This window comes from Leptotrichia sp. oral taxon 879 str. F0557, assembly GCF_000469385.1.
In the GTDB taxonomy this organism is placed as follows: Bacteria; Fusobacteriota; Fusobacteriia; order Fusobacteriales; family Leptotrichiaceae; genus Leptotrichia; species Leptotrichia mesophila.
The window spans coordinates 89,680-143,102 of record NZ_KI271289.1 but is presented as its reverse complement, the minus strand read 5'-3'; the positions used below and the strand labels follow the sequence as shown (position 1 = coordinate 143,102).

55 protein-coding genes and 1 tRNA gene are annotated in these 53,423 nt (G+C 29.5%); 8 read left to right on the top strand and 48 right to left on the bottom strand.

Features of this window, described 5'->3' with window-relative positions:
* The 6 genes from HMPREF1552_RS01500 to HMPREF1552_RS01480 all read right to left on the bottom strand — a co-directional run.
* Window positions 1–401 (bottom strand): HD domain-containing protein (locus HMPREF1552_RS01500; protein ID WP_021743268.1); only part of this gene is annotated, 401 nt, incomplete at its 3' end.
* 85 nt (window positions 402–486) lie between these two features.
* The gene (rnmV, locus tag HMPREF1552_RS01495; protein ID WP_021743267.1) at window positions 487–1,074 is read right to left on the bottom strand and encodes a ribonuclease M5; all 588 of its coding nucleotides are present in this window, start codon (window positions 1,072–1,074) and stop codon (window positions 487–489) included.
* 26 nt (window positions 1,075–1,100) lie between these two features.
* Entirely contained in the window at window positions 1,101–2,585 is a 1,485-nt protein-coding gene (locus tag HMPREF1552_RS01490) for an aminoacyl-histidine dipeptidase (RefSeq protein ID WP_021743266.1), read from the bottom strand.
* An 85-nt stretch (window positions 2,586–2,670) separates the two neighbouring features.
* Window positions 2,671–2,820 carry a hypothetical protein gene (locus tag HMPREF1552_RS12410; RefSeq protein WP_006803764.1) on the bottom strand — a complete coding sequence of 50 codons (150 nt, stop codon included), beginning with the start codon at window positions 2,818–2,820 and terminating at the stop codon, window positions 2,671–2,673.
* A 37-nt stretch (window positions 2,821–2,857) separates the two neighbouring features.
* Window positions 2,858–3,568 carry a purine-nucleoside phosphorylase gene (gene deoD, locus HMPREF1552_RS01485; protein WP_039900922.1) on the bottom strand — a complete coding sequence of 237 codons (711 nt, stop codon included), beginning with the start codon at window positions 3,566–3,568 and terminating at the stop codon, window positions 2,858–2,860.
* Window positions 3,569–3,711: 143 nt separating this feature from the next.
* Window positions 3,712–5,901 carry an RNA ligase gene (locus HMPREF1552_RS01480; protein ID WP_021743264.1) on the bottom strand — a complete coding sequence of 730 codons (2,190 nt, stop codon included), beginning with the start codon at window positions 5,899–5,901 and terminating at the stop codon, window positions 3,712–3,714.
* 197 nt (window positions 5,902–6,098) lie between these two features.
* Here HMPREF1552_RS01480 and HMPREF1552_RS01475 point away from each other — a divergent pair, with 197 nt between their 5' ends.
* The 4 genes from HMPREF1552_RS01475 to HMPREF1552_RS01460 all read left to right on the top strand — a co-directional run bounded on the left by HMPREF1552_RS01475 (window position 6,099) and on the right by HMPREF1552_RS01460 (window position 9,235).
* The gene (locus HMPREF1552_RS01475) at window positions 6,099–6,827 is read left to right on the top strand and encodes an HAD family phosphatase (RefSeq protein WP_021743263.1); all 729 of its coding nucleotides are present in this window, start codon (window positions 6,099–6,101) and stop codon (window positions 6,825–6,827) included.
* Between the two features lie 103 nt (window positions 6,828–6,930).
* Window positions 6,931–7,911, top strand: a complete 981-nt coding sequence (locus tag HMPREF1552_RS01470; protein WP_039900921.1) for an NAD(P)-dependent oxidoreductase — start codon at window positions 6,931–6,933, stop codon at window positions 7,909–7,911.
* 107 nt (window positions 7,912–8,018) lie between these two features.
* A complete protein-coding gene (locus tag HMPREF1552_RS01465) occupies window positions 8,019–8,663 on the top strand; it encodes an HIRAN domain-containing protein (protein WP_021743261.1) in 645 nt (214 codons plus the stop codon).
* Between the two features lie 134 nt (window positions 8,664–8,797).
* Window positions 8,798–9,235, top strand: coding sequence for a hypothetical protein (locus HMPREF1552_RS01460; protein ID WP_021743260.1), 438 nt, complete (start codon window positions 8,798–8,800; stop codon window positions 9,233–9,235).
* A gap of 148 nt (window positions 9,236–9,383) precedes the next feature.
* On the opposite strand, the gene HMPREF1552_RS01455 is transcribed toward HMPREF1552_RS01460, so the two are convergent.
* Window positions 9,384–10,208, bottom strand: a complete 825-nt coding sequence (locus tag HMPREF1552_RS01455; protein WP_021743259.1) for a Cof-type HAD-IIB family hydrolase — start codon at window positions 10,206–10,208, stop codon at window positions 9,384–9,386.
* A gap of 240 nt (window positions 10,209–10,448) precedes the next feature.
* Here HMPREF1552_RS01455 and HMPREF1552_RS01450 point away from each other — a divergent pair, with 240 nt between their 5' ends.
* Window positions 10,449–10,847 (top strand): hypothetical protein, encoded by a 399-nt coding sequence (locus HMPREF1552_RS01450; RefSeq protein ID WP_021743258.1) that lies wholly within the window; start codon window positions 10,449–10,451, stop codon window positions 10,845–10,847.
* Between the two features lie 59 nt (window positions 10,848–10,906).
* Complete coding sequence (gene secA / locus HMPREF1552_RS01445) at window positions 10,907–13,570, top strand: preprotein translocase subunit SecA (RefSeq protein WP_021743257.1); 2,664 nt, start codon at window positions 10,907–10,909, stop codon at window positions 13,568–13,570.
* 108 nt (window positions 13,571–13,678) lie between these two features.
* Here secA and HMPREF1552_RS01440 read toward each other — a convergent pair whose 3' ends face one another.
* The 28 genes from HMPREF1552_RS01440 to HMPREF1552_RS01305 all read right to left on the bottom strand — a co-directional run bounded on the left by HMPREF1552_RS01440 (window position 13,679) and on the right by HMPREF1552_RS01305 (window position 40,229).
* On the bottom strand, window positions 13,679–14,317 hold the full coding sequence (locus HMPREF1552_RS01440; protein ID WP_021743256.1) for a V-type ATP synthase subunit D: 639 nt from the start codon (window positions 14,315–14,317) through the stop codon (window positions 13,679–13,681).
* A gap of 3 nt (window positions 14,318–14,320) precedes the next feature.
* The gene (locus HMPREF1552_RS01435; protein WP_006803744.1) at window positions 14,321–15,700 is read right to left on the bottom strand and encodes a V-type ATP synthase subunit B; all 1,380 of its coding nucleotides are present in this window, start codon (window positions 15,698–15,700) and stop codon (window positions 14,321–14,323) included.
* Window positions 15,693–17,468 (bottom strand): V-type ATP synthase subunit A, encoded by a 1,776-nt coding sequence (locus HMPREF1552_RS01430; RefSeq protein WP_021743255.1) that lies wholly within the window; start codon window positions 17,466–17,468, stop codon window positions 15,693–15,695. The genes HMPREF1552_RS01435 and HMPREF1552_RS01430 overlap by 8 nt, the downstream gene beginning before the upstream one ends.
* A 17-nt stretch (window positions 17,469–17,485) precedes the next feature.
* Window positions 17,486–17,794: a V-type ATP synthase subunit F gene (locus tag HMPREF1552_RS01425; protein ID WP_021743254.1), complete on the bottom strand. Its 309-nt coding sequence runs from the start codon at window positions 17,792–17,794 to the stop codon at window positions 17,486–17,488.
* The gene (locus HMPREF1552_RS01420; RefSeq protein ID WP_021743253.1) at window positions 17,787–18,785 is read right to left on the bottom strand and encodes a V-type ATP synthase subunit C; all 999 of its coding nucleotides are present in this window, start codon (window positions 18,783–18,785) and stop codon (window positions 17,787–17,789) included. The genes HMPREF1552_RS01425 and HMPREF1552_RS01420 overlap by 8 nt, the downstream gene beginning before the upstream one ends.
* 94 nt (window positions 18,786–18,879) lie before the next feature.
* A complete protein-coding gene (locus HMPREF1552_RS01415) occupies window positions 18,880–19,431 on the bottom strand; it encodes a V-type ATP synthase subunit E (protein ID WP_021743252.1) in 552 nt (183 codons plus the stop codon).
* Between the two features lie 64 nt (window positions 19,432–19,495).
* Window positions 19,496–19,969 (bottom strand): V-type ATP synthase subunit K, encoded by a 474-nt coding sequence (locus tag HMPREF1552_RS01410; RefSeq protein WP_021743251.1) that lies wholly within the window; start codon window positions 19,967–19,969, stop codon window positions 19,496–19,498.
* A gap of 103 nt (window positions 19,970–20,072) precedes the next feature.
* Window positions 20,073–22,046 (bottom strand): V-type ATP synthase subunit I, encoded by a 1,974-nt coding sequence (locus tag HMPREF1552_RS01405; protein ID WP_021743250.1) that lies wholly within the window; start codon window positions 22,044–22,046, stop codon window positions 20,073–20,075.
* Entirely contained in the window at window positions 22,046–22,357 is a 312-nt protein-coding gene (locus tag HMPREF1552_RS01400) for an ATP synthase subunit G (protein ID WP_039900919.1), read from the bottom strand. Before HMPREF1552_RS01400 ends, HMPREF1552_RS01405 begins: the two co-directional genes overlap by 1 nt.
* Window positions 22,358–22,594: 237 nt before the next feature.
* A complete protein-coding gene (locus HMPREF1552_RS01395; protein ID WP_021743248.1) occupies window positions 22,595–23,014 on the bottom strand; it encodes a cell division protein FtsL in 420 nt (139 codons plus the stop codon).
* 5 nt (window positions 23,015–23,019) lie between these two features.
* Window positions 23,020–23,946, bottom strand: a complete 927-nt coding sequence (gene rsmH, locus HMPREF1552_RS01390; protein WP_021743247.1) for a 16S rRNA (cytosine(1402)-N(4))-methyltransferase RsmH — start codon at window positions 23,944–23,946, stop codon at window positions 23,020–23,022.
* A 233-nt stretch (window positions 23,947–24,179) separates the two neighbouring features.
* The gene (locus HMPREF1552_RS01385) at window positions 24,180–24,740 is read right to left on the bottom strand and encodes a DJ-1 family glyoxalase III (protein ID WP_021743246.1); all 561 of its coding nucleotides are present in this window, start codon (window positions 24,738–24,740) and stop codon (window positions 24,180–24,182) included.
* Window positions 24,741–24,874: 134 nt separating this feature from the next.
* Window positions 24,875–26,578 carry a phosphoenolpyruvate--protein phosphotransferase gene (ptsP, locus tag HMPREF1552_RS01380; protein ID WP_021743245.1) on the bottom strand — a complete coding sequence of 568 codons (1,704 nt, stop codon included), beginning with the start codon at window positions 26,576–26,578 and terminating at the stop codon, window positions 24,875–24,877.
* An 89-nt stretch (window positions 26,579–26,667) separates the two neighbouring features.
* Entirely contained in the window at window positions 26,668–27,318 is a 651-nt protein-coding gene (locus HMPREF1552_RS01375) for an ankyrin repeat domain-containing protein (RefSeq protein ID WP_231370724.1), read from the bottom strand.
* A 588-nt stretch (window positions 27,319–27,906) separates the two neighbouring features.
* On the bottom strand, window positions 27,907–28,326 hold the full coding sequence (locus HMPREF1552_RS01370; RefSeq protein WP_021743243.1) for a lysozyme inhibitor LprI family protein: 420 nt from the start codon (window positions 28,324–28,326) through the stop codon (window positions 27,907–27,909).
* Window positions 28,327–28,359: 33 nt separating this feature from the next.
* Window positions 28,360–28,791, bottom strand: coding sequence for a lysozyme inhibitor LprI family protein (locus HMPREF1552_RS01365; RefSeq protein ID WP_021743242.1), 432 nt, complete (start codon window positions 28,789–28,791; stop codon window positions 28,360–28,362).
* 92 nt (window positions 28,792–28,883) lie between these two features.
* Window positions 28,884–29,528: a hypothetical protein gene (locus tag HMPREF1552_RS01360; RefSeq protein WP_021743241.1), complete on the bottom strand. Its 645-nt coding sequence runs from the start codon at window positions 29,526–29,528 to the stop codon at window positions 28,884–28,886.
* Window positions 29,529–29,593: 65 nt separating this feature from the next.
* Entirely contained in the window at window positions 29,594–30,070 is a 477-nt protein-coding gene (locus HMPREF1552_RS01355; protein WP_039900918.1) for a hypothetical protein, read from the bottom strand.
* A gap of 98 nt (window positions 30,071–30,168) precedes the next feature.
* Window positions 30,169–31,365, bottom strand: a complete 1,197-nt coding sequence (locus tag HMPREF1552_RS01350) for a DKNYY domain-containing protein (protein WP_021743239.1) — start codon at window positions 31,363–31,365, stop codon at window positions 30,169–30,171.
* A gap of 44 nt (window positions 31,366–31,409) precedes the next feature.
* Window positions 31,410–31,925, bottom strand: a complete 516-nt coding sequence (locus tag HMPREF1552_RS01345) for a lysozyme inhibitor LprI family protein (RefSeq protein WP_021743238.1) — start codon at window positions 31,923–31,925, stop codon at window positions 31,410–31,412.
* Between the two features lie 43 nt (window positions 31,926–31,968).
* Window positions 31,969–32,952: a tetratricopeptide repeat protein gene (locus HMPREF1552_RS01340; protein ID WP_039900917.1), complete on the bottom strand. Its 984-nt coding sequence runs from the start codon at window positions 32,950–32,952 to the stop codon at window positions 31,969–31,971.
* Between the two features lie 67 nt (window positions 32,953–33,019).
* Window positions 33,020–33,388: a hypothetical protein gene (locus HMPREF1552_RS01335; protein WP_039900916.1), complete on the bottom strand. Its 369-nt coding sequence runs from the start codon at window positions 33,386–33,388 to the stop codon at window positions 33,020–33,022.
* A 110-nt stretch (window positions 33,389–33,498) separates the two neighbouring features.
* Complete coding sequence (locus HMPREF1552_RS01330; RefSeq protein WP_039900914.1) at window positions 33,499–33,744, bottom strand: hypothetical protein; 246 nt, start codon at window positions 33,742–33,744, stop codon at window positions 33,499–33,501.
* 26 nt (window positions 33,745–33,770) lie between these two features.
* Window positions 33,771–34,004 carry a hypothetical protein gene (locus tag HMPREF1552_RS01325; RefSeq protein ID WP_039900912.1) on the bottom strand — a complete coding sequence of 78 codons (234 nt, stop codon included), beginning with the start codon at window positions 34,002–34,004 and terminating at the stop codon, window positions 33,771–33,773.
* 236 nt (window positions 34,005–34,240) lie between these two features.
* On the bottom strand, window positions 34,241–36,559 hold the full coding sequence (gene ftsH / locus HMPREF1552_RS01320; RefSeq protein ID WP_021743233.1) for an ATP-dependent zinc metalloprotease FtsH: 2,319 nt from the start codon (window positions 36,557–36,559) through the stop codon (window positions 34,241–34,243).
* Complete coding sequence (tilS, locus tag HMPREF1552_RS01315) at window positions 36,543–38,033, bottom strand: tRNA lysidine(34) synthetase TilS (RefSeq protein WP_021743232.1); 1,491 nt, start codon at window positions 38,031–38,033, stop codon at window positions 36,543–36,545. The genes ftsH and tilS overlap by 17 nt, the downstream gene beginning before the upstream one ends.
* A gap of 30 nt (window positions 38,034–38,063) precedes the next feature.
* A complete protein-coding gene (gene mltG, locus HMPREF1552_RS01310) occupies window positions 38,064–39,014 on the bottom strand; it encodes an endolytic transglycosylase MltG (protein WP_021743231.1) in 951 nt (316 codons plus the stop codon).
* 138 nt (window positions 39,015–39,152) lie between these two features.
* On the bottom strand, window positions 39,153–40,229 hold the full coding sequence (locus HMPREF1552_RS01305; protein WP_021743230.1) for a hypothetical protein: 1,077 nt from the start codon (window positions 40,227–40,229) through the stop codon (window positions 39,153–39,155).
* Window positions 40,230–40,505: 276 nt separating this feature from the next.
* On the opposite strand from HMPREF1552_RS01305, the gene HMPREF1552_RS01300 reads away from it, so the two are divergent.
* Together HMPREF1552_RS01300 and HMPREF1552_RS01295 are read left to right on the top strand one after the other, a co-directional pair.
* Window positions 40,506–40,733, top strand: a complete 228-nt coding sequence (locus HMPREF1552_RS01300) for a hypothetical protein (RefSeq protein WP_021743229.1) — start codon at window positions 40,506–40,508, stop codon at window positions 40,731–40,733.
* 43 nt (window positions 40,734–40,776) lie between these two features.
* A complete protein-coding gene (locus HMPREF1552_RS01295) occupies window positions 40,777–41,271 on the top strand; it encodes a hypothetical protein (protein ID WP_021743228.1) in 495 nt (164 codons plus the stop codon).
* 60 nt (window positions 41,272–41,331) lie between these two features.
* On the opposite strand, the gene purD is transcribed toward HMPREF1552_RS01295, so the two are convergent.
* The 13 genes from purD to HMPREF1552_RS01230 all read right to left on the bottom strand — a co-directional run bounded on the left by purD (window position 41,332) and on the right by HMPREF1552_RS01230 (window position 53,288).
* The gene (gene purD, locus HMPREF1552_RS01290; RefSeq protein ID WP_021743227.1) at window positions 41,332–42,600 is read right to left on the bottom strand and encodes a phosphoribosylamine--glycine ligase; all 1,269 of its coding nucleotides are present in this window, start codon (window positions 42,598–42,600) and stop codon (window positions 41,332–41,334) included.
* A 127-nt stretch (window positions 42,601–42,727) separates the two neighbouring features.
* The gene (locus HMPREF1552_RS01285; RefSeq protein ID WP_021743226.1) at window positions 42,728–43,240 is read right to left on the bottom strand and encodes a GNAT family N-acetyltransferase; all 513 of its coding nucleotides are present in this window, start codon (window positions 43,238–43,240) and stop codon (window positions 42,728–42,730) included.
* 41 nt (window positions 43,241–43,281) lie between these two features.
* A complete protein-coding gene (locus HMPREF1552_RS01280) occupies window positions 43,282–43,797 on the bottom strand; it encodes an adenylate kinase (RefSeq protein ID WP_039900910.1) in 516 nt (171 codons plus the stop codon).
* A 9-nt stretch (window positions 43,798–43,806) separates the two neighbouring features.
* Complete coding sequence (locus tag HMPREF1552_RS01275) at window positions 43,807–44,943, bottom strand: M48 family metallopeptidase (protein WP_021743224.1); 1,137 nt, start codon at window positions 44,941–44,943, stop codon at window positions 43,807–43,809.
* Window positions 44,944–45,192: 249 nt separating this feature from the next.
* Window positions 45,193–46,368 (bottom strand): YARHG domain-containing protein, encoded by a 1,176-nt coding sequence (locus HMPREF1552_RS01270; protein WP_039900909.1) that lies wholly within the window; start codon window positions 46,366–46,368, stop codon window positions 45,193–45,195.
* 239 nt (window positions 46,369–46,607) lie between these two features.
* The gene (locus HMPREF1552_RS01265; RefSeq protein ID WP_021743222.1) at window positions 46,608–47,981 is read right to left on the bottom strand and encodes a cation:dicarboxylate symporter family transporter; all 1,374 of its coding nucleotides are present in this window, start codon (window positions 47,979–47,981) and stop codon (window positions 46,608–46,610) included.
* Between the two features lie 152 nt (window positions 47,982–48,133).
* Window positions 48,134–49,504 (bottom strand): DKNYY domain-containing protein, encoded by a 1,371-nt coding sequence (locus HMPREF1552_RS01260; protein ID WP_021743221.1) that lies wholly within the window; start codon window positions 49,502–49,504, stop codon window positions 48,134–48,136.
* A 26-nt stretch (window positions 49,505–49,530) separates the two neighbouring features.
* Window positions 49,531–50,544 (bottom strand): DKNYY domain-containing protein, encoded by a 1,014-nt coding sequence (locus HMPREF1552_RS01255; protein WP_021743220.1) that lies wholly within the window; start codon window positions 50,542–50,544, stop codon window positions 49,531–49,533.
* Between the two features lie 510 nt (window positions 50,545–51,054).
* Window positions 51,055–51,131 (bottom strand) — tRNA-Lys (locus HMPREF1552_RS01250).
* 237 nt (window positions 51,132–51,368) lie between these two features.
* Window positions 51,369–51,554: an excalibur calcium-binding domain-containing protein gene (locus HMPREF1552_RS01245; protein WP_039900935.1), complete on the bottom strand. Its 186-nt coding sequence runs from the start codon at window positions 51,552–51,554 to the stop codon at window positions 51,369–51,371.
* Window positions 51,555–51,838: 284 nt separating this feature from the next.
* Window positions 51,839–52,306, bottom strand: a complete 468-nt coding sequence (locus tag HMPREF1552_RS01240; RefSeq protein WP_021743218.1) for a protein-export chaperone SecB — start codon at window positions 52,304–52,306, stop codon at window positions 51,839–51,841.
* Window positions 52,307–52,319: 13 nt separating this feature from the next.
* The gene (locus HMPREF1552_RS01235; protein ID WP_021743217.1) at window positions 52,320–52,853 is read right to left on the bottom strand and encodes a hypothetical protein; all 534 of its coding nucleotides are present in this window, start codon (window positions 52,851–52,853) and stop codon (window positions 52,320–52,322) included.
* Window positions 52,854–52,877: 24 nt separating this feature from the next.
* On the bottom strand, window positions 52,878–53,288 hold the full coding sequence (locus tag HMPREF1552_RS01230; RefSeq protein ID WP_021743216.1) for a hypothetical protein: 411 nt from the start codon (window positions 53,286–53,288) through the stop codon (window positions 52,878–52,880).
* Window positions 53,289–53,423: the final 135 nt, after the last annotated feature.

Here is a 53,423-nt window from a genome sequence, read left to right as displayed (position 1 = left end):
AAAATGTCGCAATTAATATTGCAATTTATGATATTTAAATTATATTTTTCTAAAATACTTAACAGTTCTTCATCATTTAGAAAATCTTCTTGAATTTTCTCATGATAATCCTCATTTTCATTTTTTAAAACATAATCAATTACATGGGAAAAAGCCGTATGTGAAATATCATGTAAAAGCGCTTTTATCTGTTCTTCAATATTTCCATTAAATTTTAAAGATAATATCATTGTTCCTATTGAATGTTCATATCTATTTACATTCCATAGGTCATTAACCAGATATCCACCACCAGACTGATAGATATTTTTTAATCTTTTAAAAATTTTTGTATTTATTATTTCATAAATAACATCATCTACATAGTATTCTCCATATAGTTCATCATTAATCTTAAACATTTTTTATATCCTTTTTTTATTATTTAAACTTGTATTTTTTCCAATTAACAAATTACAACCTCAAACACAGTTTTTTTTTAAATTTTTATTCTACACCAGCCTTATTTATCTCTTCAACAGCTTCCTCAAACTGTTCTTTTGAAATATTAAATGAATTAAGAGCCTTTAAAAGCTGTTTTGCATTATAATAGCCAATTTTTAAAATATCTCCAAGCATTATTCTACGTTCTTTTGCATTACTTCCAGAAATAAATCCATTATCAATCAAGTCACTAATATCAAACCTATTTTCAATATCTTGATTAGCTGTAATAACATTTTTCAAAGCCTCTAAAATTACTTTGTCATTGGCATTTTCAACTCCTATATTATCATTTTTAGTTGCATCCTTTTGACTTACAAAAGCATGCTTTATGTTCGGAATATATCTTTTTAATGTATCACGAATTTTTTTTCCTGCAAAATCAGGATCTGTAAATAAAATTAAATCATTAGTTTTTGACAATTGAATCATTTTATTTATTGTTTTTTTAGATAATGCGGAGAAGCCGTTTAAGGCGATAATATGTGCATCTACAACTCGTTTTATGGCTGTTATGTCATCTCGCCCTTCGACTACTATAATTTCGTTTATTTTTAGTTTTTCTTTTTGTTTATTTAGCTCTTTTTTCATTTAATATTCCCTTTTGTTTTTATTTTTTATTTAATGTTATAATCTTCCATAACTTTTAGCAATAATTCCCAAGTTTTACCAACTGACTCTATTTCCATTCTCTCTTCAGGAGTGTGAGCACCGTAAATATTAGGCCCGATTGAAACAATATCAACGTTTTCCATATTGTTATCAAAAATTCCGCATTCAAGTCCAGCGTGAATTGCCTTAATTTCAGGATCTTTTCCTGTTATTTTTTTAAATGAGTTTACAACTATTTCACGAATCTTTGAATCTTTTCGGTATTCCCAAGATGGATATGGAGAATTTATTTTTACTGCCACTTCGTATTTTTCAGAAAGTTCCTTCACATCATTTAGTAATTTTTCAAGTGATTTATTTACTGAACTTCTTGGTAATGCCTGAATTTTTATAACAATTTTTCCATCTTTATTTTCAGTTTTTATAACTCCAAGATTTATTGAAGTTTCCACAAGTCCTTCGATATCTTTGCTCATTGAGATAACTCCATTTGGAAATTCGTGGAAAAATGAAATAACGGCATTTGTGTTGGAAATTGATAATTTCCCTTGATTTTTCAATTCCTCTTTCTTAACTTCCTTCACTTCAATAACTGGATTTTTATCAATAATTTTAAAATCCTTTATTATATTTTCAAAAGCAAGGTTTGCTAATTTTTCAAAATCACTGACTTTTTCATCCTCAAGTTTCACAGCTAGTAACGCCACAGCCTCTCTCGGTATTGCATTAGTTTTTTCTCCACCGTCAATATCCATTATTGCAAGAGTGTATTTTTTATTTAAATGATTCAGAACTTCTGCCAAAATTTTATTTGAATTTCCTAATCCTAAATGAATTTCAGCACCTGAATGCCCACCTAGAAGCCCTTTCACATCAACACTTATTACAGTATCGTCTTCTTCTAATTTTTCAGCATCAAAATTAAACTCATTAAGGATTCTCGCACCACCTGCACTACTCACATAAACTTGTCCGTATTCTTCAGTATCCAAATTTATAAGTGTCTTTCCAGAAAAAATTCCAAAGTCAAGGTTATTAACTCCGCTCATTCCGTCTTCTTCATCAGTTGTGATGATAATTTCAAGTGCCGGATGTTTCAAGTCATTGCTGTCAAGTATCGCAAGTGCATAAGCTACAGCAATTCCATTATCTGCCCCAAGTGTTGTTCCATTTGCCTTTAAGTATCCATCTTCCACAACGAGTTCAATTCCTTGTGTTTCAAAATCAAATTGTGTATTTTTATTTTTTTCCCAAACCATATCCATATGTCCTTGCAGGATAAGTGGTGAATATTCCTCGTATCCAGCTGTTGCAGGCTTTCTTATTAATACATTTAATGCCTTGTCCTGAATAACTTCCAGATTTCTTTCCTTCACAAATTCTACAATCCAGTCACTAATCTTTTTTTCTTTTCTTGAACCTCTTGGTATTTTTGAAATTTCACTAAAATAGTGAAAAACTTTTTCAGGATATAAATTTTCTATTTTCATTTTATTTTCCTTTCTTTTAGTTTAAATTAACAACAAGGGAATAATCCCCTTGCCTCAAAGATAAAAATTTCTTAAATATCTTTATTTATAAAATATTTTCCAGTAACTCTTCAAGCTCTGACATTTCTCTCTGTGTCAAGTCATATCCGCTTTTTAACTTTTTCAAAATTCTATTTTCAGAACCAACTGAACTACGTTCTAAAATTTTTATAACTAATCTTTTATAAAATTCCACTAATTTTTTCTCCCTTTAGTTATTTTCTTTAATTATTTTAAAGCTGTAATGCTGTTTCTAAGGCCACTTCTATCATTTCATTAAAAGTTGTCTGTCTTTCTTCAGCACTTGTAACTTCGTGAGTAATGAATGAATCACTTATTGTAAGTAAAGTTAATGCATTTACTCCTAATTTTGCCGCTGTTGTATAAAGTTGTGCTGTTTCCATTTCCACACATAATACTCCAAATTCAGCCCATTTTTTCCAAGCATTAGGGTCATCTCCATAGAAAGTGTCACTTGTAAATACATTTCCAGCCTTTACATTCAATCCTTTTGCCTTAGCAATTTCATAAGCCTTGAAAACTAAATCTGAACTTGCTGTAGGCGCATAGTCTGCTCCATTAAATCTTAATTTGTTAATAGCAGAATCAGTCGAAGCTGACATTGCGATAACAACATCTCTAACTTTCACATCTTCTTGATAAGAACCAGCTGTACCGATTCTAATCAAGTTCTTTACTCCAAATTCAGTTATCAGTTCATGTGAATAAATCCCAATTGAAGGCACTCCCATTCCAGTTCCTTGAACAGATATTTTTTTCCCTTTATAAGTCCCAGTAAATCCTAGCATTCCTCTAACATTATTATACTGAACAACGTCTTCTAAAAATGTTTCTGCTATATATTTTGCTCTAAGCGGATCTCCTGGCAATAGTATAGTTTCTGCAATATCTCCTCTATTTGCTCCAATATGCGGCGTTCCCATTTTCATTACCTCCTAAATTTTTTATAATTATTTTTATTTCTTCTAAAAAGTTTTTACTTATTATATTTTACTTCAATTTGTTAAATTGTTCAAGGAGTTTATTTTCTTTTTTTGATATTTTTATTCTTTATTTATGTTTTATTCTATAAATTGTTTTTCTTAATCTCATATTCATTCATCAAATCAATAATATGAGCATTTTCAGCTTTATCATTATCAAGTTCAGTAAGCCATTCAATAAACTCCTGCTCGTCCTTATATCTTCCAGCAAGTTTTGCTCTATTGAAATCTTTTCTATAAAATTCCAGAATTCCACGCCGTTTTTTCCAAAGACTATAGTGCTTTGCCTTGTATTTAAACATAAGTCCATTTTCAGCACAAAATACAATACCTTCAGCATTTTCAAAATTATCATAATTTTCCATCAAGTCAATTATTTCGTCAAAGTTATTGCATTTTTTGATTTCCTTTTTCATTTTAATAACATCATCATCAAAATTTATCTCTTTTAAAAATCTTTTACTAAAATTGTTATCCACATGTACACCATTTATAAACAGGCTATTATCAATAACATCTAAGATAAAAAGATGTTCCTTTCCAAAATAATCAACTATATGTCTGTCTTCATTTGAAACCACTTCAAACACTATAGAAACATCATTTTCACTGCAAATTCTAAAAATTTCATCTTTCATCTTTTCACTTGCTTTTTCAAAAAGAGTTTCAAAATATTTGACATGTGTTCCATTTGTTACACTTTTTGTTGCAAATACAAGTTTTTCATCAATAACTGAAAGTATTCCTAAAAATCCGTTGTATTTTTCGTAGGCTGTAACTGGGTAAACTATGTTATTTTCAAGATATTCTCTTGTAGAATATTTATTTTCTCCGTAATTAAAGAATTTGTTATAGCTTCTTATTTTCACTTTTCCAGTTTCTGCATCCACAAAAAGTCCACGTGCCTTAATTGTCGAGTCATTCCACAATTTTTTCCGAAACACGTTTCTTCCAAAATTTAATGAATACAAGTTTGGTTTTGTCTTTTTAACACTGATTAGTTTACTTACAATCAATTTATTCACATCTTCATTCGCTGTCAAATTTATCTGCTTGTTTTCTTTTGCCTTTTCCAGTTCGTGTTGTAAATAATCTCTATCGTAAACAGTGTTTATAACTGATTTTTGCAAAATTTTATCTGGCATTACATCCAAATATTTCAATTCCCCACCATACTCAACTTCCCCTTCCAGACAAATTGAATGTTCAGTCGAATTTACACCTCTATGCCCATGAACCTGCACAAAATCCTGACATTTTCCCTTCAAATAATTTTCCTCATAAAGTTCTCCAATTTCGGTTTCAAAGCTTCCAACGCCGTTTATCATTTTGTTAGTCGATACAAGTGCCAAATCAGGTACAAAAGACAGCCCTGCATGTGTACAAAGAATTTTATTATTGTGAAATTTAAAAGCATAACATTGTCTTAATTTTTTATAAAATTTACGAATTTCCCTTTTAAAACTATCTATATTTTTTTCATTTTCCAAAATTGCTGGCAAAGTTACATTTAAAAATTCCTTTGAGTTAATTTTAAAATCATTGGCAAAATTTTCCAAGTGAATTTCATGATTTCCTTCAATCATTATAACATTTTCCTTTTTATATAAATCCAGCATTAAAAAAAGTGTCTGTTTATGTTCAATTCCCCTGTCCAAAAAATCTCCTAAAAATACATACAAGATATTTTTGTCAAAATCCTTCACAATTTCAGAAATCGCTGTAAAGCACGAATGAATATCCCCAATTATCCGAACTTTATCATATTTTTCTGTTACATCATCAACATAAAAATTTATAATTTCATTTATATCAAATATTCTCTTAAAACTTCCCGAAATCTTTTCATTCTGAATATTTCTAAACATTCTGCTTATAACATTTTCGTCAACCTGCTTATAGCTTTCTCTCTTTTTATTATTTTCAATACACTCTTCAAGTGGCGTATCCAACTGATAATAATAAATTGTATATTTATACTTATCCGCAAGAGTCTTATAAGAATTCATCGCTCTTTTTGTAGTATGTGTCGCATCAACAACGGTAAATTCCCCTCTTTTCATTCTTTCTTCCAGACAGTTAAAAAGCATTTCCCAAGCCAACCTGTCATTTTTCTGCGAAATCTCAAAATCTCCAAATTTTGTTAATTTCGGATTAGAAAGTAGAAGCCTGAATTTATCTGCTTCTAGAGTATATGGCTCCAAATTATTTTCTTTAACAAAAGTGCTTTTCCCACTTCCAACTGTTCCCCGTAACAATAATAACGTTCTCATTCTTCTTCACTCCCTTCAAAATTCTATTTAAATAAATATACTATAATTTTACTATATTTTAATTATAAGTCAAATAAAAATTAGACTAATATTTCAAAACACGAATTTATTTCCTCTATTTATTTGAAATTCTAAGAAAAATAGGTTAAAATATAACAATAATAAAAAATATTGAAACTAAATAAGGGGGAATGCGGATGAATAAAAATGTAGCGGCATTTTTTGACATAGATGGAACAATTTATAGAGATTCTTTACTAATTGAGCATTTTAAGATGCTTGTACAGTATGAATATATTGATATGATGACTTGGGAAGGGAAAGTTAAAGAAAAATTTTCCAAGTGGGAAAACAGGACTGGGGATTATGATGATTATCTAGATGAGCTTGTTCAGACTTATATGGAGGCATTAAAGAATTTTAGCAAGGAGGATATGGATTTTATTGCTAAAAGGGTAATGAAACTAAAAGGAGACAAAGTTTACAGATATACACGTGAAAGGCTTAAATATCATAAGGAAAAAAATCATAAAGTTATAATTATTTCTGGAAGTCCAGACTTTCTTGTAAGCAAAATGGCTGAAAGATATGGAGTCAAAGATTACAGGGCTTCTATTTATGAAGTTAATGAAGATGGTATTTTCACAGGGAAAGTAACTCCAATGTGGGATGCCAAGAGCAAACAGAAGGCAATAGCAGATTTTTGTAAAATGTACGAAATAGATTTGACAAAATCGTATGCTTACGGAGATACGACAGGCGATCTGACAATGTTTAAAAACGTAGGGAACGCCATTGCCATAAATCCTGCTAAAAAATTATTGCAGAAAATAAAACGGGATAAGGAACTGAAAGAAAAAGTTATGATTGTTGTAGAAAGAAAAGATGTTATTTATAAACTGAAGGCGGATGTGGATATTATATAAATTGACATTAAACGAATATATTTTTCAATCAAAAAATATAATTTGATAAAAAAATTTTTTATAAATATGTAAAAATTAAATTAACTAAAGAGAGATGATAATTATGGATAAAAATTTAAAGATAGTTTATTTAGACAGAATTACGGCAGGGCCTATTGATTTGAAAGAAAAATTTTCTAAATACGGTAAATACATTGAGTATGAAGATACTGATTCTAGCGAAATTGACGAAAGAATAAAGGATGTGGATGTTGTAATAACGACTCGGATAAAATTGGGGAAAAAGCAATTTGAGAAGGCTGAAAAACTTAAATTGATACTTATTACAGCGACAGGATTTAATCATATTGATGTGAAAAGTGCAAATGAGTTTGGGATAAAAGTGGCAAATGTTTCGGGGTATTCGACTAATTCTGTGGCACAGCTTGCGATTACTTTTTTATTGAACGGATTGACACCTGTTAATAGATATTATGATGAAGTTAAGGATGGAAAATGGATGGATATTACTGTTCCTGATTATCAGAAATATCCGATAGACGATGTGAATGGAAAAATATTAGGAATTGTAGGATTTGGAAATATTGGTAAGAGAGTCGCTCAAGTCACAGAGATATTGGGAATGGAAGTGATGGTTGCGAAGAATACTGAAAAAGATAATGCAAAAACTGGCTCTGTAATTGAAAAAGATGGATTTTTACGTTATGATTTGGATGAAGTGCTTGAAAAATGTGATATTTTGACACTTCATGTCCCGCTGACTGATTCAACACGAAATCTTATAAATCTTGAAAAAATGAAAAAAATGAAGAAAAGTGCGGTAATTTTGAATCTTGCAAGAGGGCCTGTAATAAATCAGGAAGATTTGTATTTTGCACTAAAAAATAAAATAATAAAATCAGCAGCTGTTGATGTTACAAGTGTTGAGCCAATTGAAAAAAATTCTAAATTATTTGAGCTGGATAATATTTTAATTACACCTCATATTGCTTGGAAATCTGAAAAAAGCATGATAAAGCTGATGGACGATGTTGAGAAAAATTTAAAATTGTTTCTTGAAGGAAAGCTAGAAGGCTTAAAATAGGGAAAATTTTTCAAAAATATTACAGAAAATTTTGTACTAGACTAATATTTTAAGAAATGCTTTTTACAAAAAAATTTTACTAGAAAGGTGAAAGAGGTGAAAGATAAATGTTAATAAATAATTTTAGCGGGATAAAACTTGAGTTTGATGGACTTTATTATGGAGGAAATTATGAAATTGAAATTTTTCCTGATGGAAGATTTTATTATTCATATATTGAAAATACTTCAGTTGAGCTAAAAAAAGGTTCTTTCCAGATCAATCAGAAGGAAATTATGATTTTTGAGGAAATGATGGATTATTTTGAACTTTTGAAAAATCAAAGTAATTATATGATAAATGAGTTTAATTTCGGGAATGGAATGCTTGTTATTCAGAAAAATAATGGACGTGAGGAAAAAATTAGGCTTGGCAAGGAAATGATGTTTGAATATGCCAAAACATTAATTGATAAATATACAAAAAAATCAAAAAGGCTCTTTTTACTGGATACTTATTTGGAAGGAGCTAAATATATCAGAAATTTTGCAATTAAAATTAAAGATGAAGTTCAATTGGATTTATTTCGTGAATTTAACGGCATTTCGCTAAATGCAGTCGCCATGTATAATTCCAAAAAGGAAAAAGTTGGATATTTGCCGAAAAACCAAAGTGAAATTATTGCAAGAATGATTGATGCTGGGAAAAAGTTTATTGCAGTACCGATTCCTTATGATGAGGAGATAGCTCTTAAAATTTATCTTGTAGATTAATTAATAAAAAATTAAAAAATAATATTGACAAATGAATGTTTTTGATGTAAAATAATAGTAGATAATTAAAATTAAATTAATTTAAAAAATAGTACTATTATTTAATTGTCAAAAATAAAACAGGGGGAATAATTATGGGATTCAGATTGAGTGTAAAAGGTCAGGAAAACGAAATTTTACTTGATAAGGAAAGTATACTGGATGTAAAATACATTTCTGAAACGCCCGATGACTCTAATGCAAGAGCAACGGACTTAGGAGTAATCTTGGAAATTCGTGGAAAAATACTGGCAGCGGCAAATGGCGATACAGAAGATGACACAAGAAAAGTAGCACAATGGTCATTAGTACCATCAGAAGCAAGCGATGCCTACAGACAAGCCAGTCTTGAAATAATTTCAGCAGGACAGATGGTAAGAAAAATCGACATGACAAACGTATTTGTAGTTGATTATATTGAAGAATATGGAAATCAGGCTGGAACTGGAACTTTTTCACTAAAAATAAAACAGAAGAAGGAAAAGGTGAAGGAAGTGGCAATTGAAGGTGGATATGCAACACAGGAAGCCTAATTTTATAGATTAGAATTTTAGAAATTTTAAAACATAACAGAAATATAAAAACATTTTTGAACTTTGGAAAATTTTTGTAAGTAAATTATATTAAAAATAATCTCTTTTCCTAGAAAATACTAAGATAGAGATTATTTTTTATTTATATTCAAATTTTATTAAGAGCATACTTTCTAATTGCTTTTGCCACTCCATCGTTCATATTGCTGTCAGTCCTGTATTTGGCTGCTTTTGCTGCAAGTTCTGTTGCATTTTCCATTGCAACACTATAATTGGCATATTCAAACATTTCAATGTCATTATTTCCATCACCAATTGCCATTACTTCTTCCTGCTTTATTCCTAACTTATCTGCAAGTTTTTTTAACCCTGTTCCTTTATTGTTCCCTTTTGGCAGTATTTCATACACATATGGCTGGCTTAGTACCTCGCTATATTTATCTTTTAGTATATTTTCATATTTTTTATGGAAACTTTCCATTTCTTCAGGATTTCCGATATACATTGCCTTAATTATCTTGTATTTTCCACTTTTCGCCTCTTCAAGACTTATTTCTGTAATGTCTGAAAAAACAAATTTTGCATCTATAACAAGTTCATCTGTAGGTTTTCTACCTATGTTGAAATAATGTATATCATCAACCAAAGTAAAGTTTATATCATGTTCTTCAGAAAATTTATACAAGTAATCAATATCATCAGATGTAATCTCTACCCAATCAATCAACTCCCAGTTTTTCGTCTTGTGAATCGAACATCCATTATTTAAAATTACATATCCTTCCATATCAAGTTCATGAAGTCCAAGTTCCTTATAAAATGGCAAAATACCATACAAAGGCCTTCCTGTACAGAGCACAATTTTTATTCCAGCTTCTATTGCATCGTGAATCGCCTCCTTCTGTGCCTTGTCAATATGTTTATTCTCATTCAATAAAGTTCCATCCATATCAATTGCAATTAGTTTTACCATGTTTCCATCCTTTCTTTCATATATCTTATATTTTTTTAGAATCAGACAAAATAATGTAGCTTTTTAGCCCTTTTTCAGAGCAATTTTATTATACTAGTATACATTAATTTAAATAAATATTCAACAATTATATAAAAAAATACTATTTGAAAATACAAGTACAGTTTTTTAATAGACAAAAATCGTAATAAATGGTATAATAAACGGAGTTTTAACAACTTTAAATAATAAATTTTAGGAGTGAGAAAAATAATTATAAATAAAAGAAAAAGTATTATGCTTGTCATGACTTGTATTATTTTTATGATGACTTATTCAAGTCTGCTTGGAACACCTAGTTTTAGTCATAAATTAAGTGTCTTTGTAGATGAAAATAATCTAAGCCATGAAGATATAAGAGATTTGATTGTTAAGATTAATCAAATCGAAAGTGCAAGTAACAGACGATTAACACAAGAATTGAAAAAAATTGGAAAACGTAAAGAAAAAGAAAATCGTAAGAATAGTACATTTTTTGTTTTTGGAGAAAAACAAAATAATTATTTTTATGATAATTTTATTGAAATTTCTAAAAATACTCGAAACAGCAGTATATTTCTGATGAAAAAAGATGAAAATAATCTTAGAACAAGAGAATAGAAACCAAATGTTTCAAATCTAAATTTTTAATAAAAAATATACGAAAGGAAAAATAAAAAATGTTAAAAAAAATAGGAGAAAAAATATTTGGTACTTCAGATGAGAGAGAAATAAAAAAAATGCAAAAGCTAGTTAACAAAATTAATGAAGTGGAACCTCTTTTTCAAAAATTAACAGATGAACAATTACAAAATAAAACTGCTGAATTTAAAAAAAGGCTTGAAAAAGAAACACTTGACGATATACTCGTAGAAGCATTTGCAACTGTGAGAGAAGCGGCAAAAAGGCTAATGGGAATGCGGCACTATGATGTTCAACTTATCGGTGGAATGATTCTTCACAAAGGAAGCATTGCAGAAATGAAGACAGGAGAAGGAAAAACCCTGATGGCGACACTTCCAATTTATTTAAATGCGTTAACTGGAAAAGGTGTACATGTTGTAACAGTTAATGACTATCTTGCAAAAAGAGATAGAGATATAATGGCGGGACTTTTTGAGTTTCTAGGGCTTACTTCAGGAGTAATTGTGGGAAATATTACACCTGAACAAAGAAAAGATGCTTACAACTGTGATATTACTTACGGAACAAATAATGAATTTGGATTTGACTATTTGAGAGACAACATGGTTGGGGAACTGGATGAAAAAGTTCAACGTGGACATAACTATGTAATTGTCGATGAGATTGACTCAATTCTGATTGATGAAGCAAGAACACCACTTATTATTTCAGGAGCAGCAGAAGAAACAACAGAATGGTACAACACTTTTGCAGAAGTTGCAAAAAAACTTAAAAGAAGTTATAAAACTGAAGAAATTAAAGACAAGAAAAATACTGTAATTCCAGATGAAGACTGGGAAGATTATGAAGTCGATGAAAAATCCCATACTGTTACAATTACTGATAAGGGAATTAAAAATGTTGAAAGAATATTAAAAATTGACAATCTATATTCACCTGAGTATGTGGAACTTACACATTTCCTGACACAAGCATTGAAAGCAAAGGAACTTTTCAAGCTAGATAGAGACTATATAATAAATGATGATAATGAAGTTATCATAGTAGATGAATTTACTGGACGTCTTATGGAAGGAAGACGTTATTCAGATGGACTCCATCAAGCCATTGAGGCAAAAGAAAAACTAGAAGTCGCCGGAGAAAATCAGACTCTTGCTACAATTACGTTACAAAATTATTTCAGAATGTACGAAAAACTTTCAGGAATGACAGGTACGGCAAAAACTGAAGAAGATGAATTTAAACAAATTTACAACTTGAAAGTTATTGTTGTTCCTACAAACAGACCAGTTGCTAGAGTTGATCTCGCAGATGTAATTTATATGAACAAGAAGGCCAAATATAAAGCAATCGCAAAAAAAATAGAAGAACTTTATGAAAAAGGTCAGCCAGTTCTTGTCGGTACAGCTTCAATCCAGCATTCAGAAGAAGTTTCAGCATTACTAAAAAAGGCAAAAATACCGCATGAAATATTAAATGCTAAACATCATGAACGTGAAGCTGAAATAATTGCTCAGGCTGGACGTTTCAAAACAGTTACAATTGCAACAAATATGGCTGGACGTGGAACAGATATTAAATTGGGAGGAGATGCAGAATCCTTTGCAACAAAAGTAGCTGTAAAAGGAACTCCTGAATATGAAGATGTTTATAAAACATACGTGAGGGAATGTGAAGAGGATAAGAAAAAAGTTCTTGCTGCTGGAGGATTATTCATTCTTGGAACAGAAAGACACGAAAGTAGACGTATTGACAATCAGTTAAGAGGACGTGCGGGACGTCAAGGAGATCCAGGAACATCAGAATTCTACTTATCATTGGATGACGATCTCATGAGATTGTTTGGTGGAGACAGGCTTAAAACAATGATGAAAATGCTAAAAATTGATGAAGATGAAGAAATTAGACATAAACAAATTAGTAAATCAGTAGAAAATGCTCAAAAACGTATTGAAAGCAGAAACTTTTCATCAAGAAAAAGTCTTATCGAGTATGATGATGTAAATAATACTCAAAGAGAAGTTGTCTATGAGCAACGTGATGCTATCCTGAAAAATGAGAACCTAAAAGAACTGATAACAAATATGATTTCAGATACTGTAGATGATATTGTAAATTCTGCCTATGTAGGTGAAGGAAATGGTGAAAAAGACTTTAACCTTCTGTCAGATAAACTTATGGAAACTTTTGAATATGAAATTTCAGAAGACTTAAAAAACTCAAGTGCAGAAGAAATTTCAAATAAAATTTATGAAGATTTAGTAAGAATTTATGATGAAAAAGAAGAGGCAATTGGAGAAGAAGTATTCAGAAGAATTGAAAGATATATCATGCTGGAAGTACTAGACTCCAAGTGGAGACAGCATCTAAAAGATTTAACAGAACTACGTGAAGGAATACGTCTTCGTTCATACGGTCAAAGAAATCCTATTCACGATTATAAAATTGTAGCTTATGACATTTATAACGAAATGATTGATGCAATAAAGCGTGAAACGAGTTCGTTCATCTTAAAATTAAGAGTGCGAGGCGAAGAAGATACAAGCAACCTTACACATGAAGAAGTTTCAAATGTAAGATATGAACATGATGAAAATGATATGATTGGTGATGATATCTCAAACAATCCATCAAACAATAACAGATCTCGTCCACTTTCAAGAAGAGAGAGAAGAGAACTTGAAAGAAGAAATGTTTAATTTTAAAAAATCAAAAACTTTACCGATTTATATTTTACAATAATAAATAAACATATAAAAAGAGTCGCTTAATTGCGACTCAATTTTTTAAACAAAATTCTTATAAATTTATGCTTTTTCAGCCATCATATCCTTAACTTTCATAAGCCTTGTGATGCTTGATCTTTCATTTTCATCAAGTTTCATCTGAATATAACGAATTGTTTCTTCAAGCTGTGGAATTGTCATGTATTCCAATGCATTTACACGCCGTCTTGTTTTCTCTACTTCATCTGCCATAAGCTGACATGCCTTTTCGATTTCTGCAAGTTCCAGCAAGTCTTTCATTACTCGATTCAAGCCATCAACAGCATCATCTAAATCAGCAGATGTTTGAGCATATCCGTAAGGATAAGATACTTCTGCATTTTCCATATCTCTATTAAAAGTCATTGTTGGTACAATTACACTCATTACATTTTTAGTTTTTATATTTGCCAAAAGTTTATCTTCCGAATATGCAATAGCATTTTCAAGCATTTCATCAGACATTACTCCTCTTGCAAGTAAAAAATCCTTAAATGAATTTTGTAATTTTCCTTCCACTTCTTCACGCAATTTTCTATTTTGTTTTATTAAAATAATAAATTGACGCATAAGTTCGTCTTGCTTGTCCTTTAACAGTTTATGTCCACTTTTAGCAGTTTTTAGACGTATCTTTAAACGGCTTAGTTCCATTCTTGTAGGATTTACATTTAATCTTGCCATAGTCTATTCATCTCCTGCAGGCAAATATTTTTCCAAATATTCGTCTCTAATTCTTTTCAACTCTGTTCTTGGTAATATTTTTAGTAAATCCCATCCTAAATTTAAAGTGTCTTCAATAGTTCTGTTATTATCAAACCCTTGAGCTACATATTGTTCCTCAAATGCAGTTGTAAATTTAACAAACGCCTTATCAGTTTCAGATAATGCTGATTCCCCTAGAATTACAGCCAGCTCCTTCGCTTCCTTACCTGTTGCATAGGCTGCAAATAATTGGTTCATTGTATCTGCATGATCTTCTCTAGTTTTTCCTTTTCCAATCCCTTTATCCTTCAATCTTGAAAGTGATGGTAAAACATTTATTGGAGGCATTAAGTTCTGTTTGTATAAATCTCTTGATAAGATTATTTGCCCCTCTGTAATATATCCAGTCAAATCTGGAATCGGATGTGTCTTATCATCTTCTGGCATTGTCAAAATTGGTATTTGCGTAATTGATCCTTCACGCCCTTTAATTCTTCCTGCTCTTTCATAAATTGTAGATAAGTCAGTATACAAGTATCCAGGGTATCCTCTTCTTCCAGGAACTTCTTTTCTTGCCGCCGAAACTTCCCTTAACGCTTCACAATAGTTAGTTAGGTCAGTCAAAATTACAAGTACGTGCATTCCTTTTTCAAATGCCAAGTATTCTGCACAAGTAAGTGCCATTTTTGGTGTAGACAAACGTTCAATTGCAGGATCATCAGCCAAGTTCATAAACAATACTGCCCTGTCAATCGCTCCTGTTTTTACAAAATCTTCCGTAAATGTCTGAGCTTCTTCAAATGTAATCCCAATCGCTCCAAATACCACCGCAAATTTTGAATCTGTTCCCAAAACTTTTGCCTGCCTTGCAATTTGAAGTGCTAGTTCTGCATGTGGAAGCCCTGAACCAGAGAAAATTGGTAATTTTTGCCCTCTAACAAGAGTATTCAAGCCGTCAATCGCAGAAACTCCTGTTTGAATAAATTCTGACGGATAATCACGTGCAACTGGATTTATAGCCGTTCCATTTATATCCAATGTCTTTTCAGGAATTATTTTTGGTCCATTATCTTTTGGTCGTCCCAATCCATCAAATACGCGCCCTATCATATCTTCCGATACTCCAAGCGACAAAGGTCTGCCCAAAAATCTTACTTTTGAATCCTTTAAATTAATTCCAGCTGAATTCTCAAATAGTTGTACTACTGCCTTATCGCCATTTACTTCAAGTACACGCCCACGACGAAGTTCTCCATTTTGTGTTTCAATTTCAACAAGTTCCTCATACTTTATTCCTTCAACACCTTCAACAACCATAAGTGGCCCTACTATTTCCTTAATAGTTTTGTATTCCTTAAGCATTTGCTACACCTCCTTTATTTACAAGTTCGTCAATTTCTTCTTCCAATTCTTTTGCTATTTCCTCAATTTTGCCTAACTCTGCCTCAGGTAAATATTTTGCTCTTGCAATTCTTTCTCTTACAGGCATTGCAACGATTTCATTTAAATAAGCTCCATTTTCAAGCCCTCTTAATCCCTCATCATAGAATTTCAATACTATATCAAGCATTTTATCCTGTTTTTCAAGCGAAGTATAAGTATCTGACTCCATAAACGCATTTTGCTGCAAGTAATCTTCCCTTATAGATTTTGCAATTTCCAGTTTAAGCTGATCTTTTTCTGACAAAGTATCCTTACCAACCAGCCTAACAATTTCCTGTAGGCTATTTTCTTCTTGTAGTAATGAAATTGCACGTGCTCTATTTTTAGAAAATTTAGGCCCTACATTCTGATCCATCCAGTTATCAACTTTTCCTTGATACAATGAATATGAATTTAACCAGTTAATTGCTGGGAAATGACGTCTATATGCCAAATTGGCATCTAATCCCCAGAATACTTTAACAATACGAAGTGTAGCCTGAGATACTGGCTCTGAAATATCTCCACCTGGAGGAGAAACCGCTCCGATAACTGTTAACGCCCCTTCTCTTCCATCTTGTCCAAGACAAATTACTTTTCCTGCTCTTTCATAAAATTCAGCGGCTCTTGAACCTAGATAAGCTGGGTATCCTTCATCCCCTGGCATTTCTTCAAGCCGTCCAGACATTTCCCTAAGAGCTTCTGCCCATCTCGAAGTAGAATCCGCCATTATTGCCACTGAATATCCCATATCCCTAAAATATTCTGCAATTGTAATTCCAGTATAAATACTAGCTTCTCTGGCTGCAACTGGCATATTTGAAGTATTTGCTATAAGTACAGTTCTTTTCATTAATGATTGTCCAGTTTTTGGATCTATAATTTCTGGAAATTCCATAAGAACGTCCGTCATCTCATTTCCACGTTCTCCACATCCTACATAAACTATAATTTCAGCATCTGCCCATTTAGCCATTTGGTGCTGTACAACTGTTTTTCCAGATCCAAAAGGTCCTGGTACACATGCAGTCCCACCTTTAGTTACAGGAAAGAATGTGTCAATTACTCTTTGTCCTGTAATTAACGGAGCCTCTGGGTTTAATTTCTGCTTGTATTTTCTTCCACGTCTTACTGGCCATTTTTGCATCATTTGAACTTCTACCAATTCACCTTTTTCTGTTTCAATAACTGCAATTGTATCAACTACTGTGTAGCTTCCACTTTTAATAGTTTTCAAAGTTCCTTTAATTCCTGCTGGAACCATAATTTTATGGCTTACAACAGAAGTTTCCTGAACAGTTCCAAGAATATCTCCAGTTTCAACTTCTGCTCCAGTAGATAAAACAGGCTCAAATTCCCATTTTTTATCTCTATTTAAAGGATTTACTTCTATCCCTTTTTCCAAAAAGTCTCCTGCTATTTCCTGATATTCCTTTAGTGGACGCTGAATTCCATCAAACATCGCTTCAATAAGTCCAGGCCCCAATTCAACACTCAAAGGCTCTCCAGTTGTGAAAACCTCTTCTCCTGGCCCAATTCCTGATGTTTCTTCATATACTTGAATAGAAGCCTGATCGCCTCTCATTTCAATAATTTCACCTATCAATTTTTTCTCCGAAACTCTTACCACATCATATACATTGGCATTTTCCATACCTTCTGCAACAACAAGAGGTCCAGAAACTTTTATTATTCTTCCTGTTTTCAATGAATTTCTCCTTTCGTCTAAAATATATTAGATCCTATCGCTTTTTCAACATACTCATCTATCTTTTTAAGCCCAATTCCCAAACTTCCCTGATTATTAGGAATCAAAATAACAGCTGGAAGCACTTCACGGTTGTATCTTTCAATGGTATTTTCAATTAATGTGGCAATTTGTTCTGTCACAAAGATAATACCATAGTCATTACTTGCCATCTCATCAATCGTGTTTCTTGCCTCTTCCTTTGTAACAACAGGATACACATCAATTCCTAGTGCCTTAAACGATAAAATAGAATCCTTATCTCCAACTACACCTATTTTATGCATAAGTTTCACGCAACCTTTCCCTTATTTTATCTGAACTTATGTTGTTTATCTTGCTTACCATTATCATTCTAACTGCATTGATTTCACGCTCTTTTGCAACTAGATATGTGAATAATGGCTCTGGTCCAAATACAACATATTTTGATTCTTTATTTAATTCCATCAGGTAATTATCTGAAATTTTTTCAAGTTCTGACAATCTTTTGGTTTCACTAAATGCTTCTAATCCTTTTACTAGATATGTCCCCAGTTTTTCTTTCTTAAATTTATTCAAGATAGTGTCTGTATTGTCATTTATTGATGCAACAATTTTATTTTTTGAAATTGTCCCGCCTTCAAAAATAACAGTTTCGAGAAATCTTGCATCACGCTTTTGCTTCTGAACTCTAAATAGAGTTATCATATTTTGAAAATCTATTAATCCTTCTACATAATCAGTAATCACTTTTACGTCGATATCCTTTGCAAGCCTTGATAGATTTCTAAAATAATGTTTATCTACAATTATATCAATTCTCTGAGGATTATGATTTTCTTCAAAATCCTTCTGAACTTCATCAATTGCCTCCATTATTTCCTGTGGCAAGTCATTGCTTTGTGTTTCAAATTTCACCTTAAATTTACTAGCGTCAATCGTTCCAGCCTGCATAAGCAAACTTGAAAAATCTTTTCCTGTTATTTTGCTTTTTAACAACACTTTTAAATTATGATAATCATATTTAAGAGATAAAACATCAACAATTCCAGTATTTTTTATCATATTTCTTACAATTGAAAACACACGTTCTGTTTCTCTTTTTAAGATTATTTCATAATCCTGGCTTCCATGAATATCAGCCATATCTTGAGAATATTCTGTTTCTCCCAGTAATTTTAGCACTTCTTCGGGAGTCTGGGCTTCTATCATTCGTTCCAGCCTATTTCTAGTCAAAAGCCTTTTTTCCAGTATTCTAATAGTTACGACACTTTGTCCGTAATCCATTCTATCCATTTTTTTCTCCCTTTAATTACAAATTCCAGTTAATTATAAAATTTATTTTATAAAAACAATCATAAAACTTAAATTTTTATAAATTTTATTTAAATTATGAAAAAAGAAGTCTGGAAATTTCGACTTCCAGTTCATCTCTCATAAAATCCAATTTTACTTCAAAAGTATAGTTTTCCTGAATTCCATTTTCTTCAATGATAAATCCTGAACTTACAAACTCATTTTCCTTAACTTTTGCAGTTGAAAACTCTTGTTTCACTTTATCTACAAATTCTTTTTTTACAATTAACTCTTTTCCAGCTATAGAATTTTTATCAATATTCTGATTCAAATAATTGATGTAGTCATTCTCATTCATATTAACAAGTTTTGCTTTTAATTTATCTATAACTTTGTTAATTACTGTCTGTTTTGCCTTCAATTTTTCATTTCTAGACTTTAAGTTTGCGCTTGACTTAATTCTATCTGAAAGCAGTTCACGTTCTCTTCTTGCATTTTCAAGTAATGTTTGCTTTTTCGCATCAACTTTTTTTATTTCCAAATCATATTTTTGCTTTGCTTTTTCTTTAGCATCTTTTATGATTCCATCTGCTTTCGATTTAGCATCAGTTATTATTTTTGATGTTAAATTATCTAAATTAGACATATTTACTCCTTTTCCGTTTTTTATGTCATATTTACACTCTGTCTGTTTATTTTATAAAATAAAATTAGAATTTCGCTAATAACATAATTGATACAACAAATGCCAATAATGCATAAGTTTCAACCATTACCGCATAAATAATCCCTTTTGTATTTTGTTCCTCATTTTTTGCTAGCAAGCTAATTCCAGATGCTGCAACTCTTCCTTGTGCAATCGCTGAACCATAACCTGCAAGAGCAACTGGAAGACATGCCATTAAGATTCCAAGTCCATTTTGGAAAGTCATGCTTGCATTTAATTTTCCTAATACCATAAGTCCAATAACGAATCCATATAATCCTTGTGTTCCTGGAAGCAATTGTAATACTAACGATTTACCAAATTTTTCAGGCTCTTCACTCATAAGCCCTGTTGCCACTTCTCCAACTATTCCTACACCTTTTGCTGATCCAATTCCTGATAATAATGTCGCTAATGCCGCACCTAATGTCGCCATTACGATTCCTCCATTTTGTACTAAAAACTGTGAAACATTCATTTTATTTCCTCCTAATTTTTTATATTTTTATTTTAACAATTTAACTTAATTTTTTATTTTTCACAAACAAAATTTATTCAATTGAAATAAATTCATTATTAAATTAATCATCCATGTTTATATATTTACTTTCTGTTCTAAAGTCCTTAAATGGTTTTCCTCCACCTTCATAGAACTTACCAAAATATTCAACATACATAAGTCTTGAAGTATGGACATAAGCTCCTAAGAAAGATAAGAACATATTAAATAGATGCCCACCTATTAATATTACTGGCACAAATATCATTCCAAACCAATTTCCGCTAATCATTCCAGCAATCATATTTATGGCCGATGCAATAAATCCACCAGAAAGACCTAAAGCCATAAGTCTTGAATATGATACAAAATCACCTACATAACTTGAAATTCCGTAAAGGCTGTAAAGTCCTCCGCCTAATTTTGCACCAACTCCTTTAGCCTCACGTCCACCAGTAAGTACTATTCCGACCATTCCAGCAATCATAATCCACATCGAAATACTTGTTACAATAGGTGATAAATTCATCAATTTGAATATTAAATATACCATTCCGCCCATAAGTGCCATATACCAGAATAGCACATCATAAACTGCATCCAGCGATTTTCCATCTCTAATCAATAAATATGCTTTTATTCCAAGCCCAATAAATATATGAACTACACCAAATATAATTGAGCCTATTAATAAGCTGTTATATTGTTTTGCAGGATTTACAAGTCGCCATACGCCATTTATTTCTGCACCAAAATACGAACCATACAAAATTCCCCAGAAAATAACAGAAAAACTTAAATAAAAGAAAAATTTAACAGATTTTCTCATTTGAGAACTTAAATTAACTACTTTCAAAACAAATATTGTTGCAAGCAGTAATACAAGTCCATAACCTACATCTGCCCCCATCATCCCAAAGAATAAAATATAAAATGGTGTAAATAAAGGCGTTGGATCAATTTCATTATATCTTGGATAAGCGTACATCCCTGTCAAATTTTCAAATACAGTTGCAACCTTTCCATTTTTTAACTTAATCGGTACTGTCTCGTCATTTTTATCTGCTTCTTTAACTTTTAAATAATAATTGTTATCTGCTTCACTTTTTACAATTTTTTCAAATTCCTCTATTTTTTCTTCTGGAATCCATCCCTTTATTAAAACAGTATTTTCAGTTTGTGCTAATTTTTCTGATTCCACAATACGCAGTTTTTTATTTTGTAAATATTCATAAACTGCTTGTAAATCGTTCAAATCTTCACTATAAGTTTTAATTTGAGATTTTAATTTACGTTTTTGTTTTTTCAGCTCTTCTATTTCTTTTTGCAACTTAACTTTATATTCACGTGGAACTTCATCAATATCAAGGTTTTCCACACTAAAACTATTATTTCTAAAAATTTCAGATAATTTCTCCTTTTCATTTTCGTCATTACTTGAAATTACAAGATAATAGACTTCATCTTTAGAAATTCTTAGTTCCTCATAATAAGTCTTATCAAGTTCAGAAATCCCTTCAATAAAATTACCTTTGAGCTTTATTGGTATTGTTCCTAAAAATGTATTTACCTTTTTCAGACTTTTTAACTCTTTAGGATTTACATCTAGCCGTTCCCACAACTCTATTTCATCATAGTGTGCATATTTTTTTGAAATTTCTGATTTTATCTGTGAATACTGCACTCCAATCGAATTCAATTCTGAAGAAACTTTTTTCCAGTCATAATCCAATGCCTTTTTAGACAACGTATCAAAAGTATAATTTTCATTTCCGTGAATAATATCTCTTAAACGTGTTTTTCTCTCGTCATACTTTTTAATAAGAGAAATTGCATTATTCAACTGATAAAGTCTTTCGTCAATATGTGTTAATTCTTCGTTGTTCACATATTTTGTAACACCTTCAACTGCATCCTTGTCTATTTCTCCATTTTCATCATGTAGTTTAATATCGACAAAATTTACTTCCTTGAATTTTTGAAGTGCCTTCAATATTTTAGCTCTTTGTTCTGCGAAAACAACTAATTCAAATTTACTCATTTTAACTATTGCCATTATTTCACAATCCTCTCCGCTAATAAATTAACAACTTCATCTATTCTCTTTTCATCAATATTAAGAATCCTGTTTACATCCTCCTCTTCGCTATTCAAGAGGGAGTTTACTTTTTTTTCAGCATTCTCTATTGACTGGTTTTTTAGATTTTCAGCTTCAATAGTGGCTTCAGAAATTATTTTATCGTTGTCATCTTTTATCTTTTGCTCAATATTTTTCAAAATATCTTTTGCTTTTTCATTTGCTTCAGCAATAATTCTATCTGATTCACTTTCAGCCTTTTTTATTTTTTCTAAAACTTCTTTTGCCAAGATATAACCTCCTTCGTAAATTATTTTTACTATTACCAAATGCTTTATTTTTTTATAAATAAAAACACAAAAAACAAATTGACTTATTAGTCATTATATATATTATGTTATCAGTTTTTTTAGCTATTGTCAAGAATTTTTCCATTCTGTTTTATGAAGTTTTTTATGTTAAAATCTGAATAAAACTCTAAATACAAAAAAAATATAACACTTATTTTTATGTTATATTTCTTGTTTTTATTTATTCAAATCTATATATTCAGGTGAATTTGGAACATTAATCCCATCTTCCCTTGCTAACTCTTCCATACGTTTCGAGTCATTATTGCCGATAAATTCATCATCAAGCCTTGCAACCTCTTTTTTTAATTCCAGAAGTTCTCTTTCCTTTTTAACCTTTTCCTTACCTAAATCAGCAATATTATATGCAACAAAAGATCGTAGAAGCGCTACCATCGTTACAATTATAACGTATACCATAACTGTCTTTATAGCCTTCTTATCTAATCCTGCAGTTCTGGAAAGCTGTTTTCTCACTTCCTTAGGAGCTACTATTCTTTCTCTTCTTGCATCTTCATGTGATCTTGCTGTATTTGTAATTTTTGGAACATCAAGTATTTCCATTTGCATTTTTTTGTTTTTTGAAACACCATTCATAATTTTTATTCACTCCTTTCAAAAATTCTTAATTTTGCTGAATGTGCTCTGTTATTTTCTTCTAACTCTGATTCTTTAGCAACAATTGGCTTTCTTGTAATTATCTTTCCTAGACTTTTTTTGTTGCATACACATATTGGTATGTCTTTTGGACAAGTACATGGATTTTCATATTCACGAAATTTTTCCTTCACAATTCTATCTTCCAGCGAGTGAAAAGTAATTACTAAAAGCCTGCCATTTTTATTAAGCAGTTTTACTGCTTTATCCAATGTTTCATTTAAAACTTCAAGTTCTTTATTTACAAAAATCCTGATAGCCTGAAATGTTCTTTTGGCAGGATGTCGCTTCATACTTTTTCCTATTGATTTTATAACAATATCTGCAAGCTCTGTTGTAGTTTCAATCGGCTTCTTTTTTCTATATTCTACAATTTTTTTAGCAATCTTTCGTGATTTTGGCTCTTCACCATATTTATAAATAATATCAGCTATTTCCTTTTCAGAAAAATTGTTAACAACTTCATAAGCACTTATTTCCAAGTTACCATCCATCCGCATATCCAACTTTGCTTCAAACCTATATGAAAACCCTCTTTTAGCATTATCCAATTGATTTGAGGAAACTCCTATATCCATCAATATCCTGTCTACTTTTTCAAAACCTCCTAGGTAAACAGCCGTGTCGATATTTCTAAAATTATCTTGAAATATCTGGAGTTTGTTTCCATATTGTTCAAGTCTTTTTTTAGCAAATTCAATTGCCTGTATATCCTGATCAATTGCAATAACTTTTGAATTTTCAGAAGATTTTTTTAGGATACCTTCTGTATGCCCACCACCACCAAGTGTACAGTCAACATAAACTGCATCATTATCTGTTATTATATTGTCTATCACTTCATCAAACAACACAGGTTTATGGTATTCCATAAAATTCTCCTTTAAACATCTTTAATTATGAAGTTTAATTTTGTACAAAACTTCTTAAAATTGATTCTAAAATTTTGACTTTATTATTAATATAATTCGACTAAATCAATAGTTTAATTTTGTTAATTATCAAATCATTTTATTTATTTCATAATTACTGAAACATTTTACCACACTTTTCTTATTTTTTCCATATAACTTTTTAAATTTTACATTTTTATTTACAAATTTTTTTAAAGTACTATTTCCTTTGCAATTTTTTCTGCTATTTCTCTCCCTAAAAATTCACTAATAATCATAAGTGAAAAGTCCATTGCTGTTCCAGCACTTCTACCTGTTATAATATTTCCATCTGTAACTGTTCTTTCTTTTACCAAGATAGCCTTACCCTTTAGCAAATCCTCTTCACAAGCTGGAAAACATACTGCTTTTTTTCCCTCTAATATTTTAAGACTTGCTAATACAGTTGGAGCTGCACATATAGCTGCAATTTTTTTGTTTTCATCATCTTTTGAAAATTTTAGTATATTATCTAAAAGTATCTGAGAATTAAAATAATTTTTAACTCCAGGCCCGCCAGGTAATATCAACATATCATATTCAGAAAAATTAATTTCATCAATTATCTTATCTGTCAATATTTTCATTTTTCTTGCACTTTCTACAAGATTATCTTTTGTAATTGAAATTGTATCTACAGTAATTCCTGCTCTTTGAAGCAAGTCAATTGGTGTAACCGCCTCAATCTCTTCAAATCCATCTACTAGAAATACTGCCACTTTTTTATTTTCCATATTTATTCACTCCTTAACTATAGTAAAATCATTATTAATTTTAAAAAAACTGAACATTAATATTAATTCAAAAATCAACTTATTTTTAGAGCAAAAAAGGCTAATAAAACTAACTAGCCTTTTTTCATAATTTATTATAATTTTTCTACAACATCTTCAGGTGTATCTTGTTGTAAAATTAAATCTCTGAATTTTTTTGCATCTGCATAATTACTATTTCTAATTATCTTTTTGATAGTCAATCCTGATGATGCACTCATACTGAATGAATCAAGTCCCATTCCTAGTAATAATTTAGTTGCTCTTTTATCTCCAGCAAACTCTCCACACATACTAACATTTATATTAGCTCCATGTGCTGCATCAATTACTTTTTGGATAGCTTCTAATACTGCAGGATTGAATGAATTATATAAGTTTGCAACCATTTCATTTCCTCTATCTACAGCTAGGAAATATTGTGTCAAATCATTAGTTCCTATTGAGAAGAAGTCAACTTCTTTTGCAAATTTATAGGCAATAATTGCTGTTGAAGGAGTTTCAATCATTATTCCCACTTTTATATTTCTATCATAAATTTTTCCAATTTCATCAAGTTCTCTCTTACATTCTTCCAAAATAGCATTTGCTTTTCTGATTTCATTAACTGAACTTATCATTGGATACATAATTTTAATTTGTCCATATTGAGAAGCTCTTAAGATAGCTTTTAATTGAGTTTTGAACATATCTTTATTTTCTAGCGAAATTCTAATTGCTCTATATCCTAAGAATGGATTTAATTCTTTTGGTAAATCTAGATACGGTAATTCTTTATCTCCACCAATATCCATTGTTCTTATCGTTACAGGTTTTCCTTGCATTTTTTCAGCAACTACTCTGTATGCTTGATATTGTTCTTCTTCTGTTGGGAAGTGATCAGAGTTCATAAATAGGAATTCTGTTCTATATAATCCAATTCCTGTTGCTCCAGATTCAATTACAGCGTCAACATCATTAGGACTACCGATATTCCCCCAAATATCAACTTTTCTACCATCAAGAGTAATTGCATCTTCATGAATTAATTTTTTCAATTCCTCTTTTTCTTTTTTCAATTCTTCTTGTTTTTTGATATAGTTGTTTACTAAATCTTCTGATGGATTCAAGTATAATTCACCTGTTTCTCCATCCATAACAACAACCTCTCCATCCTTAACTTCGCTAAGAATCCCTTTTACTCCAACTACTGCTGGTAATTCAAGTGATCTTGCCATAATTGCAGAATGAGCTGTTTTCCCTCCAATTTCTGTAATAAATCCTATACAATTTTGCAAATCTAATTGTGCTGTATCAGATGGCGTCAAGTCCTCAGTTACAACGATTGTTCCTGGCTCCAAGTTACTCAAGTCGTGAATTTTCATACCTAACAAGTTTTTAAGCCATCTTTTACCAATATCTTGTAAATCAGCAGCTCTTTCTCTTAAATACGGATCATCCAATTGTGAAATCATATCACAATATTCATTAATTCCATCGTGCAGTGCTTTTGCAGCAGGAAGTCCTTCCCCTTTAATCTTATCCTCAACTTCCATAATTAAATCTTCATCTTCAAGAAGCATAATATGACCATCGAAAATTGCTGCTTTATCTTCTCCCATTTTTTCCTTTACTTTTTCTCTAATTGCAATTAATTGTATTTTAGATTGTTTCAATCCATCTCTCAATTTTGCTAATTCAGCCTCAATTGTTGAATTCTCAGCTTTAGTTTCTGGGATAACAATTTCCTCTGCGATAAAAAGTAATACTTTACCTATAGATACTCCTTCTGAAGCACCAATTCCTGTCATTCGTTTCATTTTTTTCTCCTCTATATATAATTTTTTTTATTACAAATAAATTTAAAGTGGCTTCTCATATATTTTTTTATATTTGAAATATTTCATAACTAATAATATTTACTTCGATTAGCCTTTATATGATCCCTCAATATCTTAACAATTTCACCTTTTCCAAATTTTGTTGCCATATCCATTGGAGTTCCTCCATGTTTATCAGTAATTGTAGGATTTGCACCGTATTGTAGCAGCATTTTTACAATTTTTGCATTTGCCTTCAATGTCGCATCCTCAAGTGGAGTCCACCCATCAATAGTACTTCCAATATTTACAAGTCTCGAATCTTTTTTTAGCAAAATTTCCACAGCTTCTTCATTTTCGTAGTATGCAGCTGTTCCAAGAGTTGTTCTGTTAAAAATTGGATGTGTTTCATAAAGATTCGCGCCATTTTCTATTAGAAGTTTTAAAATTTCCTGATTCTTTGCTTCAATAGCGACAATAATTGGAGTATACCCATCCTGACTCTTTGCATTGACATCAATCAGTTTTCCTCCACCTTCAAATAATAATGATTTATCTATATTAACTCCATATACTCCCACAGGCCTATTTACAATCTCATCTGCCACTCTTTTGCGATTTGCAATATTTCTTTCTGTTGCAAGAAAAAACTGTACATATTTATTGTTATGCCCGCGTATAGCATCAAGTACTGATTTTAGATGTCTTTCTTTTTCATCTGCCTCCCTTTTTTTTGTCACAAGATTTTCTCCAGTATTGTATTTAAAATTTAAAGGAAACACTATATGACTGAAAGTTACCAAAATCATAATAAAAATCATTTTATTTTTTTTTATTAAAAAAAACTTTTTCACTTTTATACCTCACTAATAATATTATACCATATCATTTGAAAAGTGCAAACACTTTTTCCTATTTTACACATTTTTTTATTCTTTTATATTTTTTGCTAAATTTATAATAATTTTGCAGAATTACTTTTTATAGTATACGTTTAACAAATTTTGAATCGCATATATTTTCTAATAGTATTAGTATTAATACTTAATTTTTAAATTGTACTCAAACTTATTTAAAATTTAACTAATAAAAATTATATGAATTAAAGGCTTTAGTAAAATACTCATATTTTTTAAGTTCGATTTTAAGCAAATTTTACTATGAATAAATAAAAATAGTTATGAAATATACCTAACTCTCTTTAACATTAAACTCCTCAAAGTTATTTTGTTGTGTATTTATTCCATAACTATTTATTTATTTCATTTTAATCAACTTTTTTACAATAAATCAAAATCCATTTTTAATTTAACCTAATATTCTAAATACTATTTAGAAAGATCGTCGTATCTTTTTGCAAGCTTCAAAGCTCTTTCTTCTGTCATAGAAAGTCCAGTTCCAGCCGCTTCAAACACAGCCATTTTAGGTCCATCCTCTTCATCAGCTAATGCCTTTTTTATAGCCGCTTTCCTATCATTTAGCCATTTTGTCTGTTCAGCCTTAAATTTCGACTGTTCTTTTGCTGGTAATTTTTTCAAAATTAAATCATACACTTTGTTCATTTCTTTTTCCCATTCATCTGTTAATTCAGAGCTGGCATTCAACATATCTGCTGTTGTTCCTTCAAACTTTGATTCAAGTTTTTCTTCCGCAACTTTCATACGTTCCTTTAACCCATCTTCATATTTTCCCGCAAATGCAACTGCTCCTACAAGCAACATTCCTACTATTAATAATATTTTTTTCATAAATTTCTCCTCCTAAAGTACAAATGTTATATTTTATTTACTTTTATTTAATCCATCGTATTTTTTAGCCAGTTCCAAAACTCTATTCTTTGTTATATCTAATCTCTCGTTAGCAGCTAATTCTCCAGCCATTCTTGGCCCTTCTTCTTCTGTATATTTTTCGTATGCTTTCTGAACTTTAACTTCCCTGTCTTTTAGCCATTTATTCTGTTCATCCTTAAATTTTGTCTTTTCCTTTGCTGACAGTTTTTTTATAATCAAATCATAAACTTTATTCATTTCTTTTTCCCATTCTTTATCCAAATCCAGTGAAGCATTAACCATATCGGCTCTTACTCCGCTATCCCATCCAGTCTGTGCTTTTTCTTCCGCAGCTTTCATTCTTTCTGTCAATTCATTTTCATAATTTCCTGCAAATACAGTTGCTCCTAAAAGTAATAATCCCGCTATTAGTAATTTTCTCATTTTTTATCAACTCCTATTTTTATTTTTTTATATTTTGTATTAAATCATAAACTCTTTTTTTAGTCAACTTAATTTTAAATAAAATTCAGATATTAATTATATCCTGTTGGACAATAATCCTTTAATATAAATGTATCAACTATATTTCCATCCTTGTCATATTCAACTAATGTCTGAAATCTTGTATCAAATGTATATCTTCTAATATGTTCAGCATCTCCAGATCCAGTAGTAAAACCATTTTTTGTTACAGTAGTTATAGGTGCTTCCCATCCTCCATCATCTTCACCTTGGAAATACCACTTTCCATTTTTTTGAACAATTTCAAACAGTTGATCACACCAATATCCTTTCACTTTATTCATATTAAAGTTTGTATCTACTGTCACCTTTGTTTTTTTTCCTTCAGGCAGTTGAATAGTAAGTATCTGATCTGTATCATTTTTAGCAAGTATTACCAAAGTTTTCATTTTCGTATCGTAAGCATAAGTTTCTTTATCAGTATTTTGATAATCTGCTGAAAATTTTCCATTTTTTCCTAAAAGTATTGGAGCTGTATCTGTTTCATAATCCCCAAATGTTCGTGTCGCATACCATTTTCCATTTTTTTGGAATATTTCAACATTTTCATATTTCCCCGCTGCCTTCTCCAAATTATGTTTTCCATCTGTCGTAACCTTTACTGCAAATGCTGGTATTGCAACTAATACCATAATTAAAAATAATATCTTTTTCATAATTTTTTACCTGCTCTTTCTATTTAAATTTATCATTTATAATTTTTTCATTTTTTAATCACAATTTATTTGTACAATTTATAATAATCACGATATAATTTATACATTTCAGGATTATCCTCAGGGAATCTTCTCAAAGTTTCAGGATCATCCATTTGATTATCACCTTCTTTACGTACAATACTAATTATTCTTTTTGTCTTTCTATTTAAAATTACTGGATCTTTTAATTTTGTATCATATCCCACACAGATATACTTATCACAAAGTACGTTTTTTTCCACAACAGCATCACTTATTCTTGGAACTTCAGTATCATCTGCATCATACATAGCATAATCCCAGAACTGGTATTTTCCATTCTTCAATTTTTTTATTTCTATTGAAGTATCATCTGCTGTTATTGTTCTTTTTAGCAATATTTCCTCATGCAGTTTTCTATCACTTGTAAAAGGCAAATTATAACCTTTATAACCAGCTTCTTCATCTGAAAATCCAATAATTCCAATTAACAGCAATAATGCCATAATAATTTTTTTCATTTTCATTTCCTCCGCTTTCTATTTTTCTTCTTTGTCTATTTTTACACTAATAATATATCATAATTTTATTAAAGAAAAATGAGAGTTTTTCTGTTTTTCTAGTCTATTTTTACTGTTTCATAAATTTTATTTTTATCTCTTATTTCATACACATCTTTTTCATGATTATATTTCATATCAAAACTTGCATAATCAGCACCTGTCAGAACTTTACCTTTAAAATAGACATTTCTTCTTCCTTTTGCATATTCCGTATCGCCATATGCACGAAACTCATGGCTTTCTGCTTTTTCAAGTTTTTTAAATGCACCTTCATCTGTGTCTAAGTAATAAACTACATCATATTTATTTATATATTTTTCATTGTATGTTGATAAATTATATGGATCAACCTTAGGAGCGTCTTTTATTTTTACAAGTTTATGATTTTTTACAAAATACATACTGTCCTTATCATGATACAAGTTAGTTTTGATTGCTAACTGTGAAAGATTTTCAATATCCACTTCCTTACCATCTATTGGAGCTATACTTCCATCTTTCTCAACAATGTAAAATCCATTTTTATCTTCTATAAGAAAATTATCAACTAATCTGTTTATTTTCTTAAATGTCTTTACATCTATACCTTTTAATTTCTTGTTTTCATAATAGACATTGTTTTTATCTTTTGAATAATAATTATTTACTACAGATTTAAAATCATATGTTAATTCAAATGTGTTTTTATCTGCTCCTTCTATTTTTTTATTTCTATAATAAACATTATTTTTATCCTCTATATAAGGAAGTTCTATTATCTTAACAGTATCTTTATCAATACCCAATATCCTCTTACCTTCCAAATAAATATTATTTTTATCTTTTGAAAAACCGTCACTTCCTATTTGGAATGTAGATAAATCTGCTCCTATTATTTTTCTACCTGAGTAATAAATATTATTTTTATCTCTCGTATATAATTTGTTTATCACTTCAAAAGTTTGACTATCATATGGCAATTTTTCCAGTACCAAATTATCGCTATCTCCATCAATAAAATAAATTCCATTTTTATCTTTTAGATATTGACGTACACTTCCGCTAACATTTATAATTTGAAAAGTAATTGGATCTAGCTCTTCTAATTTTTTCCATCCTCTATTTTCCCAAACATAAACTCCATTTTTATCTTTTGAATATGTAGCATCTATTTCCTGAAATGTTGCTTTATCTATTTTTGTATTACTTCCTGCATAACTTACATTTACCGCTAAAATCATAATTACAAATATTTTAAAAATTTTGTTTTTCATATCAAATACCAACCCTTTGTTAATTTTTAATCAAATTAAAAATATTATTTATTATTTAACTGATCATATCTTTTTGCAAGTTCCAAAGCTCTTTCCTCCATTTTGCTTACCCAAGTGTTTCCTCCCATAACTCCTGATATTGTTCCACCTTCTGCTTCTTTGGTAGCTTCTTCAGCATTCTTTTCTACTTCTTTCTTCCAATCTTCCTGCTCCTTTTTCAATCTTGCCTTTTCACTATCAGATAATTTTGCTTCAAGCAATCCATAAACTTTTTTCATTTCTGCTTCCAAAAGTTCTTCCTGTTTTGAAACCGCATTATTCATTTCTGCTGTTACACCGCTATCCAGTCCTGGCTGAACCTCTTTTTGGATATCCTCTATTCTTTTTTTTAGGCTTGTTTCATAGTTCTTATTGCTATTCTGATTTTGTACATTATTTTCAGAAATATTGAAAACTGTCTGTTTATCATCAATTTTTTTCTCAAATGATTTATTTTCTGAAGATTTTGAACATCCAATAATTCCAACTGATAGTGTTAATATTATTATTAATTTTTTCATTTTAATCCACCTTCTTATTTATATTTTGCAATATTTTACAGTATTACTTCAATGCTTTAAATTTTTTCAAATTTTCTTCATAAAACCTTTTATCTTTATTTTTATACTTATCATTTATTTTCTTTAGTGAATCAATATATTCATCTATCCATTCTTTGTACTCGTAATCCATATCTCCCATATATTTAATATTATCCTTAAGTTTTTGATAATTATTGAAAAAGTAATCAAAAGTTTCTTTGTCATTACCTTGTTCAATATAAGCATCAAGAATATATAATTGAAAATTTCGCCCTTCATAGTCATTTGTCAGTTCAGTTTCTTCAGGCTTTTGTCCCAAATCTTTTGCTATTCTATGAATCAAATCTGTTGTTGCAAACTCATAATTATAGTATTTCGGCTCTCCTTTTAAATATAGTTCTATTGCCTTTTTCCCAGCTTCGATTGCTTTTTTATAATCTTTTTTATATTTGAAATAATGATAAAGTCCATCATAGCTTACAGGATTTTCAGGATAAAGTTTTATCAACTGCTCTGCTGTTATTTTCAAATTTTCATAATCTTCATAATCTCTGTATCTTCTTATGAGATTTTCATATCCTTTTTGGAATTTTGGATTTATTTCTATTGATTTTTTATAATAACTTATCGCTGTAGAACGTTCATCCTGTGCAAATGCAACTTTTCCCAAAGCTGCTACCGCCAAATAATTTTTACTGTCCTCTTTAACAGCCTTCATAAACATATCTTTTTTCTGTTGCAACGGTATGTCTCCGCTTAAAGCTGTTCTATTGGCTAATAAAAATGTTTCTATTGACTTTTTATCGACTCCCGCCTTTTGCAATTCATTTCTCATTTCATTTTCAGAATAGTAGTCGAATTTTCGATTATCTTTAACAGACGACGTCATATTCACTTCAACAGATTTTTCATTTTTTGATCCAGTTTTATTTTTCCCAGTCTGATAAGCCGCATACGACATTACCCCAACCATTATTGTTAATACAGCTATTTTTTTCTTATTCATTGCCATACTCCTTTTTTAACCATTCCAAACTTTTATTTCTTCTTACTCCTTTTTAAATACACTTTTTTTACCATTCAGGGTAAATTATTCTCATATCATCCTTATCCAAAAATACTGCTTTCTTTAATTTTGTATCATATCCAATACAAACATTCTCATCACAAATTACATTTTTTTTCAAAGTTGCTTCTCTTACTATTACTGAAGTTTCCACTTTACCAAAATCTTCATCTTGAGATTCGTAATAACCTGTAATTTCATATTTTTCTTTACCTATCTTTTTTATTCTGATATCCGTATCTTCCGAATGAATATTTCTATTTATCAATTTTTCTTCATGCAGCTTTCCATCAGTTGTAAAAGGTAAATTCATTCCTTCTGCAGCGTAATTTATTGCTCCTATCAACAATGTTGCTATTAATAATATCTTTTTCATATAAATCTCCTCCATTTATTATTTTTAATTTTTATCTTACAATTTCTATTCTCTACATTAATATTATACCACACAATTTATCAAAAGAAATATTCACATATAACTTTCGTTTATTCATAAACTGGTTCATTTGACCAATTAAGACATTGTCTTACACCACCGTTGCTATCAGAATATGCAGTACATACCCTTTTTGTTCCTTTATATGTTTTGGTTTTTCCACTTTTTTTATCTGCCCACGCAGCTGCTCCAGCGACTCCAACTAATCCAACTGTCATTGCATTGTAAAACAATGTACAGCTTTGAAGTGATAGAAATGTTGCTATTATTACTAAAGTTTTTGTTTTTTTATTCATAATTATTTCCTCCATTATTATTTTTATTATTCAATTGGTACATCTTTCCAATCAAGGCATTGTCTCACTCCACCGTTACTAGGAGAATAAGCTGTACACACTCTTTTCGTTCCTTTATAGTTAGATGATCCTTTTGAGTTCATCGCTGTTAAAACTGCCAATCCACCAAGTACGCCAAGAGCCACATTGCTAGTACTACAACTATTTACTCCAAATATCATTACCAAAATTACAATTCCGACTTTCATTTTACGTTTCATAAGAATCATTCCTTTCTAACTCTTAAATTTTTACGGTAATTAATTTTCTCTTTTATTTTACAATCAAATTATACAACATCTTTTTAAAAAAGTCAACACATTTTTTAAAATTATATTTATGTTTATTTTTATAGTAATATATTAACTGTTATTTTTGGATAAAAAAATAGAAAGATAACAAAAATTTAAAATTAATGTCAACTTTCTATTTAAATATACAAATTAATTTTTATATTTTATTCCATAAAACTTGGTAATTTAAAATTACTTTTTTTCTTTTCACTATTTTCAGATTTTTCATTTATATCTTCATTTCCTGAATCAGAATCATTATCGTTGTTTTCTGAAGAATCATTTGAATTATCATCATTATCTTTTTTATCTTTAGTTTCTGTAACTTTTTCCAGTTCACTTTCAGAAGTATTTTGATTTTCATTAACTAGTACTTCATCGGTTTTTCTAACAATCTCACTTGCAGCTTCCGCTAATTTTTCGGTTTTAATTTTTTCTTCTAGCTCTTCAACTTTTTCTATCAACTTTTCTTCTGATACCTTTTCTGTATCTTCTTCTTCAGCTTTTTTTTCTTCTTCAATATTCGAATTATTATTATCTTCTTCAATATTTTCAGAAGCTTTCAAAATTTGCTCTGAAGTCTCTCCTTTAATAATTCTTCTAACTTCATCTCCAGTAATTGTTTCTTTTTTGAGTAATAATTTTACTACTTCTTCTAGTTTACTCCAGTTATCCTGTAAAGTGTTTAAAGTATTTAAATACTCTTCTGTTAAAATTTTTCTTATTTCAAGATCAATTTCTCTAACTGTTTCATCACTTTTATTTGGAGCAAATGAATATTCATCATCTGAGTTTTCAAAGTTAATTGGTCCTAATTTCTTACTCATCCCCACACTTTCAACATAAGCTCTTGCTACTTTTGTAGCACGTTTTATATCAGAATAAGCTCCTGTGCTTATGTCATCAAGTCCAATTTCCTCAGCTGCACGTCCACCAAATAACACCTTTATCTCAGCTAGCATTTGTCTGCTTGTAGTTACTAACTTTTCTTCAGGAAGCGGCATCATAAATCCACCAGCATCTCCCCTAGGAATTATTGTTACTTTATGAACAGGGTCAGCTCCTGGTGTCAATTCCGTCATAATAGCGTGACCAGCTTCATGGTAAGCTAATAGTTTTTTCTCTTCTGGTTTAATAATTTTACCTTTTTGACCAAGTCCCATTCCAATTTTATCCACAGCTTCATCTAAATCAGCCATTTTTATCGTGTCACTTGCTCTTCTTGCTGCTAAGATTGCCGCTTCATTTAATAAGTTTGCTAAATCAGCTCCAACAAATCCTGGTGTAATTTTAGCAATATCTTCAAGTCTTACATCGCTATCAAGTTTTTTATTTCTTGAATGAACTTTCAATATTGCAACACGCCCTTGCAAATCAGGAGCATCAACAGTAACACGTCTGTCAAAACGTCCAGCACGCAATAATGCAGGATCTAATACATCTTCTCTATTTGTTGCTGCAAGCACGATAACTTTTGTATCTGTTTCAAATCCATCCATTTCAACTAACAATTGATTTAGCGTTTGCTCACGTTCATCATTACTTCCGCTATTTTTTCCAACGCTTCTTCTTCTACCAATGGCATCAATTTCATCTATAAATATGATTGAAGGACTTGATTCCTTTGCTTTTTCAAACAAATCCCTTACACGTGATGCTCCAACACCAACAAACATTTCTACAAATTCTGAACCCGGAATACTAAAGAATGATGCTCCAGATTCTCCTGCTACTGCTTTTGCAAGTAATGTTTTACCTGTTCCCGGTCTACCTAGCAAAAGTACTCCTTTTGGAACTCTTGCCCCAGCCTTTGTATATTTCTCAGGATTTTTAAGAAAGTCAACAACTTCTTTCAGCTCTTCTTTTGCTCCATCAACTCCTGCAACATCATCAAATTTTACATCTGGTTTTTTATCAATCTTATTCACTCTTGATTTTCCAAACCCAAAGATATTTCCAGGTCCTCCACCTTGAGATCCGCCAACCATCTTTCTAGCAAGATACACCATAAGCCCAATCATTATAATCATTGGTAAAAATTGACCTAATAACAGCAAGAAAAAGTTTCCACCAGAAGGTTGCAATGAATTTAACTTAACACGTTTCTGTGCAATTGCATTAATAATTATTGGCTCATTTCCAACTCTATCTGTTATTTTTTTTGTAAAATAAAGTACATCCTTGCCATCTTCCTTTACTTGTGCAATTAACTTATCATCTTTTTCGTTGATTTCAGTAAAATCACCTTTTTGTGTCTTACCTACAAATTCTGTATAAGAAATTTCCTTTTTATTTTGAAAAGCAGTTTGTATATCACGATGGAATATCGCTGTAAAAACTACCAGCAGTACTACAAAAACAAAAAAAAGAAACCCTGAAAATGGCGGTTTATCTCCATTATCCTGTCTATTATTTTTTCTATTATTATCTTTTCGTAATTCTTCCAGTCGTTTTCTAATATCGTTTTTATCTCTTTCTGCCATTTTTCCTCCCTATTATTAATAGTTTACTTTTATTGCTATTTTCTAAATTTTCAATATCTTTATTTGAGATTTTTTCCAAAAATTTTGAAAACTTTATATCTGAAATTGCTAATATTTCTTTTATTTTTTTATTCTTATCAATTTCTATTTCACTAATTTCAGTTTCTAAATTTTCCAAAACTTGAACATCTTCAATCTCTACAATGGGAATAAAATCCCTCTCCCATTTCATAATCTTTTCATCAATAAGAATTTTTTTAACTTTTTTATGTCCCAAATTTTTCAGAAAAATTCTATCCCCATCTTTTCGACTTCTGACAATAATTTTTCTATCTTTTATTTTTTCATCATCAAATTTATAAAAAGTATAGTTTACATTTTTTTTGTTTATAAAATAAGTTTTAAAATCCTGAATATTTTCATATAAGATTATCTCGTAATTATACCATTCAATACTTTGATTTTCCTTTAAAATTTTGATTTTATCAAAGATTTTACTATTTTTATCGCTTTTTTCTACTTTATTATCTAAAGTATTAATAATTTTTAATTCCCCATATATATTTTGCAAAACTTTATTTTTACCTAAATAAAATTCTTTTGAACCTTCATTTTGTAATTTCCCATTTTCCAAAAAAAGACTTTTGTAAATCTGATTAATTTTTTCTCTTGAGATTTCTACATTATTTTGCTTCAGAAGTTGAATTAATTCATCTTTATGATTTATAGTCTTCTCATAAACATTAGAAAATGTCAATTTACAATTTTCTTTTTCATTAATTTCTTTTATCAGAGAATCTATTTTTTGCCTAAAATTAGGGTTAATATTTTCGAAATCAGGAAAAATTTTATTTCGGATAAAGTTTCTTGTATAGTCATTTTTATTATTAGTATAATCAATTATGTATTTGTAATTTTTATTTTTTAAAAAAGATAAAATTTCACTTTTTTCAAAATCTAAAATTGGTCTTACTATATTTTCTCTTATTTTCGGAATACTTTTTAATCCTGTTACTGATGTACCCCTTAAAAGACGGAAAATAAAGGTCTCTACATTATCATCCAAGTTATGGCCTGTAGCAATCTTGTTATATCCTATCTTTTTTCTAATAGTCTCAATAGCCTCATATCTCAATTCCCTTGCTGCCAATTCTATTGACTTTTTATTTTTTGTTGCATACTTTTTTACATCAACACTTTCGATATAATAGTTAACATTATTGGAATTTGAAAATTCATTTATAAATTTCAAGTCGTTTTCAATATCATGACGTAAGTTATGATTAATATAAACTATCGAAACCTCTATTGAAATTATATTTTTTAGTAAATTAAGAAAATGATAAAGAAAAACTGAATCAGGTCCTCCAGAAAAGGCAATAAGAATCTTGTCTTTTTCAGATATCAGCCCTTCCTTTATAACTTCCTCTAATTTTTTTAATATTTTTTTTTCAATTTTTTTTACTTTTTCCATCAATTTTATTCCTAATCTTGATTTTCAATTTTATTTTAACTGTCCGCTTTCACGACGTTTTTTTAAATGTTCCTCATGTGTTTTTGAATAATATGTTTTTCCTTTATATGTAAAGAAAAATAGATTATCTGTCTTTTCTGCATTTAAAACTGCCTTGAAAGTTTCTATTGGTGGATTTCCAATCGGTGTTGGCGGCAACCCTTTGACTTTATATGAATTATATGGTGTATTTTGAGATTTTAACTCATTTCTTGATGCTTGTCTTCCCAGTTCATATTTCAAAGTTGCATCTGATTCCAATTTCATTCCAATTTCCAATCTTTTCAAAAATATTCCCGCAACTTTTGGCTTATCTACAGCATCAGACACTTCCGCTTCCACTATTGAAGCCATTTTTAAATTATCATAAAACTTTTGTTTATCAGGATATTTTTCAGGTGGAAATTTTTTCAAAAATTCACCTAAAATAGTTTGGATAACCTGTTTGGTTGTAACATTTTCAGAAAAAATATAAGTTTCAGGATAAAAATATCCTTCAAAATTATTATTTTCATGCGGATATGGAAAATCCATTTCACTAAGGACTTTGTTTATTTCTTCTCTGTTCCCCAGTTCTAATGCTTCCATTCTTGCAAATACTTGCTTTGAAGTAAATCCTTCAGGTATTGTCAATCTAACTCCATTAGTTTCACTACTCTTAATTTTTTTTATAATTTCATATTTTGAAAATTTTCCATTAAATTTATAAGTTCCTACTTTTAATTTTATATTTCCGCCATTTAGTTTTAAATAAGCTCTGTCGGTAATTCCGTAATGTAATTTTAGTTCCTTATAAATTTGTGAAAATGTTGTTCCTTTTTTTATATTTATGTTAACATTTCTATATTCTTTTTTTGCAACAAAAAAATTATAAAAAAATATCAGACACATAAATAATACAAAAAAAATTACAACATAAATAACTTTTAGTGTATTTTTCATTTTTGATCTCCTAAATATTCAATATTTATAGTATTAATATAATTTCAAAATCTAATAAATCCGTATTCTCTTACTTCATTATTTCTTAATTTTAGATTAAGTTTAGTAATATTAATTAAATTAATAGAATTATTTTAATTAATATTCCTTATTTATTTCTATATTATTACTGTTACTTTTTATTTCAGTTTCATTTTTTAAATCTTTATTGTTAAGTTCAATTACTTCCACGCTTTTAGTACTATTATTTTTTTCTAGAGTTGGTACTTTTTGTTTTCTTAATTGTCTTTCATGATATCTTTTAGCACCAATTGTATCAATTTGAAATACAGAAGTAGGATCTTCACTTAGTTTTCTTTCCAGATATTCTGTTTTTTTACGAAGTTTATCCTTCTTTCTGTCACTCTCCATTTCTCTAATACTTTTTATATTTGTATTGTAGTGAATATCTCTCATATTGTTTATATTTGAGACAAAATTAATAAATTCAGCCAACTCTTCATTTTCCAGTGAAATTTCTTCGTTATTAGGATAACGTGAAAGCACTCTTATAAATCCATCACTAAATCTTATTATCATATAATGGTAATTTTTATCAAAAAATAGTATCTCACTTCTATTATTTTTAAAATATTTTTTTTCAATATCTAAATAAACATGCCCTTTTTTCTCTTCAATCCATCCTCTCCGTTTATCTTGCTGCCACGTATCTGTCTTTGGATCGAAATAACTTTTTACAATTTGATATCCGTTTTCTTCTTGTATAAAATCATATCGAATATTTTCAAGCATAGTTTCTGAAATATCGTTACTTTTTATCAAATACCATCTTCCATAACTTTTTGAAATTTGAAATCTTATTATCGGATTTACCTTCTCATCAATTTTTCTTATAAATCTCTCAAGCTTATTGATTTTCTCTTGCTTTTTCTTCTTTTCCTCCTCTTCCTCATCTCGAATCTGATCCAGGAAAATCAAATCTCCTTCTTCACTATTTTCATCTTGCATACTATCGTTTTCATTCTCAAAATCATTCATATTATTTTTATTAATAATAATATCAATTTTAACAGCATCATCTTCAACCTTATTCCCATTACTAGAAGTTTTGCTCCCATTAGCTAGGACTGATAATGAAAATATCCAGAAGCATGCCGCAATATACATTTTTATATTTCTGTATTGATTAATTCTCTGTCTATTCAAAGCATTCACCTTTTATTTTCAATTTTTATATCTGTAAAATTTTTTCAACTCTAAAATTAAAATAATCACATCTGAATTTTAAAGTTCATTCAAGCATATATAGCTTTTACTAATTATATCATACATTTTTTAAATTGCAAATTAAATATTTATCTACTAATCTAATTTTCGCTAAACAAAATACGGTTTATTAGTTACTATAAAAAATTATATAATTTTTAGAAATAAAATGTTGACTTTTTTAAAAAGTTATTGTATAATTTTATTGCAGAAAAATAATTACCGTTGATAGAAGATAGAAAGGAAATGATTATTATGAAAAAAAAATTTAAACTTTTAACAATTATTCTGGCAATGTCATCATTTAGCAGCTGTACAAGCTTAATGGCACTTGCAGGAAGTGAAAAGGCCGATCGAGAGCTACGTGGTCATACTATTGAAGAATCAAAACGTTATTGTGCTGTCTCAAAAGTTTCTACTGGAGAATGCTTAGAATGGAGAAAACGTAACTAATATTTATTTTAATTAAAAATGAAAAGAGAAAGAAGGTTTTAAAATGAAAAGTTTAAGAAAAATTATACTATCACTATTTGTTGTGATGTCAGTATTTACATTTGCAAAAGGAAATTCAGGTTCAAGTATAAGATTCGGAAGTCCTAGAGTTGGATATATAACTGTTCCTACAAACTGGTATGAATTTGGAGATCCCGATGCTTCACCTACAGCCAAACAAGTATCAATAGATAACACAAATATTATAACTTTAGATATTGTTGCAACTAACGGAAGAGGTACTGCAAAAAGAGCAGCTGAAGTAATCATTCAAAAATATATTAATCTAGGGACTCCTGAAGATAACATTTTTGAAGGCAGCGTTAACATAAATGGTTATGAGGGAGAACAAGTGGCAATAGAATATGATGATGGAAGTGTATTAATAATGTACTATATTGAAGCTAACGGAAATATCTATTACATTGCTCAGGAAGGAGAACGTGAATATCAGAAACAATTAGCAAAAGCTATCAAAACTTGGAGTCCAAGAAGATAAATAAAAATAAAAAAAGGCTGTTTAAAATTCAAAACAGTCTTTTTTATTACTATTTATTTTTTAATAAAACCTTCCGCCAATATCTTTTCTAAAATACATTCCTTCAAAATTTATAGTTTTCAAAAGTTCATACGCTTTTTTTTGTGCTTCTTCCAGTGTATTCCCAAGAGCTACAGCATTTAATACTCTTCCGCCATTAGTCAACAATTTTCCATTTTCAACTTTTGCTCCACAGATAAATACTTTGTTATCGTTAGTTTCTTTAAAGTCAAGAACTCCTGTAATTTCATCGCCTTTTTTATAACTTTCTGGATAACCTCCTGCAGCGGCTACTACGCAACATGAATGTAATGGTTTCCAATTAACTTTAACTTCCGATAATTTTTTTTCAAAAGATTTTTCTATTAACTCAAGCAAGTCATTTTCCAGAAGCGGTAATACCGCCTGAGTTTCTGGATCTCCCATTCTCATATTGTATTCAAGCAGGTAAACACCTTTTTTAGTAATCATAAGTCCAAAGAAAATTACTCCCGCAAAATCCATTCCTTCAGCCTGCATTCCTTTCAAAGTTGGCTCCATTATATCTGACTTAAATTTTCCAAAAATTTCATCCGTAACAAAAGGATTTGGACTGATAACTCCCATTCCTCCTGTATTTAAGCCTGTTTCATCTTCCCCTATCTTTTTATGATCCTTTGCCGACAATAGCGGTACAATTACCTTACTGTCTGTAAACGATAAAATCGAAGCCTCTACTCCATCCAAAAATTCTTCAATTACAACTTGACTTCCAGCATTTCCAAATTTCTCATCAACCATTATATCTTCCACAGCCTTAATCGTCTCATCCAGATTTTGAGCAATAATAACTCCCTTTCCTGCTGCAAGCCCGCTAGCCTTTATAACTACAGGAAAATCTTTCCAGTTATTCAAAAATTCCTTAGCTTTTTCCGAATCATCAAAAATTTCATAAACTGCTGTCTTTATCCCGTATTTTTTCATAAAATCCTTAGAATAAGCCTTACTTCCCTCAAGAATCGCAGCCTTTTTATCAGGCCCAAATATTTTCAGTCCATTTTTATGAAATTCATCCACAATCCCCTGAACAAGCAATTCTTCACTTCCCACAACTGTCAATTCAACATTATTGTCTTTTGCAAATGAGACATACTCATCAATTGATCCTAAATTCGCACTTTCAGCATTTGGTAACATTTCTACACAGGCATTTCCTGGAGCTATAAAAATCTTCTCCACCTTTTCATTTTGAGAAAGTTTCCAAGCAATCGCATGCTCTCTTCCACCAGCACCCACAATTAATATTTTCATCATTTCCTCCTTCAGAACTTCTACATTTCTAACTACCTTGTTTCCTTATATTTCTTGAATATATTTTATCACATTTTCCTGTAATATTAAATGCAAAAGTCCGAAAAATTTTTAATCTATACTCATTTTATATCTCCAATTTCATCAAATAATCCACCTGCTCATCTTTCCCTAGTACAAACACATGCTCTCCAAACTTCTCAAACCCCTTTTTCTTATAAAACTCAATCGCCTTGTAATTATGCTTCCAAACCCCAAGCCACACGTATTCCAAATTATTTTCACGAGCCAAATTTATGGCAGCCTCCATAAACTTTTTCCCAATTCCTTTACCTTTGTAACTTTTCAAAACATAAATCCGCTGTAATTCCAATGAATTTTCATACCCATCTTCCGTCTGGCTTCCAAAAAAATTAACCTTCATATACCCAGCCACTTGGTTTCCTTCTTCAAAAACAAAATATCTTGAATTTTTATCATTAATTTCCAAAGAAATCTTTTCATAGTTAAAATTTTCCCTGCAATAATTCTCCATATCCTCCTGCGTATTCTCCCCTTCAAACGTTTCCCTAAACGTCTTTTTCCCAATTTCCATCAATTTCTCAATATCTTCTGTTGTACAAATTCTAATTTTTCCCATAATTTATTCTCCTTCCAAATTTAATTTTACAACTTTTATTTTTACAGTTCAATCTCAAATTTATACTCATCATCAATAAGCATATAATCAATATTATAACTTTGACACAATTTTAGCACTCTATCATTTTCTCTCAAAACACTTTCCAATGTGCAATAGCTATCATCTATTCTACTTTCAACAACATTTGCATATTTTTTTATATCATTAAAATTCTTATTAATGTAATTTTCACTCATAACCAAACAAATACATCTTATATTTTCTAAATATTCTTTTTCAAAATCTTTTTTCCAGTCAAACGAAATATAACATCCCTCGACAATAAGATTCTGCTTATTTTCAATAGCCGTTTTTATCATTTCTGAAACAATTGGCCATAACAAATCTGTTAATTCCTCATCACTGCTCATAGCCGTCAATTCGGTATGTCCACTTCGGATAAGCCCCATTTTTAAATGATCAATTGATAAATACGGATACTTATATTTTTCAAGTAATTTTTGTGCCAGTTTTGTTTCTCCCGTATGAGAAGCTCCCATTAATAAAATTATCATTTCCTCCTCCTAATCTAATTTCTGATGCATTGGACAATCAACTAAATAGCAAGTTTTATACATTTTTTCTAAATTTATTTTTGTATTTTGAGGCTTATAATTACTATTCATTATCTTTTTATATATCTCCAAAACCTTTTTTATTTCATTCTTTTCTTCTTCAATAAATTCACCAATCTCTTCTTCATTCCAGTATTTTTTGTCATAAATTTCTCCAATTTTAATCTTTTCAATGTACTTATTATGTTTTTGAATCAATTCTGACAATTTGTTTTCTGCTTTCTTAAAATTTCCTAATTTTTTTAAACTGTAAAAATAAAATGAAAAACGCATATTATAATAAAAATATTCTTCCCAGTCAAGTTCATCTATCTCTTTTTCAAAAACCAAGACACACCTATCGTATTCTTCAAATAAATAATATAAGTCTATAAGTTCTTCAAATAAAATTTGCTCGTCATAATAATATTTCTCTAACGACACTTTCTCTAACAATTTATCCAGAATTGGCTCAGCCAATTTTTTATCATCGGTATAATGTAAGCACAGTGCCAATGCATATAAAATTCCTACACTTTTAGGTTCCTTTTCATAACATCTCAATAGCATTTCTTTCGCTTTTTCAAAATAACCACAATAAAACAACGTTATCCCATAATTATAATCATCTTCTATTTCCTTCTCATCTGAAAATTTTTCCATTTCCTGAAAACATTCAAGTGCCTTTTTATATTTTTTTCTTTTTAAATAATATTCTCCCAATACTTCCCATACAACCGCCGATTGTTTCCCAATTTCAATTAATTTTGTCAAATAATACTTACACTTTTTATCATCATAAGCATCTTTTTCATATAAATCAGCCAAATCCTGATAAATAACAGCCTTCTCATCATCATTTAAATCTTTTGAATATTTTTTCAAAAACTCCTCTAATACATTCACACTCGTTTTTCCATCTTGATATACTGTAAAATAAGCTATCGCTAATTGACAAACCTTTTCTACATCTCGTGGATTTTTCAAAAGACATTTCTCCAAATAATCCTTATATTCAATAAAGGCATGCCTATAATTATCGTAACTATCATTTTTTTTGATTTCATCCTGAATATATCTTGCCCATTCTTTTTGTGTTCGTTCCATAATTTTATTCCTTTCATATTTCTTCAATTACCAAATGTTGTGGACAATCCAGTAACCAACATTCATATTCTAAATACAGGAATATTTCCATCTTAGGCTTAAAATCCGTATTCAATATTTTTTCCAGCACTAAATTAATGTTTTTCAATTTCTCTTTTCACTTTCCAATTTTTATTTTAAACTTATTATAACATCTTTTATCAAAACAAAAAAGGCTACAACTTTCATTGTAACCTCTTCTTTTACCGTCTATTTTCCCCTGCTTTTTATAATCTTATCCACATTATTAATAACTTCATAGTCATCTTTTGTTAATTCCACATTTTTTCCAATTGGAATATACCATAAGAATTTTGAGAAATAATCTTTTAATTTTTTATCAGAAAAATCATAACCTGCGACTGCATAAGGGTAGTTTTTCATTATTTTCAAATCTTCATTAGAAAGTTCCTTTAATTCATCTGGTGTTAAATATTCTGAAATGTAAGCCGCTTTTGTTAATTCATCTCTATATTTAAAGCCTTTTTCAGTCTTTTCAGAGAAAGAATAATTACCGTTCAGATATGCTATTTCTGATAAGTTAAATTCATCTTCAGGACTAAAATTCTTTGTTTTAAAATGTAAATATCCTTTTTTTAATTTTGCATAAAGAACTTTATATTGTCCGTCTCTATCGTAATAATTTCTATATCCATAATCAATATTTCCTTCTCCAGCTAATTTCCAGTCTATATATTTTCCATTCTTCATCTTTATTTCAGGTATTGCAATCAAAGCATTTCCAGGCTCAACAATTACTTCAAAGTCATCCACTTTTTGATTTTTCCATTTTGAAATAGTAGACCAGACATAATTAAAGTCGTTATATCCGACACCTCCACTTCCATCGTAACGATAGCTATGCTCAATTACATTTTCTCCCTTTTTAAAGTTTGCTTTAAAATAATAAACATAGCTTCTTTTATAATAGTCGGCTTCCTCTTTTGCCTTTTCTTCGTCGTATTCCTTAAAATATTTTTTCACTTCTTCAAGTTTCTTTACATCCTTTGGAACAAAATCGGTTAGCCTGTAAGAAACTGTATTTACACTCTTCCCATTTACAACAGTTCTAAAATTTTTAAAATGATTAACTTCATCCCATTCCTCATTTCCACCTTCAGGCGTAATAAATCCAATGTATTTCTCCCCAGCCTCAGGACTGTCAAACACAAATTTTACAGTTACCGCCATTTCATTTACTGGTCCATACTCCCCCTTAACTTTTTCCAGCTTAAAATGAAGTTTCTCACTTTTTATCGCAATATTAGACACATTCATTGGAACAATATGTCCACCTTCCGAACCAAATTCCCAGTCATTTGCTAATACATTTGTACCAAAAATAAACATTAAGCAAAATAATAAAAGTACTCTAATTTTTTTCATAGCAACCACTCCTATTTTCTATTTTTTTGTTTTTCATTATAAATTATACCTTGTATTAAATTTTAGTCAATATATTTAATTTTTATTTTTAGAAAAATTAAAAGGATCAACTCCTGTTTTACACAGGAATCAATCCTTATTAACCCATTAAATTACTTATCTAATTACAGATTTATTAATAACATAGACAAAGCAAAAATTTTAGGAGCAACTATAAATTTACTGCTTTAAAAATTTTATTATGCTTCACTTATTCTTTCCCCTTTAAAAACTTCTTCATTAAAAGTTCCCATTTCTTTGTCTACAACAGTCGAAACTACCATTGCACCGTTTACATTTATTGCTGTACGTCCCATATCTATTATTGAGTCAATTGGCAGTACTAAAGCTACTGGAGCAAAAGGTAATCCCATTCCACCTAGTACGACTGTCGCTGCAATATAGGCTGTTCCTGGTACTCCTGCCATACCAAACGATCCTAATGCGATTACTGTTATAAGGCTTATTAGAAATACTGGAGTAATTGCAATGCCGTTCATATTGGCAATCATTATTGCTATTACTGCCGGAAATACTCCTGCACAACCATTCATTCCTATTGTTGTCCCTAGTGTTGCCGTAAAGTTTGCTGTTGGTGAACTTACTCCTACTTCTTTTTCCAATGTTTCAATTGTTACAGGTAAAGTTCCCATGCTTGAAGTTGTTGTAAATGATAGAACTAACGGTGCTGTTACTTTCTTGTAATATCTTAGTGGATTTACACCGTGTATTGCAAGATTTAAAGATTGCATTATTACAACCAGTCCTAATGAAATAAACATTACAATCAGATATGTAACAAGATTTTTAAATACTTCAAGCCCATAAGAAGCTGTCAAATCAAACATCAATGCCGCAACTCCATACGGAATTATTTTTATTATTGTAATCGTAACGCTTGTCATTACTGAAAACAATGCTTCTGTTACGTCCTTCAAAGGTTTTATTTTCTCAGGATTTTTTAATCCAACTCGGTTTGTTGCAAATCCTAAAAACGCTGTAAATATCACTACTCCAATAACACTTGTTTCTGTCATAGCCTTAAAAATATTTGACGGTATAAACGAGACTACAACATCAACAAGACCTTTATATTCCCCTTTTCCAGCCCATGCTTCCATTCCTTCAGGCAATTTCATTCCAACTCCCAGCTTAAATGTCATTGCAACTACAATTCCAATAATCGCCGAAATAGCTACAGTCGCTGTATAATAAATTACTGATTTTATGGTCAGTTTCTTCAAATTCTCATTATTTTTAGAATTAATTATCGAATTATAAACAGATAGCCCAACTAACGGAATAACTATCATTTTTAAAAGGCTCGTAAATCCTCTCCCTACTAACGAAGCTGCATTTGTCACATTCTTTATAACAACCTCATGCTCAGCCGCTCCCACTAATCCTAACGTTGATTGAAATACAATTCCCACAGCAAATCCCAATACTGTAGAAATTATTATCCTTGTAGAAAACTTAAATTTTTTCTTTAAATTCACATTTATATGAATCAATAAAAAGAACAGTAAAATCAAAATCACTATCCATATACTTGAAAATACTATCGCTGTCATTTTCCCTCCTAATTTTATTTAAAATTCATTCTTAAAATTTTCATATACAAATATTATCATTAATTTATTTTCATGTCAAGATATTTTTGTAATTAAATCATTTTTATAACAAATTTTATAAATTAAAATTTTAATTTTAAAAAAATTGAAGTTTATTTCACAATTCTACAATATTCATATTTATGATTTTTGTCCTGTGCTGTAATTGAGCTATTTTTAATTTCATTGCTTTTTTCTAGTGAACCAGAATCATCAAAAATATTTTCCAAAGCATCTATAAATTCATCCATTGCTTCATCCTTATCATTTCCTATCATTTCAAAAGTTTTTACATCAGCACCTTTTAGCACTTTGTCATTACAATAAACATTATTTCTATCTTTATAATAATTTTTACTAAGTATTTTTACACTATCCTTATCTACATTCAATTTTACAATCTTATTTTTCGTCAAATCAAACGGATCTTCAATTAACAGCTTAAATACTCCATCCTTATTTTTAAAAAATATTGCATATGCAACATTAGCATTTTTACTCATATATAGTGTCTGAAATTCAATTGGGCTTATGTTTTTTAATTTATATTCTTTGTAAAAAACATTACTTTTATCTTTTTCAAAGAAATTATCCACTATTTGAAAAGTTTTTGCTTCTGCTCCTTCAATTTTATTTTTTTCAAAATAAACATTATTTTTATCCTTTGAAAAACCATTACCCATTAATTGAAAAGTTTTTACATCTATATTCTTAAATTTTTCATTATTGTAGTAAATGTTATTTTTGTCTTTTGAATATCCCTCTCCAATATTCTCAAAGCTCTCTTTATCAACATTTTCCAACCTTGAAATATTATAGAAATCATCACTATCATAAAAAATTACTTCTGTATCTCTATAAATACCATTCTTATCCTTTATATATCCATCACCAATATTTTCAAAACTTTCCCTGTCTATATTTCTTAATTTCATTTTCCCAGAATAAATCCAGTTTTTATCTCTCCCAAAGCCTCCACCTAAATCTTCAAAAGTCCTTTTATCCACGTTGTCAACTTTTTCTGCATACATTCCTTGCAAAACATAGATGCCATTTTTATTTCTAAAATAATCCATTTTACCCTTAGAATTCTCATAAAAATTAACTTTTTTCAAATCTATCGGCTCGCCACTATTTTCATACCGTACAGTCTGCCCATATAAATAAATATAATTTTTGTCTTTTCCGGTATCTTCATCCAATATTTCAAAACTATTTATATCTGCCTCCAAAATATCATATTCCTTATAATAAATAGTATCCTTATCTTTCGCAAAATTCTCATTCAAAATTTTAAAACTCTTTAAATCGGGACTTTTTGTTAAATATTTTTCACTTTTTTCATCATTTATCCGCTTTACAACCAAAGTTTTATGATAATCCTCATTATAATAAATTTTACCATTTTCAATAATGTATTCAGAAAATCCCGCATTTCCTATTAAAATTAACAAACCTAATATTCTTAAAACAGTGCTTCTCATAAAAATTCTCCTTTTTTCACTTTTAACTATCTCACAGAATAACAGTTATCATATCCATGCTTGCTATCTTTCGCTGTTTCTACATCTGAATCATAAAATACTTTAAAACTCTTGACATCAGCTCCTTCCAAAATCTTTCCATCGCAAAAAATATTATTTTTATCCTTTGAATACAAATCGTCTATCAACGAAAAAGTCTTTGAATCTGCCTTTTCTACAACACTTAATTCGGATACTTCGTTCAAAAAATACACCTTGTCTCTATCTTTCAGATAATAACTCACATCATAAACATTTCCCACAACTTCAAATCCATTAGATAAAATCTTTTCCAGCTTAATTCCCCTATAGTACACCCTATTCTTATCCGCAGAAAAGACAAAATCAATGATTTTAAAACTATTTTTATCCAGTCCTTTCAATTCATCCGCCTTCCCATTTGCAACATAATAAATTCCTGTTTTGTCTTTTACATATCTAAAATATTTTTTATTAATCACTTCAAATGTATTATATTCAATATTCCTTAGTAAAATTAATTTCCCGTCAAATTCAGGAAAATTAATATTTCTTTCTAAAAAGTAAACATTTTTCCCATCTTTAATATAATATTCAGCTCCGTCTTCCTTATTCGCAATTATTTCAATCTTACTGTTTTTCAAATTATCAATTTTCCAATAAAAATAATAAAGGGCATTCCCCGACTTTACCAAATAATTATTTACTCTCTCAATCGGCTTGCCTTCTAATTTTCCAATTTTCTTCCCTTCAAAATAGACATTATTCTCATCTTTTCCGTACCAAGTCCCTTCAATCCATTCAAACGTACCAGCCTTAGCCCCTTTTACAACTTTTCCATCATAATACACTTTCCCTTTATCTGCTACATATTGATTTTTAGGCTTTTCAGCAATACTTTCACTTTCATTTTGCTTTTGCTTTTTATTTTCCATTTTTACATCTTTATCTCCATTCTTTCCGCAAGCCGCCATAATTACTATCATTAACAATATTGTTATTTTTAAAATAAATTTTTTCATAAATGAAGCTCCTTTTAAAATTTTTTCTCTTAAATTGAATACCTGATACTATTTCCCATTTAAACAGTAGAAATCAAAAAATTCATGAAATTAAAGTTATTTTTTTACAAGACTATGCTATTAACTGTTAAAATATCTTTTAATTAAATTTTATTATTAAATACCGACCTTAAAGGCTTTTTTAGCTTTATTTAAAAATATTATGTTTAATAATGCTTTTTTATTTCTTAAATGGTATTTAATATAAACATACTTTAATTTAATAAATTATATCACACTTTTCATTTAAAAAACAAAAATCACAGCTAAATTAATAACTGTGATTCCAATAAATCTTATTCTATATTCGATGCTTTTCTCAAGGTGTTTTGCAATAGCTGAGAAAAATTTAATTTTTTTATGTAAATTTATAATCAGTTCTGTTGTATCACTTGTTAAGCAAGATTTTAAAAAAAAATAAGAGCCTAAAAACTCTTATCACACATTAATATTTTATTTTATAGAAGATGATGGTGGGACTGGTGGGGATCGAACCCACAACCTACCGATTAAGAGTCGGTTGCTCTGACCAGTTGAGCTACAGTCCCATTATATAACTAATTTAACAATCCTCAAGTATAATAACATAATTTTTTCAATTTGTCAATTTAATATTTAATTTCTTTTGTATAGATGTGTATAGATGTCAAACATTTGTTACAAAAATATATTAAAAAAATGTTCCTTTCAATTTTTTATATTTAATAGTTTATCTGTTTCATTCCAATCATCTGCTAATTTCAAAAAAAGAGTTATCTCAATCAAGAAACAACTCTACATTTAATTTATTTACTTTCACAAGCTATACCATCTTTATCCCTGTCTAAATGTTTTGCATATCCTGGTTCGCCTTTTTTTATATTTTTGTAGCCTTTTGCACGTGCTTCCTTACAATTCTTGAAATTCAATGTTTCTGAAAATGTATTTACACTAACAAATACCAATGTCAAAATCACAAAAATTTTTTTCATTTTGGTTTCCTCCATTTTTTTATATTTGTAAACCAAAATTAACCCTATAAATAAAATCTATTTTTTTCAGTTTTTGATATTGGGGTGGTCTGTATCAACCTTTAAAAGGCATAGGACAAACTATATGTTTTAGTCCCCTTCGATATTGGGGTGGTCTATATCATATTATCCCAAAAAAGATACTTAATATAACAATAAATGCTGCCATTTTTCAACTCCTTTAAATTTTTAATATATTATACCTCATTTGAAAGAAATTTCAAAGAAAAAAGAATCATTAGGCTCTATTTTGCTTTAGTATTTGTCTTTTTTGTATTTGTTTTAGATTTTTCTTTTTGCTTTTTTACTCGTTCTTCATACAAACTTTGGAAATTTATAGTTGGTATTATTAAAGCGTTTCCCTCTTTATTAAACGAGGTTATAGTCGAAATATATGCTCTAATATAAGGGTAAAGTATTGCTGCTCCGTTTATTTCTAAAAATTTTTCTTTTTCATCTTCTGGTGTTTTTTCATCAAATTCAAATACCCCTAGCATTTCTATTTCTACAAATCTAGTTTTTGTCGTTATGTCTATGCCAAGCTTTACTTGATTTTTTTTATCATTCAAACCAATAGATATTCCAATTTGCCCTTCTTTTTCCCCCTCTTCTAAATCTCTTAATAGCAATTTATTTATTCTATAATTTTCAAAAGAAATTTTAGGATTATTTTTTTGTTCCATTATATTTCTCTCGCCTCTATTTTTATCCATTTTCTTGTCCTTTCTAAGCTGCCGAAGATAATCCAGAAACTTTTTTATTGTCCCAACTTAAGCTTTCTAGATATTTTTCTGCATTTGTAATATTCAATTTATTTATAAATTTTTTGATTTCATTATTAAATTCATTTGTATTTTTTTCAATTTCAAATTCTTTTATAATTCTTTCTTTATCCCTTATTTTTTCAAGTTCTATTTTCATCTTTTCTTCAATTGCAACCATCATTTTTAATTCTCTTCTATATTCTTTAGTTAAATCCATTCGCGAAATTATTATTTCTTTATTTAACTCTGGAAAAACTTTTTTGGCTTCTTCCAAGCTGATAAAAGTCTGACCTAAATTAAAAATCCCGTTTTCATAAAAAGTTTCTAATATAGCAGTACCCATTATTTTATGAAAATTCATATCTTTAATATTAAAGCCTTTTAAATAATAATAAACCCTGTAATATTCCTCTATTTCTTCGAAACCTACCAAAATATCTGGATAAGATATTTTTATTTGCTTTTTAAACTTCTCAAACACTCCTTTTACATCCATTTCAAACTCCTCCTAAATTTTATATTATAAATTATTATCTATATAATTATTGATAAACTCTGCTTGTATTTTTATATTTTGATATTCTTGTTCTATAATATGTTGCTCTTTGTAATCTGCTATTTTTCTCTGTATTTTCATATTAATGATATAACTCATTATACTTATCATACTATTATCATATTGACACAATTCTAAAAACTTTTTTTCGTGACTTCCGAGCTGATTTATATTCCCTTTTCCCAATATCCCTAATATTTGATTATCTGATGTTGTTATTTTTTGTACATTATTGCTTTTTCTTTGATCTATAAAATTGTTCATTCTTTGAAAACTGCTGTAATATAATCTGCTAACCGCTGTATCAAAATAGCCTTTTTTAGCCGCATCCTCTGCTATCTCGAAATTTTGATTTGATTTATCTAACAAACTCATTTCTAAACTCCTTTTTTAGTATTTATGAGTTATTTTTTATACATTAAATTTAATTATTCTAATTAAAGTATAAAAAACGATGTACTTTATTATATCATACCTTATGTTTTAGTCCCCTTCGATATCGGGGTGGTC

What these genes read in the sequence shown, in the direction of transcription:
- rnmV (WP_021743267.1), bottom strand. Translation starts at nt 1,074, where the DNA reads ATGAAAAAAGAGCTAAATAAACAAAAAGAAAAACTAAAAATAAACGAA.
- HMPREF1552_RS01490 (WP_021743266.1), bottom strand. Translation starts at nt 2,585, where the DNA reads ATGAAAATAGAAAATTTATATCCTGAAAAAGTTTTTCACTATTTTAGT.
- deoD (WP_039900922.1), bottom strand. Translation starts at nt 3,568, where the DNA reads ATGGGAACGCCGCATATTGGAGCAAATAGAGGAGATATTGCAGAAACT.
- HMPREF1552_RS01480 (WP_021743264.1), bottom strand. Translation starts at nt 5,901, where the DNA reads ATGAGAACGTTATTATTGTTACGGGGAACAGTTGGAAGTGGGAAAAGC.
- HMPREF1552_RS01475 (WP_021743263.1), top strand. Translation starts at nt 6,099, where the DNA reads ATGAATAAAAATGTAGCGGCATTTTTTGACATAGATGGAACAATTTAT.
- HMPREF1552_RS01470 (WP_039900921.1), top strand. Translation starts at nt 6,931, where the DNA reads ATGGATAAAAATTTAAAGATAGTTTATTTAGACAGAATTACGGCAGGG.
- HMPREF1552_RS01465 (WP_021743261.1), top strand. Translation starts at nt 8,019, where the DNA reads ATGTTAATAAATAATTTTAGCGGGATAAAACTTGAGTTTGATGGACTT.
- HMPREF1552_RS01460 (WP_021743260.1), top strand. Translation starts at nt 8,798, where the DNA reads ATGGGATTCAGATTGAGTGTAAAAGGTCAGGAAAACGAAATTTTACTT.
- HMPREF1552_RS01455 (WP_021743259.1), bottom strand. Translation starts at nt 10,208, where the DNA reads ATGGTAAAACTAATTGCAATTGATATGGATGGAACTTTATTGAATGAG.
- secA (WP_021743257.1), top strand. Translation starts at nt 10,907, where the DNA reads ATGTTAAAAAAAATAGGAGAAAAAATATTTGGTACTTCAGATGAGAGA.
- HMPREF1552_RS01440 (WP_021743256.1), bottom strand. Translation starts at nt 14,317, where the DNA reads ATGGCAAGATTAAATGTAAATCCTACAAGAATGGAACTAAGCCGTTTA.
- HMPREF1552_RS01435 (WP_006803744.1), bottom strand. Translation starts at nt 15,700, where the DNA reads ATGCTTAAGGAATACAAAACTATTAAGGAAATAGTAGGGCCACTTATG.
- HMPREF1552_RS01425 (WP_021743254.1), bottom strand. Translation starts at nt 17,794, where the DNA reads ATGCATAAAATAGGTGTAGTTGGAGATAAGGATTCTATTTTATCGTTT.
- HMPREF1552_RS01420 (WP_021743253.1), bottom strand. Translation starts at nt 18,785, where the DNA reads ATGGATAGAATGGATTACGGACAAAGTGTCGTAACTATTAGAATACTG.
- HMPREF1552_RS01415 (WP_021743252.1), bottom strand. Translation starts at nt 19,431, where the DNA reads ATGTCTAATTTAGATAATTTAACATCAAAAATAATAACTGATGCTAAA.
- HMPREF1552_RS01410 (WP_021743251.1), bottom strand. Translation starts at nt 19,969, where the DNA reads ATGAATGTTTCACAGTTTTTAGTACAAAATGGAGGAATCGTAATGGCG.
- HMPREF1552_RS01405 (WP_021743250.1), bottom strand. Translation starts at nt 22,046, where the DNA reads ATGGCAATAGTTAAAATGAGTAAATTTGAATTAGTTGTTTTCGCAGAA.
- HMPREF1552_RS01395 (WP_021743248.1), bottom strand. Translation starts at nt 23,014, where the DNA reads ATGAATGGTGTTTCAAAAAACAAAAAAATGCAAATGGAAATACTTGAT.
- rsmH (WP_021743247.1), bottom strand. Translation starts at nt 23,946, where the DNA reads ATGGAATACCATAAACCTGTGTTGTTTGATGAAGTGATAGACAATATA.
- HMPREF1552_RS01385 (WP_021743246.1), bottom strand. Translation starts at nt 24,740, where the DNA reads ATGGAAAATAAAAAAGTGGCAGTATTTCTAGTAGATGGATTTGAAGAG.
- ptsP (WP_021743245.1), bottom strand. Translation starts at nt 26,578, where the DNA reads ATGAAACGAATGACAGGAATTGGTGCTTCAGAAGGAGTATCTATAGGT.
- HMPREF1552_RS01370 (WP_021743243.1), bottom strand. Translation starts at nt 28,326, where the DNA reads ATGAAAAAAATATTATTAATAGTAGGAATGTTGCTTGTAGGAGCAGTT.
- HMPREF1552_RS01365 (WP_021743242.1), bottom strand. Translation starts at nt 28,791, where the DNA reads ATGAGAAAATTACTAATAGCGGGATTATTACTTTTAGGAGCAACTGTA.
- HMPREF1552_RS01360 (WP_021743241.1), bottom strand. Translation starts at nt 29,528, where the DNA reads ATGAAAAAGATATTATTTTTAATTATGGTATTAGTTGCAATACCAGCA.
- HMPREF1552_RS01355 (WP_039900918.1), bottom strand. Translation starts at nt 30,070, where the DNA reads ATGAAAAAAATTATTATGGCATTATTGCTGTTAATTGGAATTATTGGA.
- HMPREF1552_RS01350 (WP_021743239.1), bottom strand. Translation starts at nt 31,365, where the DNA reads ATGAAAAACAAAATTTTTAAAATATTTGTAATTATGATTTTAGCGGTA.
- HMPREF1552_RS01345 (WP_021743238.1), bottom strand. Translation starts at nt 31,925, where the DNA reads ATGAAAAAATTAATAATAATATTAACACTATCAGTTGGAATTATTGGA.
- HMPREF1552_RS01340 (WP_039900917.1), bottom strand. Translation starts at nt 32,952, where the DNA reads ATGAATAAGAAAAAAATAGCTGTATTAACAATAATGGTTGGGGTAATG.
- HMPREF1552_RS01335 (WP_039900916.1), bottom strand. Translation starts at nt 33,388, where the DNA reads ATGAAAAAGATATTATTAATAGCAACATTGTTGATAGGAGCAATAAAT.
- HMPREF1552_RS01330 (WP_039900914.1), bottom strand. Translation starts at nt 33,744, where the DNA reads ATGAATAAAAAAACAAAAACTTTAGTAATAATAGCAACATTTCTATCA.
- HMPREF1552_RS01325 (WP_039900912.1), bottom strand. Translation starts at nt 34,004, where the DNA reads ATGAAACGTAAAATGAAAGTCGGAATTGTAATTTTGGTAATGATATTT.
- ftsH (WP_021743233.1), bottom strand. Translation starts at nt 36,559, where the DNA reads ATGGCAGAAAGAGATAAAAACGATATTAGAAAACGACTGGAAGAATTA.
- tilS (WP_021743232.1), bottom strand. Translation starts at nt 38,033, where the DNA reads ATGGAAAAAGTAAAAAAAATTGAAAAAAAAATATTAAAAAAATTAGAG.
- mltG (WP_021743231.1), bottom strand. Translation starts at nt 39,014, where the DNA reads ATGAAAAATACACTAAAAGTTATTTATGTTGTAATTTTTTTTGTATTA.
- HMPREF1552_RS01295 (WP_021743228.1), top strand. Translation starts at nt 40,777, where the DNA reads ATGAAAAGTTTAAGAAAAATTATACTATCACTATTTGTTGTGATGTCA.
- purD (WP_021743227.1), bottom strand. Translation starts at nt 42,600, where the DNA reads ATGAAAATATTAATTGTGGGTGCTGGTGGAAGAGAGCATGCGATTGCT.
- HMPREF1552_RS01285 (WP_021743226.1), bottom strand. Translation starts at nt 43,240, where the DNA reads ATGGGAAAAATTAGAATTTGTACAACAGAAGATATTGAGAAATTGATG.
- HMPREF1552_RS01280 (WP_039900910.1), bottom strand. Translation starts at nt 43,797, where the DNA reads ATGATAATTTTATTAATGGGAGCTTCTCATACGGGAGAAACAAAACTG.
- HMPREF1552_RS01275 (WP_021743224.1), bottom strand. Translation starts at nt 44,943, where the DNA reads ATGGAACGAACACAAAAAGAATGGGCAAGATATATTCAGGATGAAATC.
- HMPREF1552_RS01270 (WP_039900909.1), bottom strand. Translation starts at nt 46,368, where the DNA reads ATGAAAAAAATTAGAGTACTTTTATTATTTTGCTTAATGTTTATTTTT.
- HMPREF1552_RS01265 (WP_021743222.1), bottom strand. Translation starts at nt 47,981, where the DNA reads ATGACAGCGATAGTATTTTCAAGTATATGGATAGTGATTTTGATTTTA.
- HMPREF1552_RS01260 (WP_021743221.1), bottom strand. Translation starts at nt 49,504, where the DNA reads ATGAGAAGCACTGTTTTAAGAATATTAGGTTTGTTAATTTTAATAGGA.
- HMPREF1552_RS01255 (WP_021743220.1), bottom strand. Translation starts at nt 50,544, where the DNA reads ATGAAAAAATTTATTTTAAAAATAACAATATTGTTAATGATAGTAATT.
- HMPREF1552_RS01245 (WP_039900935.1), bottom strand. Translation starts at nt 51,554, where the DNA reads ATGAAAAAAATTTTTGTGATTTTGACATTGGTATTTGTTAGTGTAAAT.
- HMPREF1552_RS01240 (WP_021743218.1), bottom strand. Translation starts at nt 52,306, where the DNA reads ATGGATAAAAATAGAGGCGAGAGAAATATAATGGAACAAAAAAATAAT.
- HMPREF1552_RS01235 (WP_021743217.1), bottom strand. Translation starts at nt 52,853, where the DNA reads ATGGATGTAAAAGGAGTGTTTGAGAAGTTTAAAAAGCAAATAAAAATA.
- HMPREF1552_RS01230 (WP_021743216.1), bottom strand. Translation starts at nt 53,288, where the DNA reads ATGAGTTTGTTAGATAAATCAAATCAAAATTTCGAGATAGCAGAGGAT.